Source organism: Escherichia albertii NBRC 107761 = DSM 17582, assembly GCF_000759775.1.
GTDB lineage: Bacteria > Pseudomonadota > Gammaproteobacteria > Enterobacterales > Enterobacteriaceae > Escherichia > Escherichia albertii.
Window position 1 is genome coordinate 1 of the sequence record NZ_BBMY01000024.1, and the last position, 43,552, is coordinate 43,552.

Annotated in this window: 43 protein-coding genes, 1 tRNA gene, 1 pseudogene and 1 riboswitch; of the genes and pseudogenes, 19 read left to right on the forward strand and 26 right to left on the reverse strand. The window is 51.1% G+C overall.

What is annotated here, in order from left to right; translation table 11 throughout:
• Positions 1 to 61 precede the first annotated feature (61 nt).
• The gene (gene ribB / locus EA14781_RS06645; RefSeq protein WP_001077007.1) at positions 62 to 715 is read right to left on the reverse strand and encodes a 3,4-dihydroxy-2-butanone-4-phosphate synthase; all 654 of its coding nucleotides are present in this window, start codon (positions 713 to 715) and stop codon (positions 62 to 64) included.
• 103 nt (positions 716 to 818) lie between these two features.
• Positions 819 to 967: riboswitch (FMN riboswitch) on the reverse strand.
• Between the two features lie 121 nt (positions 968 to 1,088).
• Between ribB and ubiK the strand changes: the two genes are divergently transcribed.
• Positions 1,089 to 1,376 carry a ubiquinone biosynthesis accessory factor UbiK gene (ubiK, locus tag EA14781_RS06650; protein ID WP_000566822.1) on the forward strand — a complete coding sequence of 96 codons (288 nt, stop codon included), beginning with the start codon at positions 1,089 to 1,091 and terminating at the stop codon, positions 1,374 to 1,376.
• A gap of 28 nt (positions 1,377 to 1,404) precedes the next feature.
• On the opposite strand, the gene glgS is transcribed toward ubiK, so the two are convergent.
• Positions 1,405 to 1,605, reverse strand: coding sequence for a cell surface composition regulator GlgS (gene glgS, locus EA14781_RS06655; protein ID WP_000350094.1), 201 nt, complete (start codon positions 1,603 to 1,605; stop codon positions 1,405 to 1,407).
• Between the two features lie 266 nt (positions 1,606 to 1,871).
• Between glgS and EA14781_RS06660 the strand changes: the two genes are divergently transcribed.
• The 4 genes from EA14781_RS06660 to EA14781_RS24710 all read left to right on the forward strand — a co-directional run bounded on the left by EA14781_RS06660 (position 1,872) and on the right by EA14781_RS24710 (position 4,863).
• Positions 1,872 to 2,501 carry an OB-fold-containig protein gene (locus tag EA14781_RS06660; protein ID WP_000600173.1) on the forward strand — a complete coding sequence of 210 codons (630 nt, stop codon included), beginning with the start codon at positions 1,872 to 1,874 and terminating at the stop codon, positions 2,499 to 2,501.
• A gap of 26 nt (positions 2,502 to 2,527) precedes the next feature.
• Positions 2,528 to 4,189: a flotillin family protein gene (locus tag EA14781_RS06665; protein WP_000341013.1), complete on the forward strand. Its 1,662-nt coding sequence runs from the start codon at positions 2,528 to 2,530 to the stop codon at positions 4,187 to 4,189.
• Positions 4,190 to 4,427: 238 nt separating this feature from the next.
• Complete coding sequence (locus tag EA14781_RS24705) at positions 4,428 to 4,487, forward strand: type I toxin-antitoxin system Ibs family toxin (protein WP_001387081.1); 60 nt, start codon at positions 4,428 to 4,430, stop codon at positions 4,485 to 4,487.
• Positions 4,488 to 4,803: 316 nt separating this feature from the next.
• Positions 4,804 to 4,863, forward strand: coding sequence for a type I toxin-antitoxin system Ibs family toxin (locus EA14781_RS24710; protein ID WP_071821827.1), 60 nt, complete (start codon positions 4,804 to 4,806; stop codon positions 4,861 to 4,863).
• 120 nt (positions 4,864 to 4,983) lie between these two features.
• On the opposite strand, the gene hldE is transcribed toward EA14781_RS24710, so the two are convergent.
• Genes hldE through ygiF form a run of 3 tightly spaced genes read right to left on the reverse strand, consistent with a single transcriptional unit; the run spans position 4,984 to position 10,629 of the window.
• A complete protein-coding gene (gene hldE / locus EA14781_RS06680; protein ID WP_000869195.1) occupies positions 4,984 to 6,417 on the reverse strand; it encodes a bifunctional D-glycero-beta-D-manno-heptose-7-phosphate kinase/D-glycero-beta-D-manno-heptose 1-phosphate adenylyltransferase HldE in 1,434 nt (477 codons plus the stop codon).
• A 47-nt stretch (positions 6,418 to 6,464) separates the two neighbouring features.
• The gene (gene glnE / locus EA14781_RS06685; protein WP_002461180.1) at positions 6,465 to 9,305 is read right to left on the reverse strand and encodes a bifunctional [glutamate--ammonia ligase]-adenylyl-L-tyrosine phosphorylase/[glutamate--ammonia-ligase] adenylyltransferase; all 2,841 of its coding nucleotides are present in this window, start codon (positions 9,303 to 9,305) and stop codon (positions 6,465 to 6,467) included.
• A gap of 22 nt (positions 9,306 to 9,327) precedes the next feature.
• A complete protein-coding gene (gene ygiF, locus EA14781_RS06690) occupies positions 9,328 to 10,629 on the reverse strand; it encodes an inorganic triphosphatase (RefSeq protein ID WP_000046296.1) in 1,302 nt (433 codons plus the stop codon).
• A gap of 241 nt (positions 10,630 to 10,870) precedes the next feature.
• Here ygiF and EA14781_RS06700 point away from each other — a divergent pair, with 241 nt between their 5' ends.
• Together EA14781_RS06700 and cca are read left to right on the forward strand one after the other, a co-directional pair.
• Entirely contained in the window at positions 10,871 to 11,491 is a 621-nt protein-coding gene (locus tag EA14781_RS06700) for a TIGR04211 family SH3 domain-containing protein (protein ID WP_001125321.1), read from the forward strand.
• Between the two features lie 63 nt (positions 11,492 to 11,554).
• On the forward strand, positions 11,555 to 12,793 hold the full coding sequence (gene cca, locus EA14781_RS06705) for a fused tRNA nucleotidyltransferase/2',3'-cyclic phosphodiesterase/2' nucleotidase/phosphatase Cca (RefSeq protein ID WP_000708464.1): 1,239 nt from the start codon (positions 11,555 to 11,557) through the stop codon (positions 12,791 to 12,793).
• Positions 12,794 to 12,974: 181 nt separating this feature from the next.
• On the opposite strand, the gene bacA is transcribed toward cca, so the two are convergent.
• A complete protein-coding gene (bacA, locus tag EA14781_RS06710) occupies positions 12,975 to 13,796 on the reverse strand; it encodes an undecaprenyl-diphosphate phosphatase (protein WP_024164710.1) in 822 nt (273 codons plus the stop codon).
• A gap of 90 nt (positions 13,797 to 13,886) precedes the next feature.
• A complete protein-coding gene (folB, locus tag EA14781_RS06715; RefSeq protein WP_002461178.1) occupies positions 13,887 to 14,255 on the reverse strand; it encodes a bifunctional dihydroneopterin aldolase/7,8-dihydroneopterin epimerase in 369 nt (122 codons plus the stop codon).
• Between the two features lie 104 nt (positions 14,256 to 14,359).
• Here folB and plsY point away from each other — a divergent pair, with 104 nt between their 5' ends.
• Positions 14,360 to 14,977 (forward strand): glycerol-3-phosphate 1-O-acyltransferase PlsY, encoded by a 618-nt coding sequence (gene plsY, locus EA14781_RS06720; protein ID WP_001272802.1) that lies wholly within the window; start codon positions 14,360 to 14,362, stop codon positions 14,975 to 14,977.
• A gap of 12 nt (positions 14,978 to 14,989) precedes the next feature.
• Here the strand turns inward: plsY and ttdR are convergent, their stop codons facing one another.
• Positions 14,990 to 15,922 (reverse strand): L-tartrate utilization transcriptional activator TtdR, encoded by a 933-nt coding sequence (ttdR, locus tag EA14781_RS06725; protein ID WP_002461177.1) that lies wholly within the window; start codon positions 15,920 to 15,922, stop codon positions 14,990 to 14,992.
• A gap of 206 nt (positions 15,923 to 16,128) precedes the next feature.
• Between ttdR and ttdA the strand changes: the two genes are divergently transcribed.
• The 3 genes from ttdA to ttdT are packed head-to-tail and all read left to right on the forward strand — an operon-like array spanning position 16,129 to position 19,150.
• Positions 16,129 to 17,037, forward strand: a complete 909-nt coding sequence (gene ttdA / locus EA14781_RS06730) for a L(+)-tartrate dehydratase subunit alpha (RefSeq protein ID WP_001287667.1) — start codon at positions 16,129 to 16,131, stop codon at positions 17,035 to 17,037.
• Complete coding sequence (gene ttdB, locus EA14781_RS06735; RefSeq protein ID WP_000722970.1) at positions 17,034 to 17,639, forward strand: L(+)-tartrate dehydratase subunit beta; 606 nt, start codon at positions 17,034 to 17,036, stop codon at positions 17,637 to 17,639. The genes ttdA and ttdB overlap by 4 nt, the downstream gene beginning before the upstream one ends.
• Positions 17,640 to 17,686: 47 nt before the next feature.
• Positions 17,687 to 19,150, forward strand: coding sequence for an L-tartrate/succinate antiporter (gene ttdT, locus EA14781_RS06740; protein WP_000842806.1), 1,464 nt, complete (start codon positions 17,687 to 17,689; stop codon positions 19,148 to 19,150).
• Positions 19,151 to 19,192: 42 nt separating this feature from the next.
• On the opposite strand, the gene tsaD is transcribed toward ttdT, so the two are convergent.
• On the reverse strand, positions 19,193 to 20,206 hold the full coding sequence (tsaD, locus tag EA14781_RS06745; RefSeq protein ID WP_001264378.1) for a tRNA (adenosine(37)-N6)-threonylcarbamoyltransferase complex transferase subunit TsaD: 1,014 nt from the start codon (positions 20,204 to 20,206) through the stop codon (positions 19,193 to 19,195).
• A 237-nt stretch (positions 20,207 to 20,443) separates the two neighbouring features.
• On the opposite strand from tsaD, the gene rpsU reads away from it, so the two are divergent.
• From rpsU to rpoD, 3 genes are all read left to right on the forward strand, one after another.
• Entirely contained in the window at positions 20,444 to 20,659 is a 216-nt protein-coding gene (gene rpsU / locus EA14781_RS06750) for a 30S ribosomal protein S21 (protein WP_001144069.1), read from the forward strand.
• A 110-nt stretch (positions 20,660 to 20,769) separates the two neighbouring features.
• A complete protein-coding gene (dnaG, locus tag EA14781_RS06755; RefSeq protein WP_000918856.1) occupies positions 20,770 to 22,515 on the forward strand; it encodes a DNA primase in 1,746 nt (581 codons plus the stop codon).
• A 194-nt stretch (positions 22,516 to 22,709) separates the two neighbouring features.
• Entirely contained in the window at positions 22,710 to 24,551 is a 1,842-nt protein-coding gene (gene rpoD, locus EA14781_RS06760) for an RNA polymerase sigma factor RpoD (RefSeq protein ID WP_000437385.1), read from the forward strand.
• Between the two features lie 79 nt (positions 24,552 to 24,630).
• Here the strand turns inward: rpoD and mug are convergent, their stop codons facing one another.
• Positions 24,631 to 25,137 (reverse strand): G/U mismatch-specific DNA glycosylase, encoded by a 507-nt coding sequence (gene mug / locus EA14781_RS06765; protein WP_000245811.1) that lies wholly within the window; start codon positions 25,135 to 25,137, stop codon positions 24,631 to 24,633.
• 125 nt (positions 25,138 to 25,262) lie between these two features.
• Here mug and EA14781_RS06770 point away from each other — a divergent pair.
• Positions 25,263 to 25,338, forward strand: a tRNA-Ile gene (locus tag EA14781_RS06770).
• 99 nt (positions 25,339 to 25,437) lie between these two features.
• Here EA14781_RS06770 and EA14781_RS06775 read toward each other — a convergent pair.
• From EA14781_RS06775 to EA14781_RS06835, 15 genes and pseudogenes are all read right to left on the reverse strand, one after another.
• Positions 25,438 to 26,283 (reverse strand): DUF4942 domain-containing protein, encoded by an 846-nt coding sequence (locus EA14781_RS06775; protein WP_001274556.1) that lies wholly within the window; start codon positions 26,281 to 26,283, stop codon positions 25,438 to 25,440.
• Between the two features lie 84 nt (positions 26,284 to 26,367).
• A complete protein-coding gene (locus EA14781_RS06780; RefSeq protein WP_000772026.1) occupies positions 26,368 to 26,565 on the reverse strand; it encodes a DUF957 domain-containing protein in 198 nt (65 codons plus the stop codon).
• A 19-nt stretch (positions 26,566 to 26,584) separates the two neighbouring features.
• Positions 26,585 to 27,073 carry a DUF5983 family protein gene (locus tag EA14781_RS06785; protein WP_000761723.1) on the reverse strand — a complete coding sequence of 163 codons (489 nt, stop codon included), beginning with the start codon at positions 27,071 to 27,073 and terminating at the stop codon, positions 26,585 to 26,587.
• Complete coding sequence (locus tag EA14781_RS06790) at positions 27,070 to 27,447, reverse strand: TA system toxin CbtA family protein (protein WP_000854774.1); 378 nt, start codon at positions 27,445 to 27,447, stop codon at positions 27,070 to 27,072. The genes EA14781_RS06785 and EA14781_RS06790 overlap by 4 nt, the downstream gene beginning before the upstream one ends.
• A gap of 89 nt (positions 27,448 to 27,536) precedes the next feature.
• On the reverse strand, positions 27,537 to 27,890 hold the full coding sequence (locus EA14781_RS06795) for a type IV toxin-antitoxin system YeeU family antitoxin (protein ID WP_001285570.1): 354 nt from the start codon (positions 27,888 to 27,890) through the stop codon (positions 27,537 to 27,539).
• Positions 27,891 to 27,969: 79 nt separating this feature from the next.
• Entirely contained in the window at positions 27,970 to 28,191 is a 222-nt protein-coding gene (locus EA14781_RS06800; RefSeq protein WP_000692339.1) for a DUF987 domain-containing protein, read from the reverse strand.
• A 68-nt stretch (positions 28,192 to 28,259) separates the two neighbouring features.
• Complete coding sequence (locus EA14781_RS06805) at positions 28,260 to 28,736, reverse strand: JAB domain-containing protein (RefSeq protein ID WP_001186774.1); 477 nt, start codon at positions 28,734 to 28,736, stop codon at positions 28,260 to 28,262.
• A 15-nt stretch (positions 28,737 to 28,751) separates the two neighbouring features.
• Entirely contained in the window at positions 28,752 to 29,237 is a 486-nt protein-coding gene (locus tag EA14781_RS06810) for an antirestriction protein (protein WP_000849561.1), read from the reverse strand.
• Between the two features lie 54 nt (positions 29,238 to 29,291).
• Positions 29,292 to 30,113, reverse strand: coding sequence for a DUF932 domain-containing protein (locus EA14781_RS06815; protein WP_001234565.1), 822 nt, complete (start codon positions 30,111 to 30,113; stop codon positions 29,292 to 29,294).
• Between the two features lie 99 nt (positions 30,114 to 30,212).
• On the reverse strand, positions 30,213 to 30,386 hold the full coding sequence (locus EA14781_RS24720; RefSeq protein ID WP_000088743.1) for a DUF905 family protein: 174 nt from the start codon (positions 30,384 to 30,386) through the stop codon (positions 30,213 to 30,215).
• A gap of 119 nt (positions 30,387 to 30,505) precedes the next feature.
• A pseudogene (locus tag EA14781_RS25645) lies at positions 30,506 to 30,628 on the reverse strand (DNA polymerase III subunit gamma/tau); the annotation flags it as partial.
• Positions 30,629 to 30,776: 148 nt separating this feature from the next.
• On the reverse strand, positions 30,777 to 31,847 hold the full coding sequence (locus EA14781_RS06820; RefSeq protein WP_000102654.1) for a patatin-like phospholipase family protein: 1,071 nt from the start codon (positions 31,845 to 31,847) through the stop codon (positions 30,777 to 30,779).
• Positions 31,844 to 32,749, reverse strand: a complete 906-nt coding sequence (locus EA14781_RS06825; RefSeq protein WP_000203518.1) for a diguanylate cyclase regulator RdcB family protein — start codon at positions 32,747 to 32,749, stop codon at positions 31,844 to 31,846. Before EA14781_RS06825 ends, EA14781_RS06820 begins: the two co-directional genes overlap by 4 nt.
• On the reverse strand, positions 32,746 to 35,142 hold the full coding sequence (locus EA14781_RS06830; protein ID WP_000544705.1) for a dynamin family protein: 2,397 nt from the start codon (positions 35,140 to 35,142) through the stop codon (positions 32,746 to 32,748). Before EA14781_RS06830 ends, EA14781_RS06825 begins: the two co-directional genes overlap by 4 nt.
• A 217-nt stretch (positions 35,143 to 35,359) precedes the next feature.
• Positions 35,360 to 36,232, reverse strand: coding sequence for a GTPase family protein (locus EA14781_RS06835; RefSeq protein ID WP_001069657.1), 873 nt, complete (start codon positions 36,230 to 36,232; stop codon positions 35,360 to 35,362).
• Positions 36,233 to 36,543: 311 nt separating this feature from the next.
• Between EA14781_RS06835 and EA14781_RS06840 the strand changes: the two genes are divergently transcribed.
• The 4 genes from EA14781_RS06840 (at position 36,544) to EA14781_RS22820 (ending at position 42,997) form a co-directional block, all read left to right on the forward strand.
• On the forward strand, positions 36,544 to 38,673 hold the full coding sequence (locus EA14781_RS06840; protein WP_000088944.1) for a site-specific DNA-methyltransferase: 2,130 nt from the start codon (positions 36,544 to 36,546) through the stop codon (positions 38,671 to 38,673).
• Entirely contained in the window at positions 38,670 to 41,243 is a 2,574-nt protein-coding gene (locus EA14781_RS06845) for a DEAD/DEAH box helicase (RefSeq protein ID WP_000673262.1), read from the forward strand. The genes EA14781_RS06840 and EA14781_RS06845 overlap by 4 nt, the downstream gene beginning before the upstream one ends.
• 312 nt (positions 41,244 to 41,555) lie before the next feature.
• Entirely contained in the window at positions 41,556 to 42,350 is a 795-nt protein-coding gene (locus EA14781_RS06850; protein WP_223277103.1) for a BRO-N domain-containing protein, read from the forward strand.
• Between the two features lie 221 nt (positions 42,351 to 42,571).
• The gene (locus EA14781_RS22820; RefSeq protein ID WP_223277104.1) at positions 42,572 to 42,997 is read left to right on the forward strand and encodes a hypothetical protein; all 426 of its coding nucleotides are present in this window, start codon (positions 42,572 to 42,574) and stop codon (positions 42,995 to 42,997) included.
• A 194-nt stretch (positions 42,998 to 43,191) separates the two neighbouring features.
• Here EA14781_RS22820 and EA14781_RS24730 read toward each other — a convergent pair whose 3' ends face one another.
• The gene (locus EA14781_RS24730; RefSeq protein WP_001444909.1) at positions 43,192 to 43,353 is read right to left on the reverse strand and encodes a hypothetical protein; all 162 of its coding nucleotides are present in this window, start codon (positions 43,351 to 43,353) and stop codon (positions 43,192 to 43,194) included.
• Positions 43,354 to 43,552 lie beyond the last annotated feature (199 nt).

Consider the following 43,552-nt stretch of genomic DNA (forward strand, 5'->3'; position numbering starts at 1 on the left):
AGTTAACTATAACTAAACAGCAAAATGCCGGATAAACTCCGGCATTTTTGATTTTACGCTATCAGCTAGCTTTACGCTCATGCGCCTGACGATACGCCACCAAATCTTCGATGGTGACTAGCGCCATATTGTGTTTATTGGCGAACTTGATGCACTCTGGCGCGCGAGCCATAGTGCCATCATCATTAGTCAGTTCACACAGCACACCTGCAGGTTTAAACCCAGCCAGCGTCATCAGATCAATGGTGGCTTCCGTATGACCGCCACGTGTCAGTACGCCGCCCGCCTGCGCACGCAGTGGGAAAACGTGACCCGGACGATTCAAATCTGATGGTTTTGCACCATCGGCAATCGCCGCGCGAACGGTCGTAATACGGTCAGCAGCAGAAACACCGGTCGTCACACCTTCTGCCGCTTCAATGGTCACGGTGAAACCAGTGCCGTAGGCGCTGGTGTTATTTTCCACCATCATCGGCAGATCAAGTTGTTTACGACGATCTTCGGTGATACACAGGCAAACAATACCGCTGCCGTGGCGGATGGTCAGCGCCATCTGCTCTACAGTCATCGTTTCTGCCGGGAAGATCATATCGCCTTCATTTTCACGGTCTTCATCATCAAGCACCATTACACCGCGTCCTTCACGCAGTGCAACCAGCGCGTTTTCAACGCGTTCGAAAGGCGTACCAAAAGAGGAAAGTAGCGTCTGATTCATGGTAAAAAAACCTCACTAAAATTATGGTTACCAGAATCAGGGCAGTCTTAGGAGTGGCGGCATGCAGCCAAAATAACGTGAGCGGGTCCATGCCCGGCAGAATCGTTACTCTCTCCCATCCGGACTTTAACCGTCGGCCCCGGAATTACACCGGATCTGCTGTCCTCTGAGTTCACACTCAAAGCGCTCGCGGGCTTTCAACTGTGTTGATTTACCGCCGGTGGGGAATTTCGCCCCGCCCTGAGAATAAGCGGATTCACTATAACGCTAATGATTAGCGGCGGCAACGCATAGGTTCACATAATTCTGGTTTATGCCTTAGCCTTATCGCACTACAATGGCATCCAACACCTATCAGTACAGGGAAACAACAATGATTGACCCGAAAAAGATTGAACAAATTGCTCGCCAGATTCACGAATCAATGCCAAAAGGAATCAGGGAGTTCGGGGAAGATGTGGAGAAAAAAATCCGCCAGACCCTACAAGCACAACTGACACGCCTCGATTTGGTAAGCCGCGAAGAGTTCGATGTGCAGACACAAGTCCTGTTGCGGACTCGTGAGAAACTGGCGTTACTGGAACAACGCCTCAGTGAACTGGAAGCACGCAGCATCCCGGTAGCAGAAGAACAGACTCCACCGGTTGATAAGTCTGAATAAACAAAAACGGGCCAAATGGCCCGTAATATCAATGTTCTAATTCCAGTTCTCTGGTCTGCATCATCTGTTGGCAATACCAGGTATAGCGGGCGCAAAACCAGGTTCGATGTTCTTCATCCATGTTACCGGTGATGGCCAGAATATCGACCGGACGGCCTTCTGCATGCATTCTGGCAAAACTACGTGCCAAAAAATCAAAATTATTTAATGAATTAAGACTATGGTCCATAAGCACATCCTCCGGTTATCACATACCTTGTAAGGTCATATGCTTTTTCTGATTTCAGTATTCCCCATTCAGTGTAGCGGCTTTAAACATAACTTGCGTAAATATATTGTCTCGGATCACATTTTTTATCGAAAAATAAAAAGAACATTAGAACTCTTTTCCTTTTAAAACTTAGTCAAGTTATGTTATTATTAAAAAGCAAAATACAAGCAAAGAAATTATAATATAACGAACGATGCGTCACTAAATGGACAACGGAGTGACATATGATTTTATTTTCCGATTACAACACCCCGTACCTCTTTGCTATTTCCTTTGTACTGTTAATTGGTCTGCTGGAAATTATTGCCATCATCTGTGGTCATATGCTCTCCGGCGCTATTGATGCACATCTTGATCATTATGATTCCATCACCACAGGTAATATTAGCCAGGCGCTTCATTATCTCCATATTGGAAGATTGCCAGCTCTCGTCGTCCTCTGTCTGTTGGCCAGTTTTTTCGGTCTCATTGGCATTCTCCTGCAACATGTCTGCATCATGGTTTGTCAAACTCCGCTCACGAACCTGTTCGTTGTTCCTGTGAGCTTGCTGCTTGCCACTATTGCCGTTCATTATATTGGTAAGGTGATCGCGCCATGGCTTCCTCGCGATCATAGCTCTGCCATCACAGAAGAAGAATATATTGGCAGCATGGCGTTAATTACCGGTCATCAGGCAACATCTGGAACGCCCTGTGAAGGAAAACTCACCGATCAATTCGGTCAAATTCACTATTTATTGCTGGAGCCCGAAGAAGGGAAAACTTTTAATAAAGGTGACAGGGTTTTAATTATTTGCCGACTTTCTGCAACACGGTATTTGGCTGAAAACAATCCCTGGCCAAATATATTGTAAATATTTAATCAAAAGGAAATTTAATAATGGATGATATTGTTAATTTAGTGCCGTCATGGATGTTTATGGCGATTGTTACCGTATGCGTTCTGTTTATTATCGGTATTATTTTCGCGCGGCTTTATCGTCGGGCATCCGCCGTACAGGCATTTGTGCGTACCGGGTTAGGTGGACAAAAAGTGGTTATGAGCGGCGGCGCAATTGTTATGCCGATTTTCCATGAAATCATTCCTATCAATATGAACACCCTGAAACTGGAAGTCAGTCGCTCGACAATCGATAGTCTGATTACCAAAGATCGTATGCGTGTCGATGTGGTAGTCGCTTTCTTTGTGCGAGTTAAACCGTCGGTAGAAGGTATAGCCACAGCCGCCCAGACACTGGGGCAACGAACGCTATCACCGGAAGATTTACGTATGCTGGTCGAAGATAAATTCGTTGATGCCCTGCGCGCCACCGCGGCGCAAATGACTATGCATGAGTTACAGGATACCCGCGAAAACTTTGTTCAGGGCGTGCAAAATACGGTTGCAGAAGACCTGTCGAAAAACGGTCTTGAGCTCGAGAGCGTGTCACTCACCAACTTCAACCAAACCTCGAAAGAACATTTCAATCCGAATAACGCTTTCGATGCCGAAGGTCTGACAAAATTAACCCAGGAAACGGAACGTCGTCGTCGCGAACGTAACGAAGTTGAACAGGATGTAGAAGTTGCAGTGCGTGAGAAAAACCGTGATGCGCTGTCGCGGAAGCTAGAAATTGAGCAACAAGAAGCGTTTATGACGCTTGAGCAGGAACAACAAGTTAAAACCCGCACCGCCGAGCAGAATGCGAAAATTGCCGCTTTTGAAGCTGAACGTCGTCGTGAAGCGGAGCAAACACGAATTCTGGCTGAACGTCAAATTCAGGAAACCGAAATCGACCGTGAACAGGCCGTCCGCTCCAGAAAAGTTGAGGCAGAACGCGAGGTTCGCATTAAAGAAATTGAACAGCAGCAGGCTACCGAAATCGCTAACCAGACGAAATCGATCGCCATTGCCGCAAAATCAGAACAACAGTCGCAGGCGGAAGCGCGTGCTAACCTTGCTCTTGCGGAAGCCGTAAGCGCACAACAAAACGTGGAAACCACTCGTCAGACAGCCGAAGCCGATCGTGCCAAGCAGGTTGCGCTGATTGCTGCGGCGCAAGATGCCGAAACCAAAGCCGTTGAACTGACAGTACGGGCGAAAGCAGAAAAAGAAGCCGCAGAGATGCAGGCGGCGGCTATTGTTGAGCTAGCCGAAGCAACGCGTAAAAAAGGTCTGGCAGAAGCGGAAGCACAGCGTGCGTTGAACGACGCTATTAACGTGCTTTCTGACGAACAAACCAGCCTAAAATTCAAACTGGCATTGTTGCAGGCGCTGCCTGCGGTAATTGAGAAATCCGTAGAACCGATGAAGTCTATTGACGGCATCAAGATTATTCAGGTCGATGGTCTGAATCGTGGTGGCGCTGCGGGTGATGCAGGCACAGGTAGCGTTAATGGAGGAAACCTTGCAGAACAGGCATTATCTGCCGCCCTTTCTTACCGCACACAAGCACCGCTGATTGACTCCTTGCTCAATGAAATCGGTGTTTCTGGCGGCTCGCTGGCGGCATTAACTTCCCCCTTAACCACAACAACTCACATCGCAGAAATCGCAGAATAAATCTTCAGCTATAAAAATCCTCTGCCTCAAAAAGCCGGGGATTTTTTATATCTGCGTTCCGCTAAAAAGAGCAAATGATCAGGTTGTTGCAGCGTTTTTCGAGCCGACTCGGGGAAGAGAAAACGGCATCCGAGAAAACGTTGCGCAGGGTCTGGCACTCATCAACAATCGGGAGGCAGCAAGGGGCTGAAACGGGAACGCCCCTCCCGAGGAAGGGGCCTTACAGAAGGAAAGGGTTATGATGAAGCTCGTCATCATACTGATTGTGTTGTTACTCGTAAGTTTCGCAGCTTATTAACAGCCAATCAGAGGGGGGAGAAATCCTCCCTCACCCTTGTTCCTTTACTCTAGGTTGAAAAAACAACAGCGTCAAGAAGGTTTCGCTAACACATATCCCTGGCCCAAAAAGCCGGGGATTTTTTATATCTGCGTTCCGCTAAAAAGTACAAATGATCAGGCTATTACAGCGTTTTGCGAGTCGACTCGGGGAAGAGAAAACGGCATCAGAGAAAGCGTTGCGCAGGGTCTGGCGCTCATCAACAATCGGGGAGTCAGCAAGGGGCTGAAACGGGAAAGCCCCTCCCGAGGAAGGGGCCTTGTATAAGGAAAGGGTTATGATGAAGTTCGTCATCATACTGATTGTGCTGTTACTGTTAAGTTTCCCGACTTACTAACAACCAATTCAGAGGGGGGAGAAATCCTCCCTTACCCTTGTTCCTTTACTTTAGGTTGAAAAAACAACAGCGTCAATAGGTCTATCCGGCACAACGTGAGAACTGAGAACCGCTTTCCGGTTAGCCTTTTTTATCCTGTTGGATCTTCTTAATAATGTTAGTGGTCGAGCAACCGTCTTCGAAGTTGAGCACCAGCACTTCACCGCCATTGGCCCAGACTTCTTTACTCCCGGCAATCTCTTCCGGTTTATAGTCGCCGCCTTTCACCAGCAGATCGGGCAAGATCCCGGCAATCAGGCGCTGCGGCGTGTCCTCTTCAAACGACACCACCCAGTCGACCGATTCCAGCGCCCCCAATACAATCATACGCTGTTCGAGCGGGTTAACCGGGCGGGAATCCCCTTTCAGCCGTTTCGTTGAAGCATCGCTGTTCACTGCAACAATTAAGCGGTCCCCCAGTTTACGGGCGTTTGCCAGATAGGAGACGTGCCCGGCGTGGAGAATATCGAAGACGCCGTTGGTCATCACCACTTTTTCACCGCGTTTACGTGCCGCCGCTACAGCCAGTTTCAGTTCCTCTTCAGTCATCACGCCAAAGCCGGTGTCCGCACGTCCGCGCACTGCATTTTCCAGTTCAACAGGTGAAACCGTAGACGTTCCCAGTTTACCGACAACAACACCAGCCGCCGCATTAGCAAAGAAGCAGGCTTTTTCCAGTGAATTGCCCGCCGCCAGCGTTGCCGCCAGTACGCCAATTACCGTATCGCCCGCACCGGTAACGTCATACACTTCCTGCGCTTGGGTTGGCATATGCAGCGGAGCTTTACCCGGTTGCAGCAACGTCATTCCCTGTTCAGAACGCGTTACCAACAGCGCAGAGAGTTCGTAGTCGGCAATCAATTTCATGCCGCGTTCAACGATCTCTTCTTCGCTCTTACACTTACCGACAACAGCTTCAAATTCCGAAAGATTCGGCGTTAACAGCGTAGCGCCGCGGTAGCGCTCAAAATCGGTACCTTTTGGATCAATCAGTACCGGAACACCCGCTTTACGCGCCAGTTGAATCATCTGCTGCACGCTTGCCAGCGCGCCTTTGGCGTAGTCAGACAGAACCAGCGCGCCAATCGAACCCAGAGCCTGATTAATCCGCTCATGCAACGGCTGCGGATCAACACCTTCGAAACCTTCTTCGAAATCCAGACGAATCAGCTGCTGATTGCGGGAAAGTACCCGCAGTTTGGTGATGGTCGGATGCGTCGGCACAGAAACGAAGTCGCATTTTACGTTTACGTCGGCCAGAGATTTACTCAGCGTGCGCGCCGCATCGTCAATCCCTGTCAGCCCAACCAGGCGTGCGTTTGCGCCGAGAGAAGCGATGTTCATCGCCACGTTTGCCGCGCCGCCCGGACGTTCTTCGATGGTGTTCACTTTAACCACGGGCACCGGCGCTTCCGGCGAGATACGGCTGGTGGGACCGTACCAGTAACGATCCAGCATCACATCACCAACCACCATCACTCCTGCACGTTCAAACTCTGGCAGCGTTACTTTCATTCCTGTCTCCTGAGAGATTCAAAATTTGCGCGCGATAATACCATATTTCATTCTTCCACCAGCCACTTCTGCCAGCTTGCCCGCACCAGTTCACGCTCTGCGGTAAAGCAATCCTCCGGCACATGGCCCGGCAACTCTTGCAATGCCAGATGATGAAGTTCATCGCGAAGCGTCGTGTAAGCACGAGTCAGCGCCACCGCTTCCTGCTCTTCCATAATGTCGTTTTGTGCCAGCAGTTCCAGAATGCGCACATTGTCTGACCAGCGCGTTAACTTCGGTTTTTCATGAGCGTAGCGCAACACCAGATATTGAGTAATAAATTCGATATCGGTAATTCCGCCTTCATCAGCTTTGATATCAAAGCGATCGCGATGTTTATTACCAAGGTGAGCGCGCATTTTCTCGCGCATCTCCCGCACTTCTGTTTGCAAGGTTTTACCTTCGCGCGGCAGCGTCATAATCTCCCTACGCACCGCGTCAAAGTGCGCAGTGAGCTGTGGATCGCCATATACCACACGCGCACGTACCAGTGCCTGATGTTCCCACGTCCAGGCCTCGTTTTTCTGATAATCGGCAAACGCTTCTGCAGAAGTCACCAACATTCCTGCCGCCCCGGATGGGCGCAGTCGTGCATCCACTTCGTACAAAATGCCGGAAGAGGTGCGCGTGCTGAACAGGTGCATAATGCGTTGCGCCAGACGCAGATAAAACTGTCGCCCGTCGATTTCCCGTTCACCATCAGTTATCGCATCCATTGGGCAATCATGGAGGAAGATAAGATCAAGATCAGAGCTGTAGCCTAACTCCCAGCCGCCCAGCTTGCCGTAGCCGACCACCGCAAAACCACGGCCTTCGCGTTCGTTCAGGTGATTTGGCTTACCGTAGCGGGCAACCATTTGAACCCACGCCTGCTGAACGACGGCATCTATCATCGCTTCCGCCAGCCAGGTTAAGTGATCGCTCACTTTCATTACCGGCAGCGTACCGGCAATATCCGCCGCCGCGATGCGTAACAGTTGCGCCTGTTTGAACTGACGCAACGCCTCAAGCTGTTGTTCTTCGTCATCTTCCGGCACACGCAGCAAATACTGACGCAGTTCGTCACGGTAGGCGTCCGTTGCGGTCGGCTGGTAGAGCGTGTTGGGATCGAGCAGTTCGTCCAGCAATAATGGATAACGAGCCAGTTGGCTGGCGATCATTGGCGATGCAGCACACAGAGAAATCAAATGCTTAAGTGCCGCCGGGAATTCACTGAGTAATTCTAAATAGGTGGTGCGGGTAACAATCCCCACCAGCAAGGCGGTAATGCGCGACAGCGTGACAGCAGCGTCTTCACGCGCGCAGACATCACTTAGCAAATGCGGCATCAGATGGTCGAGCACCTGACGTCCACGCGGCCCGATAGTGCGCTTATCCAGCTCTTTGCGGAAATCGGCTATCAGCATCAGCACTTGTTTACGATCATCCTCGCAGAGATGCGCCAACACAGGCGTAGTGTCATCTTCCTGCAATACATCCTGCCACAACTCACGCCACTGTTCCGACAGTGACTCTTCCTGAGTTTCGCTTTCATCGTCGCCAATGAGTTCGTTAAACACCCGGCGCACATTGGTCATATGTCCGGTCAGCGCCCCGGTCAATTGCGGCCAGTCAGCAAAGTCCATCGCCCACGCCAGCCGCGCACGGTTAAGTTCATCAGCAGGAAGCGTCTGGGTTTGTTCGTCATTAATGCTTTGCAGCAGGTTTTCCAGGCGCCGCAGGAACAGATACGCTGCCCGCAATTGTTCGGCATCGTTTTCAGAAAGCAGATTCAGTGCGGCAATAGCGCTGAGCGTGGGCAGTAAAGAGCGCGATTGCAGCGACGGTTCACGCCCGCCGCGAATAAGCTGGAACACCTGGACGATAAATTCAATTTCGCGAATACCGCCCGCACCAAGTTTAATGTTGTCGGTCAAACCACGACGGCGCACTTCACGGGCAATCATCCCTTTCATGTTGCGCAGCGACTGGATCACGCTGAAATCAATGTAACGGCGGAAGACAAACGGGCGTAGCATCGAACGCAATTCGTTAGCATAGACGCCATCGCTATCGCCCATAATCCGCGCCTTGACCATGGCGTAACGCTCCCAGTCGCGCCCCTGCTCCTGGTAATAATCTTCCAGCGCGGCAAAACTCAGTACCAGCGGACCACTTTCGCCAAAAGGACGCAGCCGCATATCCACGCGATAGACAAAACCATCTTGTGTGGGCTGATCCAGCACTTTAATCAGCCGCTGGCCCATACGGGTAAAGAACTGAGCGTTATCCAGTTCGCGGCGTCCGCCCTGCGTGCAACCATGCTCAGGCCAGGCAAAAATCAAATCGATATCTGAAGAGAAATTCAGTTCGCCGCCGCCCAGCTTACCCATGCCTAAAATCAGCAGCGGTTGCGCTTCGCCCTGCGCATTGCACGGCGTTCCCCACTCACGACAGCAGGCGTCATACAGCCAGTCGCGCGCGGCGACAATCAGTGTCTCCGCCAGATGACTCAACTGCTGCAAAATACTCTCTTCAGCAACCAGCGTCAGCGTTTGCGCCCAGGCGATGCGCACCATAATGCGCCGCCGGAACAGCCGCAGTTCACGCATTAACCCAGCCTCGTCACTCACATGACTGAGCGCCTCCTGCAACCATGCAGCGTAATGCTGCCATTCGTCGGCCTGCGGTGGTTCGCTTTCCAGTTCCTTCAGCCACTCTGGATGCGCAATCACGCTGTCCTGCACAAAATCACTGAAAGTAAGTACTGACTTCGCCTGTATGCTAAGTGATTCCTCGGCTAAAGGCGCTGGCAGCCGCTCAACAACGGTCTGCCAGTACTGCTGTAACGATGAAGAGAGCGGCTTCATAAGCAATTTTATCCTTGCCAGATTAACGTTTTCCGCTGTGCAACCAGAACGGTTCCTGATTGTTTGCCTCGTTACGGAAATGTTCAATTTCAATACGTTGCCCGGTCACAATGGCACGACGCAGTCCCTGCCAGTTCTCCAGCCAGGCTTGCGCAACAAGGGGATCGTAGTAACCCGCCAGCAGCAGTATAGAGTCGATATCACGCGTCAGGCGCGGCAACTGGTCACGATAGCGATCGCCCAGCGGCTGGCAAAAAACGCTTTTCAGTTCGGCAGCATGGCGGGAAAGATGGATATCGGCAAAGCGTTTAAAAGAATCGCTGATTTTTCCCTGCGCTTTGGCATCTAAAAACGGTTGCCAGGCTTTGCTCACCAGCCATTCGGTCAACGCCAGTTTCGCCATCGCCGTTTCGGTGGAGTAGACCGCCGTCGTGGCAGAAACCGCAGAAGCAATCGTCGCCTCGCATTGGGTCAGCAAGTCACGTAAGTGAGTGCTCGCTTTGCGTGGAACAATGCCGCCGAACAGCATCAGCGTATGACGAACCAGGTCAATGGCTGCCAGCACCTGCTCTTTCGCCGCATCGTTGCCGCGTACCCACAGTTCTTCATGATACTGCCATTGCGCTAACGCCAGCTCCAGTGCCGCTTCCAGCCCCTGTTCCACGTTAGCTTTTGCCGCAACATGCAAAATGGTAGTGGGTTTAATTTCACGCACAGGATTGCCCTGCGCCAGATGGTAACCGCGCGCCGCTTTGCTCAGGCTGCCCTGGCGTAATCCGGCTTGCGATACCAGTTGATTCGCCAGTTTCAGCACTGCACGTGTTTCTCCGCTGAGTAATTCCAGCTCCAGCTCACTGATAGGTTCAGCAAATTCCCCTGCTTTCACCTCGCCCTGGTCGAGGGCAATTTCAATCTGGCTGCCATCAACCTCCACCAGCCATTTTTCGCGATAAAAATCGGTACTGAACAGCGGCTGCACGCGGGAAGCGAGATCGGCAGGTAACTCGCCGTTCGGCCAGACTTCCGTTGGTAACTGCGCAAGGTCGAGCGTCGGTTCGCTCAACGCCACATTATATTCCGGGCGCTGGTGTAAGCCGCCAGTCACTCTCCCTGCGACTTTCATGGTCATCTCATAGCGACCGTTTTCACCACGAATACGCAGACCCATATCGTGCCCACGCAGCCAGTTATCTGGCGTTTCGTAGTAAATATTCAGCAACTGCACGGGGTCATGGTGCTCGCCGCCCAACGTATTGAGATGGTCACGTAACGCCTCAACGGCACTGTGATTAACAATAAACTTTAATTCGATTTCCTGAGCCATGGCCTTTACTTACTGGTTGTGTCACATAAGTGACGATGAACGGCGAACTTAATGCGATCTTTCTTGTCAGTAGATAGTATTTTGCGCCAAATTGCCATGCAACGGGCAATTTGACGGGCGTAAAAGTTTGAAGCAGTGGCAAAACCTGACACAGAGGATTCCGATTGATACCGAATGCTTTGCGTAGCGACACTGATGCCACTACTATCGTTCCACTTTCCATGACAATAACGACAGCCTGATGCCAAAATTACGCCTGATCGGATTAACTTTACTCGCACTTAGCGCCACTGCCGTCTCACACGCCGAAGAAAAGCGCTATGTTTCTGACGAACTGAACACCTGGGTCCGCAGCGGTCCGGGGGATAATTATCGCCTCGTGGGCACGGTTAATGCCGGCGAGGAAGTGACCTTATTACAAACTGACGCCAACACCAATTATGCCCAGGTGAAAGACAGCTCCGGTCGTACTGTCTGGATCCCGTTGAAACAACTGAGCACAGAGCCAAGTCTGCGCACCCGCGTGCCAGATCTGGAAAATCAGGTCAAAACGCTGACCGATAAGCTCACCAATATCGATAACACCTGGAATCAGCGCACCGCAGAAATGCAGCAAAAAGTGGCGCAGAGCGACAGCGTAATCAACGGGTTAAAAAAAGAGAATCAGAAGCTAAAAAACGAACTGATTGTCGCCCAGAAAAAGGTCGATGCCGCTAGCGTACAGTTAGATGACAAACAGCGCACCATCATCATGCAGTGGTTTATGTATGGCGGCGGCGTGCTGGGGCTTGGCTTGCTGCTCGGCCTGATACTGCCGCACCTGATCCCCAGCCGCAAACGCAAAGATCGCTGGATGAACTAAATCGCCTTCTTCGTTGCACTGTCTTATTATTGGGGATTGTGTATTTGACGAAGGGAAGATGGCGTGAAGATTTATCTGGTCGGTGGTGCGGTTCGGGATGCGTTGTTAGGGCTACCGGTCAAAGACCGAGATTGGGTAGTTGTCGGCGGCACGCCACAGGAAATGCTCGACGCGGGCTACCAACAGGTAGGCCGCGATTTTCCTGTTTTTCTGCATCCGCAAACCCATGAAGAGTATGCGCTGGCGCGTACCGAGCGGAAATCCGGTTCCGGTTATACTGGTTTTACCTGCTATGCCGCGCCAGATGTTACGCTGGAAGATGATCTTAAGCGTCGTGATTTAACCATCAACGCACTGGCCCAGAATGATGACGGCGAAATTATCGATCCGTACAACGGTCTGGGCGATCTACAAAATCGTCTGTTACGTCATGTTTCCCCCGCCTTTGGCGAGGATCCGCTACGCGTACTGCGCGTGGCGCGTTTTGCTGCACGTTATGCCCACCTCGGTTTTCGTATTGCCGATGAAACCCTGGTGCTGATGCGCGAGATGACTCACGCTGGCGAACTGGAACACCTGACACCAGAACGGGTGTGGAAAGAAACGGAAAGCGCCCTCACCACACGTAATCCACACGTGTTCTTCCAGGTACTGCGCGATTGCGGCGCACTGCGCGTTTTATTCCCGGAAATTGACGTGCTGTTTGGCGTTCCGGCACCCGCCAAGTGGCACCCGGAAATCGACACAGGCATTCACACCTTAATGACGCTGTCGATGGCAGCGATGCTGAGTCCGCAGGTCGATGTCCGGTTTGCGACCTTATGCCACGATCTCGGTAAAGGACTGACGCCGCCAGAACTTTGGCCGCGCCATCATGGTCACGGTCCGGCGGGCGTAAAGTTAGTGGAACAACTGTGCCAGCGTTTACGCGTGCCAAATGAAATTCGCGATTTAGCCAAACTGGTGGCTGAGTTTCACGATCTCATCCACACCTTCCCAATGCTGAATCCGAAAACTATTGTTAAATTGTTTGATTCTATTGACGCCTGGCGTAAACCGCAGCGTGTCGAGCAACTGGCGTTGACCAGCGAGGCCGATGTACGCGGCAGAACCGGCTTTGAATCGGCGGACTACCCGCAAGGACGCTGGTTGCGCGAAGCCTGGGAAGTGGCACAGTCAGTGCCGACAAAAGCCGTCGTTGAAGCGGGATTCAAAGGTGTAGAGATTCGCGAGGAGCTGACTCGCCGCCGGATTGCAGCGGTCGCCAACTGGAAGGAACAGCGTTGCCCAAAACCAGAGTGAGTGCGGGGCATTTTGCCGGATGCGACGTAAACGCTTTATCCGGCTACATGTCAACGACGGTTGTAGGTCGGATAAGACGCGCCAGCATCGCATCAGGCATTGATTGCCGGATGCGGCGTGAGCGCCTTATCCGGCCTACGCAATCGTGGACAATTCCAGGCATCCGACACTGTTCTTTACATCAAAAGAACACGACGTACACCGCTGCTGCCACAATAAAGCGATAAATGGCAAACGGGATAAACGAAATCCGCTTAATCAGTTGCAGGAAGGTTTTAATCGCAATCAGCGCCACCACGAAGGCAGTGATAAACCCAACGGCAAACATCGGGATATCGCCAGTCGTCAGGAACCCCCAGCTTTTGTAGAGATCGAGCGCCGTTGCGCCCATCATCATCGGCACCGCCAGCAGGAACGAGAACTCGGAAGCGGCATAACGGCTCACGCCCATCAGCATCCCGCCGGAAATGGTCGCCCCGGAGCGGGAGAAGCCCGGCCACAGCGCCAGACACTGGAAGCAGCCAATCATAAACGCCTGGCGATAAGTCATATCGTCCAGCCCCGGCGCACGCGGCTCTTTCGGCTTCAGGCATTCGGCGGCAATCAGCAACAGACCGCCAACGACCAGCGCATACATGACATTAACCGGGTTAAACAATGACTTAATCGTGTCGTGGAATAACAGTCCCAGCACTACCGCCGGAACCATCCCCAGCAGAATGTGGATCAGCGTTAGACGGCCTTTGCTTTCTCCTTCATGCTGTAGCGGACGACCAAAGTGAATGCCAATCAGGCCAAACAGACGGCGCCAGAACATCACTACCACAGCCAGAATCGATCCTAACTGGATGACGACTTCAAAGGTTTTCGCCGTATCGCCTTCAAATCCCAACAAATGACCGACAATAATCATATGGCCCGTGCTGGATACCGGCAGAAATTCTGTCAATCCTTCGACCACACCCAATATTGCCGCTATTAGCAGCGAGTGCATATCGCTCATCAATAAACCCCTAAATTATAAAAATATACCGCGTGTCCAAACGACAGCAGTATGACCTGGTTATAACCGTTTGGTTTAATAACTGTAAAATTAATTATTTTCTTTCAGATTATTGCCACGCTCAATAATGACGCCAACATTCGCCGCACGCGCCACTGCGCCCGGTTTGCTAAGTTTGATACGCACCCACGGCGAGTTAAAGCGAGTCAACAGCAATTCAGCCACCTCTTCCGCCACGCGTTCCACCAGTGCAAAACGTGCGCCCTCGACGTGATGGATCACCGTTTCTGCGATGTCGGCATAGCTGAGGCAATCCACCACATCATCGCTTTTCGCCGCTTTGCGGTTATCCCACGCCATTTCGATATCGAACACCAGCTTCTGTTCGATGGTCTGTTCCCAGTCGTAAACACCAATAGTGGTGATTACCGAAAGTTGCTCTATAAATACAATATCCATCACGTCCTGCCTGCTTTTTGGCTAACCGGATACCACTTCCGGCGAAATGTGCGTATTATCCACAGATTCATCGTTGAACACGAATTTTCAAAACGGAACAGCTTATGAGTGCAATCGCGCCTGGAATGATCCTCATCGCGTACCTCTGCGGCTCTATTTCCAGTGCCATCCTGGTTTGCCGCCTGTGTGGGCTGCCCGATCCGCGAACCAGCGGCTCCGGTAATCCTGGCGCAACCAATGTGTTACGTATCGGTGGCAAGGGAGCAGCCGTAGCAGTACTGGTTTTCGACGTTCTGAAAGGAATGTTGCCCGTCTGGGGCGCATATGCATTAGGCGTCAGCCCCTTCTGGCTCGGCCTGATTGCCATTGCCGCCTGTCTGGGGCACATCTGGCCGATCTTCTTCGGTTTCAAAGGAGGAAAAGGCGTAGCCACCGCATTTGGCGCTATCGCCCCAATTGGCTGGGATCTAACAGGAGTAATGGCGGGAACCTGGCTACTTACCGTGCTATTAAGCGGATATTCGTCGCTGGGGGCGATTGTCAGCGCGCTAATTGCGCCTTTTTACGTGTGGTGGTTTAAGCCCCAATTCACTTTCCCGGTCTCGATGCTCTCTTGCCTGATTCTGTTACGTCATCATGACAACATCCAGCGTTTGTGGCGTCGTCAGGAGACGAAAATCTGGACGAAATTCAAAAGAAAGCGTGAAAAAGATCCCGAGTGATTTCTGGCGGCCCTACAAAACCTGATACCCCTCATTGGGTTTACCCAGACGCTGTTGGCACCACGCCGCCAGAAACTCCACGCAGACACGTAATTTCATACTGCGATAAAGCGGTTCCCGATAGACCGCCCAAATATTAGCACTTTGCGCATATTCCGGTAACACCCGAACCAGCTTACCGCTTGCCAGAAACGGCTGCACATCCCACTCGGAACGCAACATAATTCCTTTGCCCTCCAGCGCCCATTGCAACACAATCTCACCGCTATTGGAGGAAAGATGCCCACTCACCTTCACCGACTTTTTCTCCTGTCCGTTCCCCAACTCCCATATTCCGTGAGTCATATCACGCTCTTTAGTCACCAGGCAGTCATGACGGCTTAATTCCTGTAATGATTGCGGCAGGGGATATTTTTGCAGATACTCAGGCGCTGCACATAATATTCTTTTATTTTTCGTTAACAGATGTGCTATATAATAATCAGGAATTTCATCGTTAATCCGAATATCCAGATCAATATTATCCTGCACTAAATCAATTTGCCGATCGAACAATTCAAAATGCACCTGCAACTCGGGGTAATTGCGCATCAATTCGGTAATGGCTGGTGCAATATAACTGCGACCAAAACCAAAACTGCAACCAATACGAATCATTCCTTCTGGACGCGTTTTGATTTGTGTGACGTCATCGACCAGCCGCTGATATTGCGTGAGGATTTCTAACGCATGTTCATAGCAACGTTGACCGCTTTCGGTTAGCGCCACACCGCGGGCAGAGCGATTAAGTAGCGTCGTTGCCAGCGTGTTTTCAAGGATTTGGATCCGTTTAGTGACAAAAGCAGGCGTCTGCCCAAGCGCAGCGGCGGCGGCACTAAAACTGCCGCAATGGACGATTTCTACCAGTACCTGCAAATCCTTAGCCAGAGGCCATGTATTCAGCATCATTCATTGTCCGCAGTTTTGATAAGCGAAGTGTATTTCGCCAGGCATTTCTATTCTCTGCTCTGGCGCAATATTCATCTTTATTTTCGCGCTGATTCACGAACTGTTAATTACATATTCACGGTAGCAAAAAATATAAAACCACACTTTTAGTGGTAGTTTGTGGTAGTGAATTTTTCCAGACAAATACAAAAACTGGAGTTGCTATGAGCGAATGTAATAAACAACAGGCAGTAAATAAGCTGACAGATATTGTCGCTAACTTTACTGCAATGATTTCCACTCGTATGCCCGACGACGTAGTGGATAAATTAAAACAGCTACGGGATGCCGAGGCGTCGGCAATGGGAAAAATTATCTACCACACGATGTTCGACAACATGCAAAAAGCGATCGACCTCAATCGCCCTGCTTGTCAGGACACCGGGGAAATCATGTTTTTCGTTAAAGTCGGTTCTCGCTTCCCGTTGCTTGGCGAGCTGCAAAGTATTCTTAAGCAAGCCGTGGAAGATGCAACTGTCAAAGCCCCGCTACGCCACAACGCAGTAGAAATTTTTGACGAAGTGAATACCGGCAAAAATACCGGCAGCGGCGTACCGTGGGTAACCTGGGACGTCATTCCCGACGGTGACGATGCGGAAATTGAAGTTTACATGGCAGGCGGCGGCTGCACATTACCAGGCCGCTCGAAAGTGTTAATGCCATCGGAAGGCTACGAAGGGGTAGTGAAATTCGTCTTTGAAAATATTTCTACTCTCGCGGTAAACGCCTGTCCGCCGGTACTGGTGGGCGTGGGCATCGCCACCTCGGTGGAAACCGCCGCCGTTCTCTCGCGTAAAGCCATTTTGCGCCCGATTGGCAGCCGACATCCCAACCCGAAAGCCGCAGAGCTGGAGCTACGCCTCGAAGAAGGACTCAACCGTCTGGGGATTGGTCCACAAGGGCTGACAGGCAACAGTTCAGTAATGGGTGTTCATATCGAATCTGCCGCTCGCCATCCATCAACCATCGGTGTTGCTGTTTCTACAGGTTGCTGGGCACATCGCCGCGGTACGCTGCGGGTTCATGCCGATCTCACCTTTGAAAATCTGTCTCACACCCGGAGCGCGTTATGAAAAAGATCCTGACAACCCCGCTCAACGCTGAAGATCTGCAAGATATTCGCGTCGGCGATGTGATCTACCTGACCGGTACGCTGGTGACCTGCCGCGACGTTTGCCATCGCCGTTTGATCGAACTTAAACGTCCGCTCCCTTACGATCTCAACGGCAAGGCGATTTTCCACGCTGGCCCTATCGTGCGTAAAAACGGCGATAAATGGGAGATGGTGTCTGTTGGCCCGACGACCAGTATGCGGATGGAAAGTTTTGAACGTGAATTTATCGAACAGACTGGCGTAAAACTGGTAGTCGGCAAAGGCGGAATGGGGCCGCTGACCGAAGAAGGTTGCCAGAAATTTAAGGCACTGCATGTAATTTTCCCGGCAGGTTGCGCGGTTCTGGCGGCAACTCAGGTGGAAGAGATTGAAGAGGTGCACTGGACAGAACTCGGGATGCCGGAGTCGTTGTGGGTATGCCGGGTCAAAGAGTTCGGTCCGCTGATTGTCTCTATTGATACCCACGGCAACAACCTGATAGCCGAGAACAAAAAACTGTTCGCCGAACGCCGCGATCCTATCGTGGAAGAGATCTGCGAGCACGTCCATTACATCAAATAACCTTCACGGAGAGGCTCGCCCCTCTCCGTTTTCGCAGGCATAACACGATGAAATCTTCCACTGAATGGTGGCGATATCTCGCGCCGCTGGCCGTCATCGCCATTATTGCTCTACTTCCGGTTCCCGCAGGGCTAGAGAGCCATACCTGGCTCTACTTCGCCGTTTTTACAGGTGTGATCGTTGGACTGATCCTCGAACCCGTACCGGGTGCCGTGGTGGCGATGGTGGGTATCTCCATCATCGCCATTCTTTCGCCGTGGCTGCTATTCAGCCCGGAGCAACTCGCCCAGCCAGGCTTTAAATTCACCGCCAAATCCCTCTCCTGGGCGGTTTCCGGTTTTTCTAATTCGGTTATCTGGCTGATTTTCGCCGCCTTTATGTTTGGCACCGGCTATGAAAAAACCGGGCTGGGGCGACGTATCGCACTGATTCTGGTAAAAAAAATGGGGCATCGTACGCTGTTTCTCGGCTATGCGGTGATGTTCTCCGAGCTGATCCTGGCGCCTGTAACACCGTCCAACTCGGCGCGTGGCGCAGGGATTATCTATCCCATCATCCGTAACCTGCCGCCGCTCTATCAATCACAACCGAATGACAGCAGCTCGCGCAGTATTGGGTCTTACATTATGTGGATGGGGATTGTTGCCGACTGCGTGACCAGCGCCATTTTCCTGACGGCGATGGCTCCTAACCTGTTGCTGATTGGCCTGATGAAAAGTGCTTCTCATGCCACACTTAGCTGGGGCGACTGGTTCCTCGGCATGTTGCCGCTCAGTATTTTACTGGTTCTGTTGGTTCCCAGGCTGGCTTACGTGCTGTATCCGCCGGTGCTGAAGTCAGGCGATCAGGTGCCGCGCTGGGCAGAGACGGAACTGCAAGCGATGGGCCCACTCTGTTCGCGTGAAAAACGGATGCTGCTGTTGATGGTCAGCGCACTGGTGCTGTGGATTTTCGGCGGTGATTATATCGATGCCGCGATGGTCGGTTACAGCGTGGTGGCACTGATGCTGCTCCTGCGCATTATCTGCTGGGACGACATTGTCAGTAACAAAGCCGCGTGGAACGTCTTCTTCTGGCTGGCCTCGCTTATCACCCTCGCCACCGGACTCAACAACACGGGTTTTATTAGCTGGTTTGGCAAGCTGTTAGCAGGCAGCTTAAGCAGCTATTCGCCAATAATGGTGATGGTGGCGTTAATTGTGGTGTTTTATCTACTGCGCTACTTTTTTGCCAGCGCTACGGCGTATACCTCTGCCCTCGCGCCGATGATGATTGCCGCCGCGCTGGCGATGCCGGAAATCCCACTGCCGGTGTTCTGCCTGATGGTTGGCGCGGCAATTGGTCTGGGAAGTATTCTTACACCATATGCCACCGGCCCCAGCCCGATTTATTACGGTAGTGGTTATCTGCCAACAGCAGATTACTGGCGACTGGGGGCGATTTTTGGGCTGATATTCCTCGTGTTGCTGGTGATTACCGGCTTACTGTGGATGCCCGTGGTGTTGCTTTAAGTGAGGACGGTGCCGGAAGTGACTCTCCGGCACCGGATAGTTTTACGCAGCCGGTAACTCTGCCAGCGGCCAGCGCGGACGCACGCTGACGCCGAGATCCGCCGTCGCGCCAGCTTTAAACCGCACCATTCCGGCATAGGCGATCATCGCACCGTTATCAGTACAAAACTCCGGGCGTGCGTAGAACACTTCGCCGCGACGCTTTTTCATCATTTCCGCCAGTTTCGCCCGCAGCGTACGGTTAGCACTCACGCCGCCCGCCATGACCAGACGCCTGAAGCCCGTCTGATCCAGCGCTCGCTTGCATTTAATCATCAGCGTATCGACCACCGCATCTTCAAAGGCGCGAGCAATATCGGCTCTCGTCTGGTCGTCGGTACCGTTGTCACGAATGGTGTTCGCGGCAAAAGTTTTCAGACCAGAGAAGCTGAAATCCAGCCCCGGGCGATCGGTCATCGGGCGCGGGAAAACAAAACGCCCGGCGGTGCCCTGAGCCGCCATTTTCGACAGCAGCGGCCCACCTGGATAATCCAGCCCCAGCAGCTTCGCGGTTTTATCAAACGCTTCCCCGGCAGCATCATCAATGGACTCACCGAGCAGCTCATACTGGCCAATGCCGGTCACACTAATTAACTGCGTATGACCGCCGGAAACCAGCAGCGCGACAAACGGGAACTCTGGCGGATTATCTTCCAGCATCGGCGCTAACAGATGCCCTTCCATATGATGTACCGGGATCGCCGGAACGTCCCAGGCAAACGCCAGTGAACGTCCCACCGTTGCGCCAACCAGCAACGCGCCGACTAATCCAGGGCCTGCGGTATAGGCCACAGCATCAATGTCTTTTGCCGTTAAACCAGACTCCTTCAGCGCCTCCTGAATCAGCGGTACGGTTTTACGCACGTGATCGCGGGAGGCCAGTTCAGGCACTACGCCGCCGTAGTCAGCGTGCAATTTCACCTGACTATACAATTGGTTGGCTAACAAACCTTTTTCATCGTCGTAAATGGCGATGCCGGTTTCATCGCAGGAAGTTTCAATACCCAGTACACGCATGACTTGTTTTACCTCGCTTTATTACCGCGCAGTGTAGGACCAATGCGGGTTGATGTAAAACTTTGTTCGCCCCCGGAGAAAGCCTCGTGTATACTCCTCACCCTTATAAAAGTCCCTTTCAAAAGCGGCCGCGGTGCTTTACAAAGCAGCAGCAATTGCAGTAAAATTCCGCACCATTTTGAAATAAGCTGGCGTTGATGCCAGCGGCAAACCGAATTAATCAAAGGTGAGAGGCACATGCCGGTAATTAAAGTACGTGAAAACGAGCCGTTCGACGTAGCTCTGCGTCGCTTCAAGCGTTCCTGCGAAAAAGCAGGTGTTCTGGCGGAAGTTCGTCGTCGTGAATTCTATGAAAAACCGACTACCGAACGTAAGCGCGCTAAAGCTTCTGCAGTGAAACGTCACGCGAAGAAACTGGCTCGCGAAAACGCACGCCGTACTCGTCTGTACTAATTCCCCGAGAGCGTTGCTCTCCGATCAGACCGAGTTGTAGTTGTAAGGCCGTGCTTCCGAAAGGAATGCGCGGCTTATTTTCGTTTATGAATTGCTAGAAATCGGGGCCTATGGCTGGACGAATCCCACGCGTATTCATTAATGATCTGCTGGCACGCACTGACATCGTCGATCTGATCGATGCCCGTGTAAAGCTGAAAAAGCAGGGCAAGAATTATCACGCGTGTTGTCCATTCCACAACGAAAAAACCCCTTCATTCACCGTTAACGGTGAAAAACAGTTTTACCACTGCTTTGGATGTGGCGCGCACGGCAACGCGATCGACTTCCTGATGAACTACGACAAGCTTGAGTTCGTCGAAACGGTCGAAGAGCTGGCGGCAATGCACAATCTTGAAGTGCCTTTTGAAGCAGGCAGCGGTCCCAGCCAGATAGAACGCCATCAACGACAAACTCTTTATCAGTTGATGGACGGTCTGAATACGTTTTACCAACAATCGTTACAGCAACCTGTTGCAACATCTGCGCGCCAGTATCTGGAAAAACGCGGATTAAGCGATGAAGTGATCGCCCGCTTTGCGATTGGTTTTGCCCCCCCCGGTTGGGACAACGTCCTGAAACGGTTTGGCGGCAATCCAGAAAATCGCCAGTCATTGATTAATGCAGGCATGTTGGTAACCAACGATCAGGGCCGCAGTTACGATCGTTTTCGCGAGCGGGTAATGTTCCCCATTCGCGATAAGCGTGGTCGGGTGATTGGTTTTGGCGGGCGCGTTCTGGGCAACGATACGCCAAAATATCTGAACTCGCCTGAAACCGATATTTTCCATAAAGGCCGCCAGCTTTACGGTCTTTATGAAGCACAGCAGGATAACGCTGAACCCAATCGTCTGCTTGTGGTCGAAGGCTATATGGATGTGGTAGCGCTGGCGCAATACGGTATTAATTACGCTGTAGCGTCATTAGGCACTTCAACCACCGCCGATCACATTCAGTTGTTGTTCCGCGCGACCAACAATGTCATTTGTTGCTATGACGGCGACCGGGCTGGTCGCGATGCCGCCTGGCGAGCGCTGGAAACCGCGCTGCCTTATATGACAGATGGCCGTCAGTTGCGCTTTATGTTTTTACCGGATGGCGAAGATCCTGACACACTGGTGCGCAAAGAAGGTAAAGAGGCGTTTGAAGCGCGAATGGAGCAGGCAATGCCGCTCTCCGCGTTTCTGTTTAACAGCCTGATGCCGCAGGTTGATCTGAGTACCCCTGACGGGCGCGCACGTTTAAGTACGTTGGCGTTGCCGCTGATTTCTCAGGTGCCAGGAGAAACATTGCGCATCTATCTTCGTCAGGAATTAGGCAACAAGTTAGGCATACTTGATGACAGCCAGCTTGAACGATTAATGCCAAAAGCAGCGGAGAGCGTCGTTTCTCGTCCTGTACCGCAGCTAAAACGCACGACCATGCGTATACTTATTGGGTTACTGGTGCAAAATCCAGAACTAGCGACGTTGGTACCGCCGCTTAAAAATCTGGATCAAAATAAGCTTCCCGGACTTGGCTTATTCAGAGAACTGGTCAACACTTGTCTCTCCCAGCCAGGTCTGACCACCGGGCAACTTTTAGAGCACTATCGTGGTACAAATAATGCGGCCACCCTTGAAAAACTGTCGATGTGGGACGATATAGCAGATAAGAATATTGCTGAGCAAACCTTCACCGACTCACTCAACCATATGTTTGATTCGTTGCTTGAATTGCGCCAGGAAGAGTTAATCGCTCGTGAGCGCACGCATGGTTTAAGCAACGAAGAACGCCTGGAGCTCTGGACATTAAACCAGGAGCTGGCGAAAAAGTGATTTAACGGCTTAAGTGCCGAATAGCGCTCGGGAAGCCCCCGACAGCCGCACTGAGAGGCAGCGGCAATGATATAAGTACGCCCTCGTAATTATCGTTGGCGATAAACAACCGTTGAATTTCAGCGTTAACGTCTGAATGACATCCGGTCAGTCGCCCAACACCAACCTCATGAAATAAGTGTGGATACCGTCTTATGGAGCAAAACCCGCAGTCACAGCTGAAACTTCTTGTCACCCGTGGTAAGGAGCAAGGCTATCTGACCTATGCCGAGGTCAATGACCATCTGCCGGAAGATATCGTCGATTCAGATCAAATCGAAGACATCATCCAAATGATCAACGACATGGGCATTCAGGTGATGGAAGAAGCACCGGATGCCGATGATCTGATGCTGGCTGAAAACACCGCGGACGAAGATGCTGCCGAAGCCGCCGCGCAGGTGCTTTCCAGCGTGGAATCTGAAATCGGGCGCACGACTGACCCGGTACGCATGTACATGCGTGAAATGGGCACCGTTGAATTGTTGACCCGTGAAGGCGAAATTGACATCGCTAAACGCATTGAAGACGGGATCAACCAGGTTCAATGCTCTGTTGCTGAATATCCAGAAGCGATCACCTATCTACTCGAACAGTACGATCGTGTTGAAGCAGAAGAAGCACGCCTGTCCGATCTGATCACCGGCTTTGTTGACCCGAACGCAGAAGAAGAGCTGGCGCCGACCGCCACTCACGTCGGTTCAGAGCTTTCCCAGGAAGATCTGGACGATGACGAAGATGAAGACGAAGAAGATGGCGACGATGACGCCGCCGACGATGACAACAGCATCGACCCGGAACTGGCTCGCGAAAAATTTGCTGAACTGCGCGCTCAGTATGTTGTAACGCGTGACACTATCAAAGAAAAAGGCCGCAGCCACGCCGCCGCCCAGGAAGAGATCCTGAAACTGTCTGAAGTGTTCAAACAGTTCCGCCTGGTGCCGAAGCAGTTCGACTATCTGGTCAACAGCATGCGCGTCATGATGGACCGCGTTCGTACGCAAGAACGCCTGATCATGAAGCTCTGCGTTGAGCAGTGCAAAATGCCGAAGAAAAACTTCATCACCCTGTTTACCGGCAACGAAACCAGCGATACCTGGTTCAACGCGGCAATTGCGATGAACAAGCCGTGGTCGGAAAAACTGCATGATGTTTCTGAAGAGGTGCATCGCGCCCTGCAGAAACTGCAGCAGATTGAAGAAGAAACCGGCCTGACCATTGAGCAGGTTAAAGATATCAACCGTCGTATGTCCATCGGTGAAGCAAAAGCCCGCCGCGCGAAGAAAGAGATGGTCGAAGCGAACCTGCGTCTGGTTATTTCTATCGCCAAGAAATACACCAACCGTGGTCTGCAGTTCCTCGATCTGATTCAGGAAGGCAACATCGGTCTGATGAAAGCGGTAGATAAATTCGAATATCGCCGTGGCTACAAGTTCTCCACCTACGCAACCTGGTGGATCCGTCAGGCGATCACCCGTTCTATCGCGGATCAGGCGCGCACCATTCGTATTCCGGTGCATATGATTGAGACCATCAACAAACTCAACCGTATTTCTCGCCAGATGCTGCAAGAGATGGGTCGCGAACCGACGCCGGAAGAACTGGCTGAACGTATGCTGATGCCGGAAGATAAGATCCGCAAAGTACTGAAGATCGCCAAAGAGCCAATCTCTATGGAAACCCCGATCGGTGACGATGAAGATTCGCATCTGGGGGATTTTATCGAGGATACCACCCTCGAGCTGCCGCTGGATTCTGCGACCACTGAAAGCCTGCGTGCGGCAACGCACGACGTGCTGGCTGGCCTGACCGCGCGTGAAGCGAAAGTTCTGCGTATGCGTTTCGGTATCGATATGAACACCGACCACACGCTGGAAGAAGTGGGTAAACAGTTCGACGTTACGCGTGAACGTATCCGTCAGATTGAAGCGAAGGCACTGCGTAAACTGCGCCACCCGAGCCGTTCTGAAGTACTGCGTAGCTTCCTGGACGACTAATCTGTAGACCGGATAAGGCGTTCACGCCGCATCCGGTGCTCGTCGCTATACTCAAACGCCATCTTTCCGGTGGCGTTTTTTATTGCCCACGCACTACCAGCGCCTCATTCAACTCCCGATAAGCCTCCACCAGTTTCTCCAGTGAAATGCGGTTTAAACCGCTGGGATTCGGCAACACCCAAATCTGCGTCGAACCAATGACGAGAGTTTGCTTTCCCCACTGCACGCCTCGCTGGCGGAATCCTTGCTCAAACGCCTGTTTACCCAGAATCGCCAGCGCCTGCGGCTGAAAATTCTCAATTTTTTCAATCAACCTGCGCCCGCCTGCATACAGTTCCTGCCTTGAGACTTCACTGGCCTGCACCGTTGGTCTGTCAACCAGTCTGGTAGCGCCACAGCGATAATCCAGCAGATGCTGCGCCTCCTGCGGCTTCAGTTGCCGGTCAGTAAATCCGGCCTGATAAATAACCTTCCAGAAGCGGTTTGCCGGATGGGCGAACGGAAAACCAAACTCTGCAGTAGAAAGCCCCGGATTGATACCGCAAAACACTACACGCAACTCCGGCGCAAGAATATCGTTAACCATATAAACCCCTAAACAACACAACCGGGGAAAAGTATAACGAATTGAAAACACATTGTTTATAAAAACAGCAGCCGCACGGTAATGGCTGGATCACGACACAGAGTTACTTTATAATCCGCTACCATGGCCCCTTAGCTCAGTGGTTAGAGCAGGCGACTCATAATCGCTTGGTCGTTGGTTCAAACCCAACAGGGGCTACCATATACAACAAAGGGTTAGCTAATAAATCAGCTAACCCTTTTTCTTTTGCCTTTGAATTGGGTCAGGTAATGGGTCAGGTAAGCTTTTTCTCCATCTGATTCAGATGGCTGATAGTTGCCCCGGATAATGCTTCGCAATGATGTCATTTAGCCGATCAACCAGTTCCGGTTTTCTGAACGTGATGTGTGCGGAGCCCTTCTTAAAGTATCTGATGCTGAACATCTCATCTTCATAGTCCTCTTTACCCTGAACGGAGCGGATGTGATCATCCAGCCGAATGATGATATTTTCCCGGCTGTCGGGGATCGGTTTGCCGCTGAACAGGTGTAGCATTCTTTCCAGGTCGGCGAGTCGATCTGCCTGTTGCCCGGTGATAAGATGCAATCCCCATCTGTCCCACCTCACCAGGTTGTTGACGATAATTTTTCTGCCAAATTTACAGGGGGAGTTGGTTTTGTAATTCCAGCTCAGCCCTCTGAAGACGTTGATCACTCCTCGCTCAAACACTTCATCCTTATTCTGGTGCAGTTGCTCAAATGTGCTCCAAATGTTCGCTTCACTGATTTCCGGAAAATTATCGTACTCCAGTGATCGGTACCATGTATCACGGGCCTGCGCATCCATTAATGACAGCATCCCGGAACGTTGCATCAGGTCACGCCAGATTTCGCGGTCAAGATTGCGGGTGATGGCTTTCATTGCGGTTTCCGGTTTCTCCATGAGCCAGCAGCCACAGCGAAAATCCTGTTTCATGGCCCAGTCCAGAGCAGTTTTACCTCCAATACTTTCTGTCAGTACCGAGATTTCAGCCAGTTGCCGGATAAGTGTGTCGATTTGCAGCAGTGAACTCTTTCGCACAGCCAGAATGTGGCTGACTGAGGTGGAGCAGATAACGTCCGTATGCCCGTTGACCACTTCCGGACGGGAGACTGTGATTGCAGACATAATCGATATTCCTTTTCGCAGATAAATGAAAACGCCAGCCCTGTTCAGGCTGGCGTCAGTGGAATGAAGTATGGTGAGTGAGACTCACCGCTTTTGTTGCAGAAACTGCAGTTGGCGCAGGATACGGATATCTTCCCTGGCCTGTTCAATACAGGGCAACAGTGCTGCCGAATCCGTTTTATCCTCATCGTTGTCGAAGATAATCCCTGATTCGCAGTCAATATTGTCCTGCAGCCACGCAATCAGAATATCCAGCGCCGTTTCTGTGGTTAATAATTTCATCCAGTGTCTTTTGTCCTGATTACCAGTCGAAAGTGGGTAAGCCCGGCAGGCATTCAGCGCTGGCATCCAGATGAATGAGACTGACGCCATAACGTCGGGTAAGTGTGACAACCAGACGACGGAACGTTTTTGACAGGCCCAGGCGCTTAAGCCGCAGAACCGGGTATGACCACGCACCGGTACGTAACAGATATCCGCTACCTGTGAAATGAATCCATTCTGATTCGCCGGTGTCATTCGTCTGATGTGACAGCGAATACAACCAGGCGTTGTCCTTTGCCGTGATATGCGCGGTACTGCAGCGTATGCCGGCAAGGGTTGCAAATGGCGGAGGTGTGCAGGTTGACTGTTGGTCGGATTCCTCCACCACACGGAGTGAATAACCGCTTTCAGCGACGTTATTAATCAGTTCAGTGAGATTAACACCATCGACGTCAACGACAATGCGCCCCATGTTCAGTGCCTGCACGTTAACGCTGTCAGCTTCCAGCGTCAGGGCCAGTTTCATCGTTTCGCCTCCTGATACTTACCCAGGGTAATGTTATTTACCGTTCTGTAATTGTCGCGGGCCATCAGGCCGGTTGCCCGGCGGGCCCGGAGGATATCAATACTGTTTATTAACTGAGAACGGGTACAGGCGCTGAATCCCGGCTGGTCGGTACGCACCAGTGCGTATTTTTCAACGAGAAAGTTCACCGCATCGCACAGTGAAATGCCTGCCTCAATATGCTGCTCAATCACACGTTCATCAGCGAACTGTGTGTCATTCAGTGTGAGGCCGTAATGCTGGTCCAGCAGTCGGGAGAGCAGAGTCTGCCAGATGGTGACGGGAGACGGGCAGCGCGATGCCTCCCGTACGAGTGTATCGGGTAATGTTTTCATATTGAAGATTTTCCTGATATGCAGAGATGAAAAATGGGAAAGTGGCGTGGTGAAAACACCAGGCCGTAGCAGAAGGCTATTCTGGAGAGTTAATTTTTCATTTCGGGTATCGGATAAACAGCCAGATAAACGTAGCCACAACTGCCGAGGGTGTCGGCTTCGCAGGTCAGCCCTTTTGCATACAGCTTGACGGTATGCTGATGGCGGGGATTCAGTTCACCGCTGGTGAGCATGAGTTCCAGTTGTTTCATCAGCAGCGGAAAGGCCTGGTCCAGGTGGTACGCATCTGCATTGCTGAACCGCCCTCTGATACCGGCGCGGTCTGCAAGGTAATGCAACCGGTTACCCTCCTGCACCAGACGTGCCCCGAAACAGGGCGTCACTGTGCAGGGCAGCCCCCACCAGGGGCGGTCGTGATTGTCGTCGGGGAGTGTGTCTGACACGATAAAGTCCTCACAGAAAATCGGTTAAGAATGCTCCGGTGGTGGCGATAATTCTGCTCATCTGAATGCCCTTCCAGACTCAGTTCAGTGTGACGCTCATCAGCCGGACATACGGACCAAAACTGTCCTTACTGTGTTCTGCAAACACGGCCAGCACACCGGGAATATCCTGTACTTCACGACCGGTATACTCTTCAGCACCGCCGTGCCAGCGATACTTACCGGTACAGAACGGAAAAAGACGGGATGCAGGATGCTGACGGTGAATACGCATGGCTTCACCACGGGTGATGATTTTCATAGTGTGATACCTCTGAAGACAGAAGATAAAAGTGAAAACAGGTGTGATGTGGTTGTGATGGTGACGGGTTAAAGCAGGCCGTGTTCCGCAAAGGAGAAAACCTGGCTGCCACCGACTATCAGATGGTCCGGCACCCGGATATCCACCAGGCCCAGTGCCTGTACCAGACGTTCCGTGATAAGGCGGTCTGCCTTGCTGGGTGTGACTTCACCGGACGGGTGATTGTGTGCCAGCACCACGGCAGCGGCATTGTGATACAGGGCGCGTTTAATCACTTCCCGGGGATGGACTTCCGTGCGGTTGATGGTGCCGGTGAAGAGGGTTTCACCGGCAATCAGCTGATTCTGGTTATTCAGATACAGCACCCGGAACTCTTCCCGCTCCAGTCCAGCCATGTTCAGAATCAGCCATTCCCGTGCCGCACGGGTGGAGGTGAAGGCCACGCCGGGTTCATGAAGATGACGGTCCAGGGTTTTCAGGGCCCGCTGAATGAGGCTGCGCTCACCGGGCGTCATCTCTCCGGGCAGAAAGGAAAGCTGCTGCATTGTCCCTGCCTCCATTCAGTCGATGATGCGCATAATGGCACTGCATTCCGGATGCTGCAGGGCATAATCCCGCAGCCGGTAATAATGAACCGTCATGGCATAATTCTCTGTACGACAGGCGTGATGACTGTACGTCATCAGACAGGCAGCAATGCCGGCGGCTTCCGGGCTCATTTCAGCGCGGTTACCGTTCATGGCATTGAACAGTATCCAGGTTTCGTCATCATCGTCATCCGGTTCGGGTGCCATAAATGCGCCACCGTTGTTCAGGGTGTACAGATTCCAGATACCACCGCAGTAGTCTTCACACAGACGGTCCATCCAGCCGAAGACACGGGGCTCCAGGGTCACCCACTGTGGAATGAGGCCAAAATGCTGCGGCCAGAAGCTGATGCGCTGTTCATCAGGGACGGGAGTGGCAACCAGTTGAGACTGGTTATTCCCTGATGCAGTGGTCACGGAAACAGAAGGCGTGGTGGAATTATGTGAAATGGTTTTCATGAAATGGCTCCTTAAAGGACAGACAAATGCGTGGTTTTCAGGGTAATGGCTGAATCAGCGCAGGCTCTCCAGCAGCGTTTCTGCCATCACCCACAATGCGCGGTTGAGCTTAATATCGGTGTCGATACTGTGAATGGCCCGGGTATGGATACGTTTTCCTCTGGCACTGCGACCGGAAATCCCGCCTTTCAGCATATTCTCCTGGATGGTCTGATAAGCACTCCACAGGTCCTTACCGTAATCCTCCCGGCGTCGCGGTGTCAGAATGTCGGCGGTGGTGACGGGCTGATGTTCGTCACCATAACGGTAAGTCAGTGCCGCCTGTGCCAGCGCCTGGCGTGCCGGTGGCGGCAGGACCAGCGACTGCATGGCATCACGTTTCTCTTCAATCCGGTCAAAAACCCCCACCACCTCGTAAGCCCCTTCGATAACTTTCTCCACTACATTTCCCCGGTGCGGAACACGCACTTCCCCCAGAGACTGGCCACAGACGCACCCGTTCTGGCAGACGAACCTGAAGTAACCCGGCAGCATCTGGTAGCTGGAGGTACCGTCATGAGAGTTGAGCAGAATGATTTCAGGGACATGTTCTCCGTTTATTTCTCCGGCCCGCCGCAGACGCAGCATGTGTTTTGTGTATCCCCGACGGCCCGGGTCGCGCACACGGGTCTGGCAGGCGAAGAATGGCTGGAAGCCTTCCCGCTGCAGACTTTCCAGCACGGTGATGGTGGGAATGTACGTATAGTTCTGGCTTCGGGACGTGTGTTTATCTTCCCCGAAAATCCCCGGCACATGGTGCATCAGCTCTTCATGTGTCAGCGGACGGTCACGGCGTATCTGGTTTGCAGCATAACCAAAACGACTGGCTAATCGCATACTTTGCTCCTTATCGGTGGTTAAGATTTACTGGTGTAATAAATGAAAAAGCCACGTCTCCCGGAGAAGACGTGGCCTGATGGACGAAATTAATGAGGTTTATTGTCTGAGAAGACCGTCACTGGCTAACCTTCCGGCGTCAGTCTCTGCGTTGCGGATAACCCGACGGAAATGAGTTCCCTGGTCATCGTCGATAAACACATTGTGGTAAGCTGTTGTGATGACAACAGCCTGCTCGCGTGAGAAAGGGACTTCGGGCAATAAACGTGACATACAACCTGACCTGTATTTAGTTCCCCGAAAATATAAGTCCCTGTCATCATGGCAGAACTATATTTACTTTTGATATCAATAAATTAATAACGCGAAGATGAACCGCATAACTTACGCCTTTAATTTGTTTTGTTTACGTAGTCCCTGACCAGGTACGCGAATTCGTGAACGCCAGTTTCACCAAACCAAATCAGGTAACCAGGGTCGATGTTGTAATAGTAACCAACGACTTTATACGTTTTTTACGATGAATTTCATGATAACTCCTTATGGCATTAATAAATGCGTCAATATTAAATCTCACCCGGATAACATATATCTGAAAATATTTTCAATAACACCAGCCAGGAAAAATACCACCACAGGCGGTGGCGTTTCTCCGGAGCGTATTTATTTCAGTCGGGTCATCGCGTTTCTCAGTGCCAAATCTGCCTCTTCCGTTATCTCCAGACTTTTCTGCAACACCGTTTCTGACCGGGACAGTACCTGACGTGCTGCCAGCGGTTTCCGGATATGCTCCATCGTCAGCATCGTGTCCTCGTAGCCCTGCTGACGCCAGGCGTCGGTATGTGCCGACGCGAAACTGAGCAGACCGCCGCTGTTGCCACCATCATCTGTATGTTTCAGCCTTTTACGGGGACGGATCTCAAGGATTGTGGTGTCCGGAAAAGCCCGGCGATCCCATAAAGAACCGTCACTCAGATGCGACACAATCACCATATTGCATCCGGCATCGACCAGAGGCGTTACAGGGGTATTTCCCTGCATATTTCGCCATCCTCCCATACCACCATCACCGAACATTGTCCCCTGAACTTCACGGGGACGGAACAACAGGGGCAGCGCGGCTGACGCAAGCAGAGCCTCTTTCTGCTGTCCGCGGGGCAGACTCTGGATATGCTGAAAAACGGCGTTTTTCGTGGTTCCGACACCCAGTTCAGCACGAATGCAGTCAATAATATCCTGCATGCCCCCTTCTGTGGGGTACAGCGACACATACAGCGGTAGCCCGTCTGCCAGAGCATCAGTATCAAGATAATGATCCATCAGCGCTGTCAGGGGCTCATCTGACAACAACGGCTGAGTCATCGGATTGTCGAAGCCGTTGATTATCGATATATGGCGAAGAAGCGTCGTAAGCAGTGCTCCTGCACGTCCGGGGATCTGGCAGAGGTTCATTGCCTGGAGCAATTTTTTCAGCAATGAAAAGTAAACCGATCTGTTTACCGACAGTACCTGATTATTCCCAAGATGATCCCAGAGCGCCTCCAGGCGTACGGCAGCTTCTGACAGATTGGGAGAGGCCGCGATAATGGCACCATTGAATGCGCCAATGCTGGCCCCTGAAACCATGCTGATCTGTGTACCACACTCTGCCAGTGCCTTAACCACTCCCGCCTGATAAGCACCCACCGCCCCGCCGCCGGACAGCACCAGCCCCGTTTTCATTTCTGTACTCATGCTGCCCCCTTCTGAAATATTTCATCGACCATACTTTCAGAGAGGCGCTCTGCAGAGCAGAGACGGGGCATGCGAACCGGTAAGTGTTCTGCAGCCTGCGTGGTTGACCAGATCACCGGATGCTGCTCTTCACTGCACCAGTCCCCCAGCCAGTTAATCGCGTCATGCCACTCGTTATCTGCCTGCTCCCGGTCCTGACCACCAAGCCAGTCCAGAGTGTTCAGACGCACGGTTGCACTACCGCCACTCTCCTGTGCCATCTGCGTTAATGCTTTATGTCTGAGAATATCCAGTAGCTGGTTAACCTGGCCTGTTTCGCCCTGACGAATCACATCACCAAACGCGCCCCAGCGAAGCTCTTCAAGTGCCACATAACAACGTCCGGCAGGGGAAAATGACGCATATCGCCCGGCGCTCCACCATGAGAATATCTGCTCAAGATGTAACTGCGCCCGCTGAACCTGGTCAACACGGTGGAGTTTTTCTTCAAGATGATTCAGTTTATGGTGAACCTGATCGGCCAGGGTGAGTAACTGCTCCCGCGTATCTGCGGAATAATGCGCCAGCCTGGCAGTATCACTGACCAGTGAACTGACCCTGTCGTTTACCCGGGTAATCGCGTAGTTTGTGGTGGCAAGCGACGTTGTCAGCTCCGTCAGCCAGCGCAGGGACGCCTCAACGCCCTGTGCAAGCGAAGCATTGATGGCATTCTGCCGTGCAGCACCTTCGCCGCTCAGCCCCTCTTTTAACCGCCGGAAGAACGTGCGCTCTCCGGCCGTGCGGATATGCTCCTGTGCAACATCGATACCGTTTGCGAAATCAACCACAAATTTTTCAGGAAGACAGGTGAGTACCTGACATACCCGGTTATCAGCAATTTGTTGAATAAATGGTGAAGTCACAGCATTGTCTCCAGCTCTTCCCTCAGCGCCTTACTGTCAGTAATGAGCTCAGGAACCCTTTCATTTAATGCCTGAAGTCGCCCGGTAAGCCGTTCCTGCGCCTGCTGATCGCGTTTATGATCTTCAGAGCTCTGAATCAGCGTGTTACGCAGCTGTTCAACTTTCTCCCTGAATGTACAGAAAAAGGCATCGATTTCCTGGCGGACGGGCTGGTTAATATCCTGCTCAATGGATGCCTGCAGCTCCCCGAAATATGCCCGGGTCAGTGACATCACTTCCTCTCTGACCTTGTTGATATTGATCACGCTGCGGCTCACATCCACACTGTACTCTTTCCAGCCCCAGTCACTGGTGTTTGCCCATCGACAAAGCGTACCCCAGACACCATCCTGTCGACAGCGACGGGTTACTGTCTCCGTTCTTTCCTCCATAAGCGCGCTCAGATTTGTTTTTACCGCGAGCCGGGTCTGTAACTGGCTGACTGCCGGAAAACTGATTTTTACAGTGAAACCTTCATCCTCCAGGCGGGAATTGATGCGTCCGGCAATATTTTCTGTCGCATACAGGGCCGTACCACGAAAACCTGTTTCGATACCCCTGACGATTTTCTCCAGCTCAGGCCGGAACTGTGCTTCAGCCTCACGGTGCAGGGTGGTCACAGTTGACTCAATTTTCTCTATATATTCAATTGCTTCCCTGCGATTATTTAGTGTTATCTCGGGGTTTTCCGGGTCAAAGTCTCGTTTCCTGTAATCCTCCCGGCCCGGGTAGTTGATACCGGACCATTGAGAAATCATTCCCCATAATCCGGACCGGGACCTTCGTTGTTCTGCGTCTTCTTCCTCCAGCATTTGCTGTTCTTTGAGTTTACCGGTTCTGAAATAGTGATTCAGCTCCTCTTCCAGTGAGGTGCAGACCCCCGTGAGTAATTCCCGGGTTCTGGCATCGATCTCCTCCATGGCCATTCTGACATCAGCGGTCACCTGCTCCTGACAGTCCGCGATTTCCCGGATATCCGCAAGCAGGCTGGTGATATGCGACTGCAGTGACTGAATGCTTTGCTGTAGCCCCTGATGGCGTAATGACAGATATTCGCTGACATTTTCCGCATTCTGCATCAGTTTTGCGGCGGCAGAATCAACCGCCAGTGCCGCCGCTCTGGAATGGGAGCTCTGTATGACTTCCGTTATCAGTTGATCGATAAGTGAACCTTCCCACAGGTCTGTCGCCCCTTCGGTTGCCATTTCACTGTCTTTACAGACGTATTCTTTTTTCATGCGACCGAAGGCTTCCCTGACAAAATCATCGACCCAGGCTTCATCAACAGGAAGGGTTCCGTTTTTCCGTAACTCATGAAGCGCACGGTTAGCCAGGTACGCCTGACGTGATGAGCCTGGATAAACGCGGGAGGCGGGCAGCACATCACTGTTCAGCATTGCCGGAACTTTCTGGCGTACGGCATCTGCCCCATCGCCATTGCGGTCTTTCTCATCAAATTTATTGACCAGCACAAACAGGCGGCCGGCTGATACGTCAGCAATGGCATTAAGCTCTTTACGGACGTCTTCATCCGCTTTTGAGTTCATCTGGGTGTAATCCATCACCGCCAGCACCGCAGAGGCTTTCTGCAGTTGATCCCGCATCATCACTTCCATCTGCGGTTGTCCGGCCTCATTAGGGCCGGGGGTATCCAGCAGTGTGAGTGTTCCCTGGCATGCATCCATCCCCACCAGATGGCTGAATTCCACGTCGATCACCGGCAGTTTCTGCACTTCTGCGTATTCATCAAAAGGAAACTCACTCCCCATTGCCGCAGCAAGGCGAACCAGATCGTTTAACGATGCCAGTCCGGTAAAGATTTCCTCCTCCCCGTGGTATTCATTTTTGAGCCAGCCATCATTTGCCAGAATATCCAGCAGTTCGCAGGTATCCCCGGTTTGCTGCAGGGTCTGTGCGACTTGCTGTCCTGCCGGGGTGTCGAGTTTTTGTTGCAGTGTGCTTAATAAATTGCGGACGGGCTGAATATGTTCCAGATGGAGGACCGGCTCAGTTTTTCCGGGAACGTGGCGGATGAGCGTCGGTACAGAGGTCATGGGGCGGTTACGGTTAGGCAGAATTTCCTGCCCCACAATGGCGTTGATGGTGGTTGATTTACCTGCTTTCATCGTGCCGACAACAGCCAGCACCATCTCCCTGCGGGCGGTTTTGATTTGTTCGCCCTCCAGCTCCTCAATTCTTTTCAGTGCTTTCTGTTTATCAAAAAGCAGTCTGTTTTCGTTCTTACTGTCAGATAACACATCCGGTTCATCAACCATTTGCCGGAGCAGATTAATGTTCAGTTGCAAAAGTCGGTCGGCTTCATCACAAAGCAGGGCGATGTTCTTTTCGTGCATTATTTAACCTTCCTGAGACGCATTTTCATGACAACCACGGAGGAGGTCATTTACCACAAACGATCGTTTATAGCGATCGATATAATAGCAACGATCGATGCATTCTATTAACTTGAAAAACACAACGCAAGGGGACAACCCGGGTATGGCTGTGTTTGCATTGTGTTTTCATGGGGTTAAAAATCTGTAACAAGAGTCTGATGCATCACCACCGGGTTCAGAAGAAAATCCAGTTCCATACAGCGCGGGCAACAGAGACCACCGAGTCACGGACGACACGCAGAACCGTACGAGCCACAGAGGCAACACAGACGCTCTCCGCCGTGTCAAATATCCGGTCCACCGCACCGGTAAACTGTTCACGGGCCTGCCCCCGGACAGATTCCGTGCGCAGCTCGTCCTGCAGGCGGGTCATCAGGGGACTGGCGGCATGGTCGGGAAGCGCTGTCATGAGCGCACTGACCAGCGTATCCAGCTCCCAGCCAGTGCGGGCTGATACGGCAACAACCGGATGAACGGGCCGGAACAGACGGAATACCGCCTCCTTTTTTTCGCGAATATTCTGTGCCTGTGCGGGAGAAGGCTGAATGCCGGCCATATCCCATTCATGGCAGGGCTCCGTTTTGTCGGCCTGCGTCACCACAAACAGCACCTGCTGATGTCCCCGGTGCAGGATGTGTCGCCAGAAATACTCATCCACAGACAGGGCACGGTCATCGGCTTTAATCAGCCACAGCACCAGGTCCAGTTCAGGCAGAATGTCACGGTACAGGGCTTCATACTCTGCATCCCTGTCCCGGCTCTCGCCCACCCCGGGCAGGTCAGTGATAACCATGCTGTGACCATGGCCACTCAGACGGAAGCGCTGCACTTCCCGGGTGCCGGCGTAAACATCACTGACCGGGGTGACCTCCCCCTGAAACAGTGCATTACAGAGTGAGGATTTACCGGCTCCGCTTTTACCCATAATGCCAATCACGGGTTCGTGGCCGGTGAGTTTACGCAGATGTTCCAGGATGTGACGGGAAAGCGAGTAAGGCAGGGAGGAGAGCGGTTTTTCAATTGCCTCAATGGCATCAGACGGATTCATACATGTATTCCCGGTGAAAAAAGACAAAACCCCGCGTACCGGAAAGGAGGCGGGGGACTCACAACGATAATATCTGTCTGAAATTATTTTGATTGTCTGATGCCATGAGATAGCAGAAACCGAGCTATGGACATGCAAATAATAACCTACAGTTTCCGGTTGGAGGATCGCTGACATCGTTGATTAATGTTAGTATTATTGCCAATTTTTCAGCGTTCTGATTCCGACTAAAAAATCAATACATTGAGCTCGCCTCAAAGAAAAACGTTCAGAACCTGCAATGCTCAGAATTGATAAGAAATAAGGAATATATGTCCAGACTGACTGATTTAATAGCTAAAGCGAAGGCCAAAGACCCGCAACTGGGCGCGGATCTTGATCGAGAAATAAAGATCCTGTCATCACGTCTTCCCTTTGGGCTTAATTTCGAACGACATAGCCCTGAAGTTGTAGAGTTACCATTGCGGCCTATTCGCAAGGGAGACAAGGTTCGCGTTCTGCCAAAGCGTGGGTCCACTAAGAAAGGTGATCAACGGTTGTGGCAGGTTAAAGCAATCCACAAGGCGAATAATACAGCAGATCTTGAATTGCTGGGCGCAGCTAATGTCGATGTGCAGACTATGGAGTTAAGTAACCTAGTAGTTATAGCTGAATTTCGTGATCCAATATGGCCGGGGTTGGTGAGCACAGGAAAGGTACAACGCGGTGGTGATAAGCCTTTCCACTCGGTCATCAATGGTGAAAACTACCATGTTCTCAAAGCATTGACCTATACCCATCGAGGTAAAGTTGATGTGATATACATTGACCCTCCATATAACTCAGGAGCAAAAGACTGGAAATATAACAACGATTACGTTGAAGGTGACGATCTTTACCGGCACAGCAAGTGGCTTGCTATGATGGAACGGCGCTTGGAGGTCGCCAAGCTATTACTTAACCCTGCAGACTCGGTATTGATCGTGACAATCGACGAAAAAGAATTTCTACGACTTGGGTTATTGCTGGAGCAAATGTTCCCAGAAGCAACAATCCAAATGATAAGTAGCGTGATCAATCCTAAAGGTTCTGCACGGACAGGCAGATTTAGTCGAGTCGACGAATACATTTATTATGTTTTCTTTGGTGACGCTAAGGTCGTTCCTTGGCGCACTGACATGCTTAGAGAAGTAAGTGAGAATGGACGGAATGTACGTTGGGCTGGATTGATGCGAAATGGGGAAGGAAGTCGAAGGTCTCGAATTCCCTCAATGTTTTTCCCAATCTTCATAGATAAGGAAACGGGTGATTACCATTCGACAGGCGAACCCCCTCCGTTAGATATGAAACCTAGTGATGTGCCTGTTCCTGAGGGGACTGTAGCAATTTTTCCTATCGATGGAAATGGCCAAGAACTGATGTGGCGTTTAAGCCCAAGCTCGTTTAGAGAGTATTTGAGCATTGGACATGCAAAGTTTGGCCCGCGAAATAAAAAGACTGGGTTGCGTTCAGTTTATTACCTTCAGTCAGGTATTCGACAAAAGATCAAGAGCGGTGAGATTATTGCCACTGGTCGTGATAGTGAGGGGGCTCTTGAGTTAGAGTTCGCGGATTCAGTCGGGACAAGGAGCCCTGGAACTCTTTGGAATATGGTTTCTCATAGCGCAAGTGAACATGGTGCCGGGCTTTTGAAGCGAATGATTCCAGGACGACGCTTTCCGTACCCGAAATCTCTTTATGCGGTTGAGGATTGTCTTAGATTTGTGCTTTCAAAAAAAGAAAACGCAGTCGTAGTCGATTTTTTTAGTGGCTCCGGAACAACAGCCCACGCAGTAATGCGCTTGAACCGTCAGGACGGTGGACGTCGTCAATGCATCAGCATTACCAACAATGAAGTTAGTGCCGATGAGCAGAAAAAGCTTAGAGAGCAAGGCTTACGTCCAGGAGATCCAGAATGGGAGAAATGGGGGATCTGCGACTATATCACCAAACCACGTGTGCAGGCAGCTATCACAGGTAAGACTCCTGAAGGTGAACCGATTAAAGGCGACTACAAGTTTACCGATGAGTTCTCTGTGTCTGAAGGCTTCGAGGAAAACGCCGAGTTTTTCACACTGACCTACGAAGCAGAGAAGGCGATTAGCCATAATCTAGCCTATGCCCGCATTGCTGCGTTGCTGTGGCTACGCGCAGGTGCACGTGGTAAACGTATTGACAGACTGCCAGTTGAAGGATGGGCTGTGGCTGATACTTATGGCCTGCTGTCGGCAGTGGATCAGGCTACACCTTTTATTGAAGCCATTAGCCATGCCAGTGAATTACGGGTGGCCTTCATCGTCACTGACGATGACCGCCACTTCCAGGCTGTCACTAGGCGTCTGCCAAAAGGTGTTGAGTCAGTACGTTTGTACGAATCATACCTGACTAATTTCAGCTTCACCTGTGGGGAATTAACTGAATGAAATTCACTCTCAAAGACTACCAGCGCGATGCTGTGCGTGATTCGCTGGTAAATCTCCGGAAAGCTCGCCGTTACTGGCATAATGAGAACGATAAGAGTGCTTTCTCTTTGACGGCTGTGACTGGTGCGGGTAAGACCGTTATGGCTGCTGCCGTATTTGAAGCATTGTTTCATGGCGACGACGAATTTAATTTCGATGCAGATCCCGGCGCGGTGGTGATTTGGTTCAGTGACGACCCTGCACTAAACGAACAAACTCGTTTTCGCTTGATGGAAGCCAGTGACCGTATCAACTACAACGATATGGTAGTGGTTGAACATCCTTTCAGTCGACGCAAATTTCAGGCTGGAAAAATCTATTTCCTTAACACGCAGAAGTTTGGCAAAAAAAGCCTGCTGGTGCGCGGGTTCGATGATAAAGGCGGGCTTTTCGAAGCAGCCCCTGATGCACAGGCTTATACACTGTGGGATACCATCCAGAACACCATCGAAGACCCTGATCTGACTCTCTATCTGGTACTGGACGAAGCGCACCGAGGTATGGGTTCGTCAACGGCTTCCAGTGAAGCTGCTAAGAGTACTATTGTGCAACGCCTTATCAATGGTTCAGCTGGAGTGAAGGGTATTCCAGTTGTGTGGGGGATTTCCGCCACAGTTGAACGTTTCGACCAAGCAATTGCGAATACGGGCAATCATGTAAAACTGCCGAATGTGGTTGTTGACTCGGCTAAAGTGCAGGAATCGGGACTTATCAAGGACGATATCATTCTGGGTGTGCCTAATGAAGCTGGTGACTTCGATACAGTGTGGGTACGACGTGCTGCCGACAAACTCAGGGAAGCGACCGATGCTTGGGCAGAGTACGCAAGACAGCAGGAAACCGTGTGCAAAGTTGTGCCGCTAATGGTATTCCAAGTACCTAATACGCCTGACCCGAACGAGGTGGGTAGTTGGCTGGATACGCTATTCTCTCGTTATCCTGAATTGCCCATTGACAGTGTTGCTCATGTCTTCGGTGAACATACCACACAACGTTTCGGCCAATACCAAGTGCCTTATATTGAACCGCAGCGGGTGCAGGAATCAACTTGGGTGCGCGTACTGATTGCTAAAGATGCCATCAGTACTGGCTGGGATTGCCCGCGTGCCGAAGTGATGGTTTCCTTCCGCGCTGCCAGCGACAGAACACATATTACTCAATTGCTGGGACGTATGGTACGAACTCCACTGGCAAGGCGTATTCCGGGTAATGAGCGCTTAAACTCAGTAGAATGCCTACTGCCCAAGTTTAATACTAATACTGTGAGAGATGTCGTCAATACCTTGTTTAAGGGAGATGATACCTCTCCTCCGAGCGGACGCATCCTTGTTAACCCTGTGGAGATGAAACCTAACCCGGCGGCTTCAGTTACCGTATGGGAAGTATTTGAAGCGCTACCTTCGCAAACCCGGCCACAGAAAGGAGCCAGACCCGCCAGACGTCTGACCGCGCTGGCACAGGAACTGGTCGATGATGGTATCCTTGATGGGGCAGTCAGGAAAGCCCATGCTGCTTTGCACGCTGCTCTGGACAAGTTCCAGACAGAAAATGCTGAAAAAATCCAAAACAAGCGCAATGCAGTACTCATTGTGGATGGTAAGGCAGTGGTTGCCAGCCTGAAGAACAAAGCTATGACCTTCAACGAATTCTGGGAAGAGGCGGACGTAGCGGTGATTGATAACGCCTACCGGCGTGCAGCCCGAATCTTCAGCCCGGATGTTTCACGTACCTATGTTGAATATCTGGCCGATAAGGTTGCTGATCGAGAAGAGGATGTAGAAGAATATCTGGAAGCAATCATGGAAGCTCGAGTGACCGTTGCTGGCATGGGTCTGGTGATGGAGGTGCAGGATTACTTCGATGCTGAGGCCGATAAACTGGCGAAGGCGTGGCTGATCGAGTACACACCGCAGATCAAGTCGTTGAAAGATGAGCGTAAAGAGGCTTACCGTCAAATCGTTGAAATGAGTATCGAACCGCAGGATGTGAATCTGGTCAGGCCGGAGAACAAGTTTGAAATGACCAGAGTGCGTGAAGGTGAGAAGGAAACTGACCTTCCAGTCTGGAAACACCATTTGTTGTGCGACAAAAGTGGAAACTATCCGGCTCAGTTTAACCATTGGGAAACCAAGGTTTTTGAGATCGAAACCAAACGTGAAGGATTTGCTTTCTGGTATCGTAATCCACAGTACACAGGGCAATCGTCACTGGGAATCGCCTATGTTGAAGCCGAACAGTACAAAATTGTTCGTCCCGATTTCCTGTTCTTTGCCGAACAGGATGGTAAAATGGTTGTGGATCTTGTAGATCCTCATGGCCTACATTTGGCTGATGCTTTGCCCAAACTGAAAGGAATTGCTTTATATGCTGAACAGCATTCTGATGCTTACAGGCGAATTGAATCTGTCGCCGAAGTAAAGGGGAAATTACGAGTGTTAGATTTGAAACGGCAGGATGTACAGGATGCTGTTGCTAACGCTGAAAATGCAGAAACGTTATTTAGTAGCGGACTTGCTAATGACTACCTGTAATCTATAGAAATTGCGTAACGAAACTGCATTTCAAATTGGTTGAGACAATCTAACTCTGAGTATTGGAGCTTCTCTGTAAGAAGGTCCAATACTTACAAGTCTATTTGGTGACCACAGCCACTATAACTTAAAGCAGTTTAGCAGCTTGTTAACTAAAGAGTTTTATTGTTTCTTCAACTTGGAATTGCGGAATCCCCTCTTTCGTACAATTAATGATAGGATGTGTCAATATAGTAACTTTTGCAACTTCACCCGACGTTTTTTGTAAAATATACTGACCTATTATATGTCACAAAATATGTGATGTGAGGAATGATGAACAGTAACCTGACCAAAATATGTTATCAAGGTGAGACCGGAGAAAGTGATTTAAGAACGTTGATGCTTGGTGATATTTTATATATCTCATTGCGAGACGTTTTAGTGACACTGAATAAAGAAAATAGAGAAATAAATGCTGATTACACAGTAAAATCAATGGCGGGAATAATCAGAGCACAATTACAGGTTCTTGATCCTGACGAGTATATCACGACTGATGCTGAACACAGTGTTTTTGAAGGTCAAAAAGAGATCTTCGTCACCCAGCCTGGTTTGTATCGAGTCATGTCAAGTGACCGAAGTGCTGCTGGTAAGCGCTTTCAAAAATGGCTATTTCATGAAGTCATACCATCATTGACTAAACATGGAGTATACCCACCTCCGCCAGAGGCTAAAGGATCAGTTTTAGCTCAAATGGCTGAAATACTTGCACAAAATTCGCGAGCACTTGCTGACGCAATCCATAAACACGAAAAATTGGCAGAAGATGTCTCACAGGTTAAAGGTAAGGTTGCCGACGTTGAAAGCCGCTTGGAACTGTTAGAATCAGGTCCTTCCACTATAACTGAAGATATGAAATCCCTTGATGAACGACTTGTTTTCTTGGATATGAGAATGGAGGAAAAACATTTCACCGAGACATTAGCCTGGTGCGAAAATATTTCAGTTCAAAAAAGCAGGAAAGTGATTCGCAAGAATTGTAGAGAGAATTCACTCTTTACTATACAGACTATCGACGAGGCGATAGCCATCATGACTGAAAGTGGAAAAATAACACAAAATTAAAGAGTTAGGGGCATGTTATCTGCTGGTTATATTATTGAACGCTGACGTGACATAGGCTTTTCCGCAAAGAGAAGGCCTATCCAGAGCTACAACCGAAGTTACGTTCCCTTTTCGTAAATTTTAGTGTCGAGTTTGGTCAGATGCGTATTCCGGACAAACTGTGATCGATTCAGGTGCCATTTTGCAACAACTACTGAGTTTACCCAACCAACTCAGATAAAATGTCAGCAACGTTATTAAAGGATATTTACCAGGGCAAAGAAATCGTCGTAAAATTATTCAACAAATCATTTTACTGTACTTGCTCTATTTGCAGAAGGAAAATCAGGATGGCCAAACCATCAACTATAGCCGGAACTGCAGGCGCTCTGGCAACTGCCGGTACTGCAGCCTCAACAGCATCAACCGTTGCAGGTGCATCAGCTGCAACAATTATGTCAGCAACAGCAGGAACAACAGGAGCTGCTTTGGCATCCGTTGCCGGTGCATCCGGTACAGTTGGCGCTGCAGCGGTTTCATCAGGTATGGCAGCGATTGGTTCCACTGTTGGTGGTGGAATGGCTGCTGGCGCTGTGATTACTGCAGCAGCGCCTGTTGCGATTAGTGCAGCAGTCATTTACGGGCTGGTTAAAATATTCAAAAATTAGTTGCGGGAGCTTCGTACAGAAACCAGTCGCACCTCTTGGCGCTTCCGAAAGCGCGACTGGTTGAGTTGCCGTCTCCTGAGGAATTTACCTTCTCCGGGTGAGTAATACCTATCGTCAGGTGTTTACGCACAGGGCTGTAACCTGAAGTCGGGAATTGAACGCCTGACGACAGGAAATCAGCCAGGCCAGCAACCTCACGCAGGCTGACAGAGAATCAGAACCTGAATCAGCCCGGAGTCATTCCCAGGCGGTACTTCATCACCTGCCACCAATACCCGCGTCAGTACTGCGCGACCTGACGCGCTCACCCGACTCAGCACTTCAGAGCCAACCTCCGGTACCTGCCCGGCGCTCACTCCTGTGCAACACCCCATCGTCAGATCGTATGTTTCACCTATGGACGCCCGAAAACGCGTCAGTATGAGTTCGCCAGAACGATACACTATAGATCTATTTTTTAAAGAATGAAATAAGCTTTCTTATCCCAGTCCATATTGTCCCATCAGAATCCGAAGAAGTTTTAATTCTACTAAATTCGCTCTTGTCAGAATCAGC

What these genes read in the sequence shown, in the direction of transcription:
- ribB (WP_001077007.1), bottom strand. Translation starts at nt 715, where the DNA reads ATGAATCAGACGCTACTTTCCTCTTTTGGTACGCCTTTCGAACGCGTT.
- ubiK (WP_000566822.1), top strand. Translation starts at nt 1,089, where the DNA reads ATGATTGACCCGAAAAAGATTGAACAAATTGCTCGCCAGATTCACGAA.
- glgS (WP_000350094.1), bottom strand. Translation starts at nt 1,605, where the DNA reads ATGGACCATAGTCTTAATTCATTAAATAATTTTGATTTTTTGGCACGT.
- EA14781_RS06660 (WP_000600173.1), top strand. Translation starts at nt 1,872, where the DNA reads ATGATTTTATTTTCCGATTACAACACCCCGTACCTCTTTGCTATTTCC.
- EA14781_RS06665 (WP_000341013.1), top strand. Translation starts at nt 2,528, where the DNA reads ATGGATGATATTGTTAATTTAGTGCCGTCATGGATGTTTATGGCGATT.
- hldE (WP_000869195.1), bottom strand. Translation starts at nt 6,417, where the DNA reads ATGAAAGTAACGCTGCCAGAGTTTGAACGTGCAGGAGTGATGGTGGTT.
- glnE (WP_002461180.1), bottom strand. Translation starts at nt 9,305, where the DNA reads ATGAAGCCGCTCTCTTCATCGTTACAGCAGTACTGGCAGACCGTTGTT.
- ygiF (WP_000046296.1), bottom strand. Translation starts at nt 10,629, where the DNA reads ATGGCTCAGGAAATCGAATTAAAGTTTATTGTTAATCACAGTGCCGTT.
- EA14781_RS06700 (WP_001125321.1), top strand. Translation starts at nt 10,871, where the DNA reads ATGCCAAAATTACGCCTGATCGGATTAACTTTACTCGCACTTAGCGCC.
- bacA (WP_024164710.1), bottom strand. Translation starts at nt 13,796, where the DNA reads ATGAGCGATATGCACTCGCTGCTAATAGCGGCAATATTGGGTGTGGTC.
- folB (WP_002461178.1), bottom strand. Translation starts at nt 14,255, where the DNA reads ATGGATATTGTATTTATAGAGCAACTTTCGGTAATCACCACTATTGGT.
- plsY (WP_001272802.1), top strand. Translation starts at nt 14,360, where the DNA reads ATGAGTGCAATCGCGCCTGGAATGATCCTCATCGCGTACCTCTGCGGC.
- ttdR (WP_002461177.1), bottom strand. Translation starts at nt 15,922, where the DNA reads ATGCTGAATACATGGCCTCTGGCTAAGGATTTGCAGGTACTGGTAGAA.
- ttdA (WP_001287667.1), top strand. Translation starts at nt 16,129, where the DNA reads ATGAGCGAATGTAATAAACAACAGGCAGTAAATAAGCTGACAGATATT.
- ttdB (WP_000722970.1), top strand. Translation starts at nt 17,034, where the DNA reads ATGAAAAAGATCCTGACAACCCCGCTCAACGCTGAAGATCTGCAAGAT.
- ttdT (WP_000842806.1), top strand. Translation starts at nt 17,687, where the DNA reads ATGAAATCTTCCACTGAATGGTGGCGATATCTCGCGCCGCTGGCCGTC.
- tsaD (WP_001264378.1), bottom strand. Translation starts at nt 20,206, where the DNA reads ATGCGTGTACTGGGTATTGAAACTTCCTGCGATGAAACCGGCATCGCC.
- rpsU (WP_001144069.1), top strand. Translation starts at nt 20,444, where the DNA reads ATGCCGGTAATTAAAGTACGTGAAAACGAGCCGTTCGACGTAGCTCTG.
- dnaG (WP_000918856.1), top strand. Translation starts at nt 20,770, where the DNA reads ATGGCTGGACGAATCCCACGCGTATTCATTAATGATCTGCTGGCACGC.
- rpoD (WP_000437385.1), top strand. Translation starts at nt 22,710, where the DNA reads ATGGAGCAAAACCCGCAGTCACAGCTGAAACTTCTTGTCACCCGTGGT.
- mug (WP_000245811.1), bottom strand. Translation starts at nt 25,137, where the DNA reads ATGGTTAACGATATTCTTGCGCCGGAGTTGCGTGTAGTGTTTTGCGGT.
- EA14781_RS06775 (WP_001274556.1), bottom strand. Translation starts at nt 26,283, where the DNA reads ATGTCTGCAATCACAGTCTCCCGTCCGGAAGTGGTCAACGGGCATACG.
- EA14781_RS06780 (WP_000772026.1), bottom strand. Translation starts at nt 26,565, where the DNA reads ATGAAATTATTAACCACAGAAACGGCGCTGGATATTCTGATTGCGTGG.
- EA14781_RS06785 (WP_000761723.1), bottom strand. Translation starts at nt 27,073, where the DNA reads ATGAAACTGGCCCTGACGCTGGAAGCTGACAGCGTTAACGTGCAGGCA.
- EA14781_RS06790 (WP_000854774.1), bottom strand. Translation starts at nt 27,447, where the DNA reads ATGAAAACATTACCCGATACACTCGTACGGGAGGCATCGCGCTGCCCG.
- EA14781_RS06800 (WP_000692339.1), bottom strand. Translation starts at nt 28,191, where the DNA reads ATGAAAATCATCACCCGTGGTGAAGCCATGCGTATTCACCGTCAGCAT.
- EA14781_RS06805 (WP_001186774.1), bottom strand. Translation starts at nt 28,736, where the DNA reads ATGCAGCAGCTTTCCTTTCTGCCCGGAGAGATGACGCCCGGTGAGCGC.
- EA14781_RS06810 (WP_000849561.1), bottom strand. Translation starts at nt 29,237, where the DNA reads ATGAAAACCATTTCACATAATTCCACCACGCCTTCTGTTTCCGTGACC.
- EA14781_RS06815 (WP_001234565.1), bottom strand. Translation starts at nt 30,113, where the DNA reads ATGCGATTAGCCAGTCGTTTTGGTTATGCTGCAAACCAGATACGCCGT.
- EA14781_RS24720 (WP_000088743.1), bottom strand. Translation starts at nt 30,386, where the DNA reads ATGTCACGTTTATTGCCCGAAGTCCCTTTCTCACGCGAGCAGGCTGTT.
- EA14781_RS06820 (WP_000102654.1), bottom strand. Translation starts at nt 31,847, where the DNA reads ATGAGTACAGAAATGAAAACGGGGCTGGTGCTGTCCGGCGGCGGGGCG.
- EA14781_RS06830 (WP_000544705.1), bottom strand. Translation starts at nt 35,142, where the DNA reads ATGCACGAAAAGAACATCGCCCTGCTTTGTGATGAAGCCGACCGACTT.
- EA14781_RS06835 (WP_001069657.1), bottom strand. Translation starts at nt 36,232, where the DNA reads ATGAATCCGTCTGATGCCATTGAGGCAATTGAAAAACCGCTCTCCTCC.
- EA14781_RS06840 (WP_000088944.1), top strand. Translation starts at nt 36,544, where the DNA reads ATGTCCAGACTGACTGATTTAATAGCTAAAGCGAAGGCCAAAGACCCG.
- EA14781_RS06845 (WP_000673262.1), top strand. Translation starts at nt 38,670, where the DNA reads ATGAAATTCACTCTCAAAGACTACCAGCGCGATGCTGTGCGTGATTCG.
- EA14781_RS06850 (WP_223277103.1), top strand. Translation starts at nt 41,556, where the DNA reads ATGATGAACAGTAACCTGACCAAAATATGTTATCAAGGTGAGACCGGA.
- EA14781_RS22820 (WP_223277104.1), top strand. Translation starts at nt 42,572, where the DNA reads ATGTCAGCAACGTTATTAAAGGATATTTACCAGGGCAAAGAAATCGTC.